We start from the raw sequence: 57671 nt of genomic DNA, 5'->3' as shown, positions 1-57671 counted from the left end.
ATATGTGGTTTAGATCTAGTTTATTTCCATTTATTATCTTATAGATACGACGATGACAGGGGGATTGCGGGACAATGAAAGTGTTAAATATGACACAGAAGAAGTGGCTTTTGAGCTTGCACATCCTTTTTTCAGCCATTATGCTCGGGACAAGTGTAACATTTCTTATTTTGAGTATAACGGCAGTGAGTACCAATGATTCTGGATTAATACTTTCTTGCTACAAGGCTATGCATGTTTTATCTACAACTTCTGTCAGGGCCTCGTTTATTGGAACAATAGTGACAGGACTGCTTTTATCCGTGTGGACTCACTGGGGTTTGGTGAAATATTATTGGATCATAGCGAAAGAATTCCTTAGTTTGATCGCGCTAATCCTAGGTCCTATTGGCATGTACATTTGGACGCTTCAAAGCATATCGCTGATAACGGACGTGGGAGTCGAGGGAGCAAATCAAGGGGCTATGGTAGTAAAAACAGTATCGCTGTTCATTGGCATAGCTTTACAGTTGATCTCCTTGGTTGCCATGTTTCTGCTTTCCGTTTTTAAGCCATGGGGGAAGCGCAGATAGGGCAAGTGTAATTAGTTATCTGGAAATGAGATATTGAATATCTCATTTCCGTATTATACAAGATAGAAGAACCGTTGTAAGATACATAAGCAGACAGAAACAACACAGTTAGCTAGCGCCTAAGAAAAGGACGCTTTTTTTAAACAAAATTAACTACCTTTTAATAGGTAGAAACGGAGAGTGGAGAAAATGAGTAAACAAGGTAAAGTTGTCGTAATTACAGGTGGAAGCAGTGGAATTGGGAAAGCAGCAGCTATTGAACTTGTAAAAAGAGGAGCAAATGTCGTCATCAACGGGCGTCGTGAGGAAGAGCTAGTTAAGGCTGCAAATGAAATCGATCCGACAGGTGCGCATGTCGCTTATATTGCAGGAGATATTTCAAACCCGAAAGTAGCTGAACAGTTGATCAGCGAAGGACTTTCGCGTTTTGGCCGCATTGACACATTGATTAATAATGCTGGGATTTTCATTGCGAAACCATTCACCGAATACACGGAAGAAGATTTTGCATCGATCCTTTCCGTCAATGTGGCAGGATTCTTCCATCTCACACAGCGCGCGCTGATCGAGATGTTGAAAGAGGGTTCAGGCCATATCATCAACATTACAGCAAGTGGCTTCATCGAGCAGCCAATTAAAGCTATTCCTGCTGCATTGCCCGCTTTAACCAAGGGAGGTTTGAACGCAGCAACGAAATCGCTAGCGATTGAGTATGCGGACAAAGGAATTCGGGTGAACGCTGTCGCACCGGGAATTACCAAAACGCCGATGCATCCGGTTGAGAATCACAATTATTTGGCTACCTTACACCCGATGGGCCGAATGGGCGAGATGCAAGAGATTGTTGATGCGATTGTATATCTGGAATCCGCGAATTTTGTGACGGGAGAAATTCTTCACGTCGATGGCGGACAAAATGCAGGTCAGTGGTAAGACAAGTAAGACAAGTAAGACAAGTAAGACAAGTAAGACAAGTAAGCAAGTCGAAGAAAGCTAATCCGTGAATAAGTTCACAAAAAAAATAGGAAGTTTGGAGCGATATACGTGAGCATTTTTAAAAAAATATTTAAAAAGGAGTCTGCACAAGTGCCAATATCAAAAGTGAAATTAGCAGTTATTTATTACAGTTCAAATGGTACCAATTATCAATTAGCGCAATGGGCCGCTGAAGGAGGCCTTCAAGCAGGTGCAGATGTCAAAATTCTAAAAGTTCCTGAAACTATGCCACAATCCGTTATTGATAACAATCCATCTTGGAAAGCTCATCTTGAAGAAACCAAAGATATCCCTACCGTGTCTTTGGCAGACTTGGAGTGGGCAGACGCGATCATCTTTAGTATGCCCACAAGATTCGGTAATCTGCCAGCGCAAATGAAACAGTTCATCGATACGACAGGAGGGCTTTGGGCCCAAGGGAAAACGGTAAATAAAGTGGTGAGCGCCATGACTTCCGCCCAAAATCCGAATGCAGGACAGGAACAAACGATTCTTCAATTGTACACCTCCATGTACCATTGGGGCGCGATTGTGGCTGCGCCAGGCTTCACAGATCCTTCGGTATTTGTTGCAGGTGGTAATCCATATGGGACAAGCGTAACCGTGGATCAGAATGGTGCGATTAAGGAAGATGCACGCGCTGCTGCTCAGCACCAAGCAAAACGTACTGTGTCTGTTGCCAAATGGGTAAAGGCCGGTTTGGAACAATAATATAGCAAAGTTGTTAATTATATATAAACCCAGTGCCGTAATGGCACTGGGTTTATGTGCGTTATTTCCTATCCATAAGAAGGAGAGCGCGATGAAGAAGGCTGCTTCATCCTAGAATATTTTTGGATGAAAAATGGGAAATTAGATCTATCCGTGTTTTCTGTAGGAGGCTGTTCAGTGAAATGGTTTAGGAAATGGATGCGCACGAAACCTGGGTATCCAGTCATACCTGAGGAACTTCATACGGAAGATGAAGAAAATGGCGGATTAACGGAGGATTTAGAGCATAATGAATGGATTCTTAAACGGATATTCCATAACAGCTCGGATATCGTTTTTCGTCATGTTCAAACTGCGGGACGCCATCATTGGCTGATTATCTATTTTGCAACCCTTGTTGAAGAAGAATTGATTAATGATCATATCTTGAAGCCAATGATCGCTGCGTCCGAAAAACAGGAAGGGATCGTAAAAACAGAATGGCTGGATGATCAAAGCATCTCCCTAGGAATGACAAGTGTTACATCCGAAGTATCTGTTATCGTAAAACAAGTGTTAAGTGGCCATGCAGCCGTGCTAACCATAGGGAACTGCGATGCGATGATGGTGAAAGTAAACGCTAAATCTACAAGAAGCTTGGATGAACCATCATCTGAACCCGTTATCCGCGGTCCCAGAGTTGGATTTATCGAGAATATATCAAAGAATATCGGGTTAATACGCTCATTAATCAAAACTTCAAGATTAAAAATGGAAACTTTTACACTCGGGGGGCTTTCTCAAACGCAAGTTGTTATGACTTATATTGTTGGAATTGCTTCGGATCATGTAATCGACGAAGTTCGAGAAAGGGTCGCGCGGATTAAAATAGATGGAATCCTTGATTCAGGGTACGTCGAGGAGTTTATAGAGGATAGCCCGTTCTCCCCGTTTCCTCTTGTGCATAGTACGGAACGCCCGGACGTAGTTGCCGCCGAATTGTTGGAAGGGAAAGTAGCTATTCTTGTAGATGCTTCTCCATTTGTATTAATTGTTCCCATGACGTTCTGGACGGGTCTCCAGGCAAGTGAGGATTACTACATCCGTTGGCCAATCGCCACTTTTGTGCGATGGATTCGATTCCTTTTTATCAGCATCGCCATATTTGCACCTCCGCTCTATGTTGCGATTACCACCTTCAATCAGGAAATGATTCCAACGAATCTGGTGCTGAGTATTGCCTCCTCTAGAGAGCCTGTTCCTTTTCCAGCTGTTATCGAAGCCTTCATAATGGAAGTTATTTTCGAAGCCTTACGGGAAGCAGGGATCAGGTTACCTAAACAAATCGGTCAAGCAATAAGTATTGTAGGGGCATTGGTTATCGGGCAAGCAGCTGTTCTAGCAGGTATTATTTCCGCACCGGTCGTTATTATTGTTTCGATTACCGGTATTGCAGCGTTTACAATTCCTCGATACAGTTTTGCTAACGGAATCCGATTACTACGATTTCCTATGTTATTTATGGCGGGTACACTTGGACTTTATGGCATCGTAATAGGGCTACTTGCTATCGTGTTACATATCTCATCGCTTCGTTCTTTCGGAGTTCCCTATTTTACCCCGGCGGCACCGATGGTTTTCTCGGAATTAAAGGATGTCATCATCCGGGCGCCGATTTGGGCTAAAACGCGTCGTCCTAAAGAAACAAGCATTAGCGATACGGTACGTGAGCCGACAGGTCAGAAACCAAGTCCGGGATCTGCGGCGGAGAAAGGGAAGGAAGCTCCAGAATGAAACCATTCCTTTACATGGGTTTACTAGTCACATTATTGACCACAAGTGGCTGTTGGGACCGAACGGAAATAAATGATCTTGCTTTCATTATGGGTACGGCATTTGACGTAACGGAAGATGGGAACTATATATTATCCCATCAAATTGCAATTCCTTCCTCGGCCCAAGGAGGTCCAGGGAGCGGCGTCAGCAACAAAGAAAAGTTTTTCGTTATTTCTGCTGTGGGTAGTAATATTAACGAAGCTTTCTATCGGCTTCAGAAAAAAAGTTCACGCAGGCTGTTTACCGCACATCGCGTCGTGATTTACATTGGCGAGAAAATGTCTAAACACGGGATTAAAGACATCCTCGACATCTATACCCACGATTCAAAACAACGCTTAAGAACATATATCATGGTTGTAAAGGGGGGAGAAGGGCGGGAGCTTTTGAAAGTGGAATACCCCTTTGAACAAGTGCCCAGCGAAGCAATCAAGGAAATGGAAGGGTTAAGAAGTGAGTTGGCCATTTCTTTGCGAGACTTTTTTTTAGCTTCATCAGGAGAAGGAATCAGTCCCGTATTGGGAGTCATCATGGCTGATGGCATCACCGAAGGAGTGAAAGAAGGTAATGTATTCAAGCTAGCCGGTTCGGCCATTTTTAAGGACTTCAAGTTATCCGGTTATCTAAATGAGAAGGAAACAAATGGGTTTCTATGGGTTACAGACCGAATGAAGTATGGAAGTCTTAATGCAATTGTACCCGATAGAGGCGGAGGAAAAGTAGGGATGATTTTATCAAAAACGGATCGGAAAATTACTCCGGAGATAAGCGGCGATAAGATTACATTTAACATAAAACTGCATGGTGAAGGGAACATTTGGGAAAACAATACCGATTTAGACATTCGAAAGCCAGAGAATCTTAAAATTGTGGAGGCAGCGTTGGAGAAAGCGGTTGAAGATCAAATTCACGATACGTTATCCAAAGTCCAAAAGCAGTACAAAGTAGATAGTGTGGGTTTTGGCAGAGAGCTTTATCGGGACATGCCAAAACAATGGAAAACGTTGAAAAATCAATGGGACAGTAAATTTCCTGAAGTATCCGTTTCCCTTGAAGTAAAATTAACTTTATTGGGCAGCGGGATGGCAGGTCCTCCTTTACACTTGGAGAGAAAGGAGATCATAAAATGATTATGAGTATCATCTATTATCTAACGTTCATGGTTGTATGGTCATTGGTTACAATCCGATTGATGCTGCGCAGGCATAAATATAGAGAAGCAGCGGTATTCGGCGGTTTAATGACCATATCGTCCATCATTGGCACTTTATTAATTGCACGGGTTAACTTGCCTAGTATGACTGTTCCGTTCAAAATTGTTTTTGAGCCTTTCGGAAAAATGCTTTTAATGCGGTGATGCCACAACTTTTCTTTTGATAGTGTCTATTAGGAGAAGCAACAACGGGATGAGGCTCTGTGTGACAAAACCCCCGCTCGGGTAAATAAACGTAAGATAATTTTGAAGTTCTGCACCATTTCTGAAAATCCAAACCGAGCCAATGAGGCTCAACATGGTGATGGGCGCCACGAGATCACGATAGTTCCGAATGCCGAAAACCTGGCTTATACTAAGACATAAAATAAACAATGACACCGAAACCTTCACGAAGCTTCCAATGACCCATACCATGACAGCAATAGCCTCGAGACGTTCGAATGAACCTTCAATTCCAATATATTGTATGACGCTTAAATACGCATAGTTAAGTTGCCCTGTCAATGAACCGAGGACCAAAATCGATGAGAAAACGACGACAAAAATAAAAATAAATATAAATAAAAGCGCATACAGGGAGGTCTTGCGCGCTTTTTGGGGTTGATTCAAATAGGGAAGCAGCCATCCCAATATAAACAACTGATTCATAAAAGCTCCTGCCGGAAGGATGGCTCCTTGTAAGACCGGCAGAAATCCGTCTGCTAATATTGGTTTTAGGTGATTATGATCTGCTGCACCAATCGTTAGAATCAAGAGCGGAATCAAAAAAACCAATTTCAGTGGCGTAAGAAATTCAGAACATCTTCCGATGACCTCTATGCCCATATAAACGGCTAGACCGCAAAGGATCAATAACGTCAAACTTCCTATTATGGACGGACTTCTTGGTAATAGCAGTGTTTTAATGAAAAAGGTATGTTGTATGGTCATAATCGAAATAGACATTAACCAAAAGTATATATAGTATAAGCCCAAACAAGTTCCTAACCATTTTCCGAGTATTTTTTGACTGTACGCAATGATTGTCAAACCCGGATATCGATTCGCGAGTTTAATCATGACCCAAATACTCAGTAAACCTGTTGTTGTGGATGGTATCACCGATATCCATGCATCTTGTTTGGCAAACATCGCCATCAATCCAGGAATGGTTAAAATGATCGTGGAAGCGATATAAGAGAAAAGTAATATACCTAATTGGTTAGCTGTAATTTTTTCTGTAGTTTGCATGGAAGCGCCCCCTCTCCTAACTTCACAGAGATTGCTCCAAGTATTGACTTTTTGACAGCTAATTATACGTTAGGACCCGCGAAGTGCGCACGCATCGCCGATAAGAAAGCGGACAATGCAGGTGTGATCAAAGCGTCCTTGCGCCGGATGAACACCGTTGTCACGATGGCATGCTTGCCCGTAATTTCATGCGTACGGATTCGTCCTTGCTCCTCTGGTTCGGCAGCGATTGTACGAGGCAAAAGCGAAATGCCTAAACCTGCGCCGACACAACCGATAATCGTTTCCGGTGATCCGAAATCCATAAGTTTAACGGGGACTAAGCCTTCTTCTTTGAGCAGCAGATTTAACTTTGCCCGGTAAGCACATCCGCTGCGCAAGACGAGAAGCGGGCGATCCTGCACATCATGGATGGAACGGATAGGCGGGTGGGAAGATGAAGTGACGAGGACCAGTTCTTCATCAATGACTTTTTCTTGAATGAGATCAGGATGTTCGACTGGACCGGCCACAAATGCTCCGTTAAGCTCATAATGAAGTACGCCATGGATATGCTGTTCGGTAGGACCCGTTGTTAATGTGAAATCGACAGCCGGATACTGTGTATGATAGTTGGTGAGCAGCATGGGCAGACGGGCGGAGGCGGTTGTTTCCATGGAGCCAATATGCAGTGGACCTGCAGGTTCGGAGGAGTCTCCCACGGCAAGCCGGGCTTCCTGAATCACATGCAATATTTTCTCTGCATAGGAAACAAGGATTTGACCGGAAGGCGTAAGTGTGATCCCCCGATTGTGGCGATAGAAGAGCTGTGTCTGCAAATCAGCCTCAAGCTGTTGAATCTTGTGAGTGACGTTGGATTGAGCGAAGTTTAATTTATTTGCAGCTTTGGAAATGCTGCCTTCGTGTGCCGTGGTAAAAAATACTTTGAGCAACTGGATATCCATATAAAATATAATCCTCCTGTATTTGCTGTGATTAGCTATCTGTAATTGAGATAATGAATGTCATTATTCTGCATTATACATGATAAGAGATTACCTTGCATGTTGACATGCTATCTACTGAAAGCTAGAATTTATTTATGGATAAAAATAATAAAAATACAGCAGAATTTATTTTAGATACCGCTCAGTCGCTTGTGCAGCAATTTGGATTTAACGGTTTTAGCTATTCACACATTGCAGACAAAGTAGGGATACGGAATGCCAGTATTCATTATTATTTCCCTAACAAAGAGGATCTGGGAGAAGCACTGATTACACGGTATCAAAAAAATTTTATTACCTACGTCGCACAAATTGATTTGGATACTCAGCATAGTTTGGAGAAACTGCGCAAATTCACTTTACTTTACAGTGGTCCAGTCCAAGATTATCGTACTTGTCTAAGCGTTATGTTATCGACGGATCTAGCTACACTATCCGGCAAGGTTCGAGATGGATTAGCTCAATTCTTCACATCGAATTTAGACTGGTTGGAACGTGTGCTGGAGCAGGGGCGGCGTGATGGCCAGCTCAAGTTTGAAGGTGCCGCAGATGTAAGAGCCCATCAATTTCTGGCTTCACTTCAAGGCGCGCAGCTGCTTGCAAGAAGTTTTAGCGATGTCAAAAAGTTTGATATGATTGTCGAGGGTTTGCTATCCGCCTTAACTTGAAAAAAAGGCGGATTGTTTTTATATTATGACTACCTTTTAGTAGGTAAAGCAATTATATTCTAAATGGCGTATCATTTCTTGAGAATTAAAGAAAAATAATGAAGGTAAATGAGTGTGCCGTCCATCGTAAATTCACACGAAATCAATGATGAAATGAGGCAAATAAAATGAAAACTTTAGTCATCGTTACGCATCCGAACTTGGAAGGATCCACATGGAATAAAGCATGGGTGAAGGCTCTGCAAGATCAAACGGATTACACCATCCATGAGTTATACAAAACGTACCCAGACGAAAATATCGATGTTGCTAAAGAGCAGAAGTTAATGGAGTCGCATGACCGCATTATTTTTCAATACCCGTTTTATTGGTACAGCACTCCGCCATTATTGAAAAAGTGGTTTGACAACGTATTATTATACGGGTGGGCTTATGGACCGGAAGGTAAACTCGCAGGAAAAGAAATCGGTGCTGCGATCTCGACGTATGGTACCAAAGAGTCGTATTCAAAAAGCGGATCCAATCGCTTTACATTGGAAGAGATGCTGCGCCCGGTAGAAGCGCTTGCTCATTTTATTAGCGCCTCGTATTTGCCGCACTTTGCTCTGAACGATACGTCGAATGCGACAGATGATCGTGTAGCAAAAAGCGCCCAAGATTATGTTCAGCATCTCAAAACGGTGAAACCCGTTGTGATGGTTTAAGAACGTTTAGTTAAAAGGCTTTCGCCCATGTGGTTGGAAGTCTTTTTAATTTAGTAAGTTTCCAGACTCGCAATTGTGCTACAATGATTTCGTAATTAAAATGAATCCTTATCAAAAGAGAAAGGAGGGGTGTATATGCTTATCCGATTGAATAAAGTTCTCGAGAAAGCCATGCCTTTTGTTACGCCAACGGCTGTTATTGTTGGGCTAATTTGCAGTGTTTGGTTGCACAATCTGAGCTTTCTGGTGCCGTGGATTTTTGCGCTGATGACGTTCTTCGGTAGTATTGGCTCTAATTTTAAAGATTTACAGAAGGTCATGATGCATCCGCTGCCGATTGTCGCTAACTTTATCATTCTGCATCTTGCCATGCCATTGCTTGGTTGGGCGGCCGGCTCGCTTTTTTTCCCGGGAGATGATTTGACTCAGACTGGTTTTGTTCTCCTATTCGTTATTCCTACCGGTGTAGTTAGCCTGGTATGGGTCACTATTTACGGGGGGAATATAGCGCTTACTTTGGCACTGATCTTGCTGGACACGCTTCTGTCTCCCTTTATTGTGCCACTTAGTCTTTCACTCATCGTTGGAGCGAAGGTACATATGGACCAATGGGACATTATGAGAGGATTATTTCTAATGGTCGTGATTCCCTCATTGATCGGCACGTTCCTGAATCAGTGGACAAAAGGGAGAATTAAAACCACATGGGGACCCAGGTTTGCGCCTTTTTCAAAAATAGGGCTTTTTGTGGTCGTCGCGATTAATTCCTCGGTTATAGCTCCTTATCTGAAAAACATGAATGGCCAATTGGTCAAAATCATTGTAATCGCTTTCGCGAGTGCGACCATCGGTTACTTGGCAGGGTGGCTGGTGTCACGGATGATGAAATGGGAACGCGAAGTTACGATAGCTTTAACGTTTAATTCCGGGATGCGAAATTTAAGTGCAGGCGCGGTGCTCGCCATCAGCTTTTTTCCGCCGCCAGTGGCGCTTCCTGTTGTCGCAGGCATGCTGTTTCAGCAAATTCTGGCGGCAATATTCGGGCAACGTCTGGCTAAAAGCTACGGTGTGAACGGCCACACAGCAAAAGCAGCCTAGTTGAGATGTAATTACACTTGACGTATACATAAGGGATCGTGTGAAACTAAAAAAGCCTTCAGAACCACTCTCAGTGGGCTGGAGGCTTTTAACGTTAATCCATGGTTTACTGAATCATAGTAAAAGAAAAATGTTGATCAAGCGCAAAATTAATCGCGCCGAGTGCACCGCCAATTTCGGGTAAAACGGCCGTATCCACGGCGATCCCGGCAGAGAGGGCTAACATGGACCGCTGCTTCATAACTTTTGAAGCAGTTTGGACATATGTGCTGCACATGCTGGGGATGGATCCTCCAAGAATGATCGCCTCCGGATTGAGCAGGTTGACCACATTAGCCAACGCGATCCCGAGATACGTGGCGGCGCGGTTAATGATGCGTAAGGCTAAAGCATCACCTTGGTCTGCAGCTAAGCAAACGTCCTTTGCTTGCAGAATTTGCAGATCGTTTCCGGCTATCACACGGTTGAGCACACTGTCTTCCTGTCCGGACCGGAGCTGCCTGCGCGCTTCCTGTTCAATGGCCGAAGCCGTTGAATAGAGGTGTAAGCAACCGTTATTTCCACATGGACATACGGGTCCGTCCGGCTCAACCGTAATATGTCCGAGTTCACCTGCTCCGCCGAACGAACCTGAAACCAATTGTCGATCATTAAAAATTCCGGCAGCAATCCCGGAACCGACCCCGACGTAGATCATATGCTTATAGCTGCTGCCTGAACCGAAGCGGCATTCGGCAAGTCCACGGGCACGGTGCCTGTTGATGGCTATAGTGGGCCAGCCAAGCTTTTTACTTACCATGTCCTCAATCTCCACGTTCGACCAGCCCAAATCGGAAGCGCTTTTAATAATACCTCTTCTTGTATCGACAAGACCAGGCACTCCCAGACCGAACAATTGGATGATGCCAATCTTTAATTCTTTAACAAATTTTTCCGTTTGCTCCGTTAACTCCTGAATCGCGATCTCGGGCAGGGGAGAGCTGACAGGTATTTTCGTAAGATGAATGACATTCCCAAGTAAATCAAACACGCCTAACGTCCATACTTGATTATCGAGATCAGCGCCCATAATGCCCGGTGATCCTGGGACAAGCTCTAGTGAAATAGCTGGACGGCCTCCCGTTGAAGGGGCTTTTTCTGTTTCTTGGACCAGCTTACAATCCATGAGCTCGGAAATCGTGGAAGAGATGGTCGCTCTGCTCAGTTCCGTAACTTTGGTCAATTTAATGCGAGGCATGGAACCGTGCATACGCAAAGCTTGAATGATACTGGTTTTGGTACCCTTTTGATCGCTTTTATATGGATTTATCATGTGTTTTCACCGTCGCTATATCATTATGTAATTAAACCGATTATACCTGAACCCATACGAATAGTGGTAATGAGCTTACTTTAATAAAAATAAGAACAAAGATCAATGTTTTTCTAGCAATAATAATTAATTTAAGTGGATAAACCAATAACTTAATTTAAATGTTGACATAAGTTGCGAGTTTAATTTATGATATCCTCATACTATTGAAAGCGCTATTACGGAAAGGGCGGGATGAGAACAATGATCGTTTTAGGCGGTAATATGTATGATGATTCAACCATTGAGCATTTTTTGAAAGATGCAGCTGTTATTGGGTATGAAGGCGTCGAGATCCGTGGTGTCGGTGAATTAAAAGACGGCCATATCTCGCAAGAACGAGCGGAGCAAATAAGAAGCTTGCTCGTAGGTTATCGGCTTACTCCAATCAATCTATCCCTTTTTGTTGGGAATTTTGCCTGTAATACGGAAGCGGAAAACCATGCGGAATTTCTGAAGTGGGAGCGCTATCTCCATTTTGCCTCAACCATTGGATGCGGCATGATGCGATTGAACCCGGGCTTCCAGCATTCCGATGAGGTGTCCAAGGAGGACTTTGCTAAGGCCGTCAAGTGGTTCCAGCAATGCGCCGATGCGGCAAACAGCCGAAATATTCGGGCGGTTATCGAAATGCATCACGGAACGCTTTGTGATCATGCCGATTCCTCCATCGCTTTTGTAGAAGCAGTAGGGCGCAGCAATGTTGGGCTGATCATGGATCCGGTTAACTTGTATCAGGTGCCGACCGATTATGGGATCGCAACTATTCAACGTTTAAAACCGTATCTCCTCAACGTTCATATTAAGGATATTGTGAAGCTGCAAGGCAACCAGTATCCTTGGGCTTTCGAATATAGCGATTATGTGCCGCATATCGGCCGCTATCATAGAGTCATACCGAAGCAGGATAAGCAAGATGAGCAATACTTCTGTCATCGGCTTATTAATCAAGGTGGGATTGATTGGTATGAAGTGTTCCGGGGGCTGGAACAAATCGGATACAACGGTTACCTCACCGTTGAAAGTGTGAGCAAGCCTGGCTCCGATCTTCCCGTACATACCGAACTAGCTCAGCAGTGTTATAACGATGTGCAGCACCTGCTTAGCATCACAAAATCTAACGTTAATGTATAAGAAGTGCGTTGAGGGAGAGGGAGGACGGGCGGCTGTGGATCATTCGGATTCGAAAAAACCATATTCGTTTTCACTGTTTGTGAAACATTGGAAAGATAAAACGGCTCCTGAGCTGGCCAGCTTTGTAAGCCGAATTGGATTTGACGGCATTGAGCTTCCGATTCGAGACGGGTTTCAGGTAGAGCCAGAGACAGCTTGGAAAACACTGCCGCAATTTGCCAAGCAGTTAAACGAGCAAGGTGTCAACATTTATAGCGTTACCGCTTCAACGGATGAATCGATTTTTGCCGCATGCTCGGAAGCCGGTGTATCGCTGATCCGAATCATGGTCAATATCGATCAGGACGGATATAAGGCGACGGAAGAAAGGACCAGGCGGAAGCTGGAGGCGATTGTCCCGCTTTGCGAAAAGTATGGCGTAAAGGTCGGAATTCAGCAGCATTACGGAAACTACATCATCGATTCGAACGGCATTATGCAGTTGATGCATCCAATAAACCCCGAGCATATCGGCGTCGTCTGGGATGCTGCGCACGATGCATTCGCTGGGCAGCAGCCTGAATATGGTTTGGACATCGTATGGTCCCATCTGGCGATGGTGAATTTGAAAAATGGTTTTTTTCAACGAAGTAATGGACCCGAGGCGGAAACAGCGGAGTGGAAACGTCATTTCACGACCGGACGGCACGGCATGGCGCACTGGCCGAGAATTGCCAGCTATGTGAAAGCACGAAACTATGCCGGTGTCATTTGTTTGACTGCAGAGTACACGGATTTGGCCAATAAGGACCGCTACATCACCGAAGATCTTGCTTATGCGAAGTCGCTTTTCAAGTAAATAGGAGGTGCAGGGCAAATGGCAGCTCAGAGTGAATGGCATCTGGGTAGTATCCCGGAAGCTGTCCCGCAAAGCAGATGGAAACATGTGCTGCATGGACTTAGACGAGATAAATTTCTGTATTTGTTAATTGCTCCAGGTGTGTTGTTTTTCCTGATCTTCAAGTATGTCCCGATGTGGGGAGTCGTGATCGCCTTTCAAGATTACTCCCCATATATGGGGGTATCGGGAAGCCCATGGGTTGGCTTTGACCATTTTATCCGCTTCTTCTCCAATCAAGACTTCTACTTATTATTTCGAAATACGATGGCCATCAGCTTGTTAAGTCTGGTATTCTTTTTCCCGCTGCCCATCCTACTTGCACTTCTGCTGAATGAACTACGTAATGAAGTTTACAAAAAGTGGATCCAATCCATCGTCTACATGCCGCACTTTCTTTCGTGGGTTATTATCGCAGGAATTACTTTCTTGTTGTTATCGCAATCATCGGGGATTATTAATAAGATGCTAGTCAGTTTAGGGGCTGCCAAATACGACTTTTTAACGAATGAAAACAGTTTCTGGATTCTGCTTACCGTGCAGAACGTCTGGAAAGAAGCGGGATGGGGAACGATCATTTTCCTTGCTGCTATCGCGGGGGTCGATCCTGGACTATATGAAGCGGCGAAAATAGACGGAGCGGGCCGTATTCGGCAAGCTTGGCACGTAACGCTGCCTGCGATTCGAAGTGTCATTATCGTACTTTTCATCCTCAAGCTCGGGCACATCATGGATGTTGGGTTCGAGCAAGTATTTCTGATGATGAATGGCGCCGTTTCCAATGTGGCCGATGTTTTTGAAACCTATGCTTACCGTTTGGGTATTCAGCAAGGGCAATTTAGTTTCAGCACCGCCGTCGGCTTGTTCAAATCTGTGGTTGGATTAATTCTGGTAATTGGAGCCAATAAACTGGCCAAACGATTTGGTGAAGAAGGCGTGTACTGATCTCCGCAAATACGGGAAACGGGGTGAGAATGATGAGTCGAAGCTTAAGCGAGCGTTTATTTGATACGATGAATATTATCGTGCTCGGTATCATAGCGATCATTACGATTTTTCCGCTTTATTATGTGTTTGTCGTTTCATTTACGGATCCAGCAGAATACATCCAAAAGCAGGGTTATCTCTTATTTCCGCAGAAATGGACACTGGATTCTTACAAATATTTGTTATCTACTTCAGCCTTTCAAAATGCAACGATGATCAGTGGTTTTCTGGCAACTGTCGGAACAGCTCTCAGCCTTGTGATTACTGCTGCACTGGCCTATGGGTTATCCCGTAAGCGGTTGCAGGGCAGAAGACTGATCATGTTATTGATACTGATCACCCTTTTGTTCAGTCCGGGACTGATCCCACCTTACCTGTTGGTTCGCGACTTGGGCTTGATTAACAGTGTTTGGTCCTTAATTCTACCGGTGCTGACAAGCGGGTGGTACGTTATTCTTATGAAAAGCTTTTTCGACAGCATCCCTGTTGAATTAGAAGAGTCCGCCATCATTGACGGCTCCACGGATATCGGTGTCTTCTTCCGCATTGTCCTTCCTTTATCACTTCCTGCCCTTGCCGCATTTGGATTATTCTACGCAGTGGCGTATTGGAACACCTTTTTTAGTGCGGTGTTGTACATTAATGATTACACCAAGTGGCCGCTTCAGCTCGTGCTCCGCAATATGTTAATCGACTCATCGACGCAAGCAGGAGGGGCTGCTGCAGCAGAGATGATGGCCGAACAAAGCATCCCTACCGAAACTTTAAAAATGGCTGCTGTCGTCATTGCGACTCTGCCAATCCTGTGTGTTTATCCGTTCCTGCAAAAGCATTTTGCCAAAGGCGTCATGCTGGGTTCGGTGAAAGGATAATCTTTTTATAATGAAAGAGGAGGGTTCTTATGAAAAGAAATGAGAGGTCAATGACGAGCAAAGCGGTGCCTGTATCGTTAACTTTCATGATGGCAGCATCAGTTCTGTCGGCTTGCTCAGGCGGAGCACCGGCTTCCACAACAGGAACAGGAAAGGGAGCTGCAGCAGACAACGGTCCACCAACGGAAATCAGCATTTTTACGGAGTTTAGCACACCGGAACCACCAGCAGCCGATAACCCCGTGACCAAGGAATTCGAAAAGCGCACGAATACGAAGCTGACGATTACTTGGGCATCTCCGAATGCGTGGGAAGAGAAGCAGAATGTCATGTTAGCTTCAGGCGATATGCCGGATTTGATGAAAATCAAAGACATGAAGCAAACGCAGGCGATCACTATGATCAAGCAAGGTGCTTTTTGGGATTTGACGCCGTACTTGAAGGATTATAAAAATTTATCGGCTTACCCGCAAGAAATAATGGACAGTGTCAAAGTAAACGGCAAGCAATATATCCTGCCGTCGGTAAGACCGCTGCATGGAAGCAGCTTCTTTAATATCCGCCAAGACTGGTTGGATAACGTTGGGCTGAAAATGCCGCACACCATGGATGAGTTCTACGCCGCTTTAAAAGCTTTCGTTGACAAAGATCCCGACAAGAACGGGAAAGCCGACACGTACGGGTTTAACGGCAAGAACTGGGAGAAAGTCATAGATATTTTCAATAAAAGTAACGGCAAATGGAAATTGCAAGACGGCAAACTGGTGGATACCGATCTAGAACAAGGAACAAGAGACGGACTTATTTATCTTAACAAGATGTACAAGGATAAAATATTGCCAGAAGATTTCGTAGCTATGAAAACAACCGATTTTGAAAACATGGCGAAAGCAGGTAAAGTCGGTGTCCAAGTGGATACCACAGAAGGCGTTTTCCGTGCGACGGAAGGTGCGCAAAAGCTTGATCCGAAAGCGGATTTTGTGGCTATGACTTATTTGGAAAGTGCAGCAGGTAAAATGGTTCCTACCGGTTCCGGGTTCGCAGGGCTGTATGTGATTCCTAAAAAAGTTCCTGAAGCCAAAATGAAGAAAATCCTGGCGTTGATGGATTACGGCGCATCCGAGGAAGGTTTCGAATTGGCTTGTTACGGCCTGAAGGATATCCACTTCACCGTGGTGGACGGTTTCAAAACGGCGACAGAGCAAGCGGTGAAAGACAGTGTATCGCAAAGCTCGTTCGGCAAAATCTTCGAAAGATTCGATCCGTACTTATGGGCTTATCGCGTGGGTATGCCGAAAGCGACCTTCGAGCGTAATAAGAAAATTGTTGATGAACGAGGGAATTATGGCGTACCTGATGTATCCATTGGTCTGATGTCCGATATTGACTTGAAAATGGGACCAGACTACAAAAAGAAAATGGATGATATGAAGGTCAAAGTCATTATGGGGAAAGAGCCGATCGAATCCTGGGATGCGATGGTAAAAATGTATAAAGCGGATGCCAATTACATGAAGATGATAGATGAATTTAATAAGTCCTATCAAGACAGGAAAAACAGCAAATAAAGAGAAAAAGGAGTCGAGCAAACATGCTGCGTAAATTACGTTTAGCCGTTGTCGGATTGGGACGTGTGTCGAAGTCCCATCTTCCGGCCATCCGTGAGTTAGCCGATCACATTGAACTTGTTGCCCTTGTTTCTCGTGATGAAGGTAAATTGAGGCAAGAAGCCGAAAAGTGGGAAGGGGTAACTACCTACACTTCGTACGATGATGCGGTAAATGCTCCGGATATTGACGCGTTTTTGCTGCTTCTGCCGCATGATCTTCACGCAGAATATTCGATTAAGGCGCTTCGTGCCGGCAAACATGTACTGGTCGAGAAGCCGATGGCGATGAATGTGCAGGAAGCGGAGGAGATGGCGGAGGCGGCGGAAGTAAATAACGTTACGTTAATGATTGGGCAAAGCCGCCGTTTCTATCAACCGGTCATGGAATCAATTCGCCAGGTGAGACAGAAAGCCATTGGCGATTTGATCAATATCAATGCGATGTTATTGGCGCATATGGATAAGCCGGCAGCAGACTGGTGGAAGGACGAATCAAAAATTGGCGGATTTATCATTCCATTATGGGGAAGCCATATTCTAGACTATATTCAGTGGGCATATGGCAGAGCTCCGAAGTCCGTTTATGCGCAGGGACATTCCAACAATCCGAATTGGTCGGGTGAAGATGAAGTGGCGATTTCCATGAATTTTGGCGAGGGTCAAATGGCGAATGTGTGGATGTCGTTTAACGCCGGTTGCCGCCCAACCGATGAGGTTGGGCTTACTGGGAAGCGGATTTGGTCGACGCAGAACAGCATTTATGAACGCTATTTAATTGGATCGAACGGCTTACTGCATCTGAAGGATGAGTATGAACTCAGCTTGAACGGCGAGAAGCTGGAATCCTGTGAGACTACGTTCCCTAATTTCAAATGGCAGCTTGAGGAATTTGCCAATGCAATTCGAGAAGGGCGTGAACCGCTTGCTTCAGGCCGTGAGATCATCCAGGTGATGAGGGTTATGGATGGTTGCTTTGAATCTATGCGGACCGGTCAGGTTGTGCAGCTTTAAGCTTGGGATTTGTCCAAGGAAAACAGAGGGAGGACTTTCTGCAATGAAGTTAAAAACATTGGTGTTATCACCACAATCACGATTGGATGAAGTCTGTTCAGAGGCGTGCCGTGCACGAATTAATGCGTACTTCGAACCCGTGTGGAATGAGACAGGGCGTGATTACACGCAGGCAGAGCTTTCAGAACGAATCGCAGAGGCAGAAGTCATTATTACCAGTTGGGGCTCGCCCGGCTTGACTGATGAAATGCTGGAGAAGGCCGTCAAGCTTCGTGCCGTTGGGCATGCAGCCGGAACAGTCAAGAACCTTGTTCCCAAACAAATTTTCGCACAAGGGGTCAAAGTTTTCTCGGCGGCTCCAAGAATTGCTTTAAGCGTTGGTGAATATTGCCTGGCAGCGCTGCTGACATCCCTTCGGCATTTGCCTGAATTTGACTCAGCCATGCGGGATGGCAAATGGAAAATTGCTGGTTTGAAGGGCAGAGAGCTTACCGGAAGTACGGTTGGCATCATTTCGGCCAGCTCTACGGCTCGCGCGTTTATTAAGCTGCTTGCACCTTTTCAAGTTAATGTTCGCATTTATGATCCCTATTTGAGCGAAGAAGCAGCGGCTCGGTTGAATGCTAAGAGGGCTACATTAGAGGAGGTCATGAGCTGCCCCATTATCTCGGTTCACGCGCCTAAACTTCCTGCTACGGAAAGAATGCTGACCCGAGAATTGCTCGCGCTCATTCCAGACGGCGCTGTTTTCATTAACTCTTCTAGAGGTCCTGTGGTAGATGAACAGGCTTTCATGGAAGAGCTTCAAAGCGGAAGATTTTTTGCTGCTTTGGATGTGTTTGAAAAAGAGCCTCTTGCTGTAGATCATCCTATCCGCTCTCTTCCTAACGTGCTTCTCTCACCTCATATTGCCGGAGCCTCCGTACAAGGACATCTTGCTTTAATGGAGGAAGTCGTCGAAGACATCATTAGAGGCTTGCAGGAAGAGAAAACCATGTATGAAGTGAACGAGAAGATGTGGGAAGTTATGGCTTAACAGGCTGAAGAAAACTTTTGATAGTTGGAAGGGGAATTATGTAAATGGTTAGAAAAATGTCCGTACCTCCCATGGAATTGGTTGATTATGATGGTCCTGGTACACAGATGTGTGCGGTTATGGACGCCATTGGTGAAATTAGCGTAAGAAGAGCCTTGATTCCAGAACCCAAGGATGGCGAAGTAAGAGTTAAGGTCAAGTGGGTGGGAATATGCGGCAGTGATGTTGAAGTATTCCGTGGCGCGCGCGAGCCTGAATTTATTTCGTATCCTACAAGGCTGGGACATGAAGTTGCAGGCATCATTGATAAGGTCGGCCCTAATGTAATTGGTGTCAAGGTTGGCGATCATGTTGCTCTTCGGTATGTTTGGGGAGCATTTGCCGAGTATGTATGCTGTACCCCGTTTTCTCTCAAGGTGTTGCCCAAAGATTTGCCGTTAATCGAGGGCTCGCTGATTGAAGTGCTTCCAGGTATTATCCATGCCGCAGAACTCGGAGATATTTCTCCGAATAAGAACGTATTGATCACGGGACAAGGCGTGAGCGGCCTAGTAATGACCCAGGTTATCAATATGTTTAGTCCCAGAAATTTGGTCGTCACCGATTTGTTTGACGAGAAACTGGCACTTGCACGCAAATATGGCGCCACCCATACCTACAAAATCCCGCATGAACATGCGGATACGATGGATATCGTGGGCGCCGATTTCCCGGATGGCTTTGATGTCGTCATTCCTTGTCTTCTGGAAGGAGCAGGTATGGTTGATGCCATTAATGCGGCAGCACAGAATGGGCGAATTGTCATGTATGGATGCATTGGCACCTGCCATAAGCCGGTTGATTTCTTCAAGGTGCATAAAAAACGGCTGGATATCCTTTCAACGGAACCCAAACGTGACATCGATAATCGGCGTTACTTCGATGAAGGATTGCGTCTGGTTCTCGACGGATTAGTGAATACGGAGGAAATGATTACACACATCGTTCCGCTTGCGGAAGTTTCCCGGGCTTTCCAATTGCGAAACGAGCATAAGGGAGATACCATTCACGTCATGATTGACTGTGAGGTTAAATAAAATGAGGGGCTAAGCAGCTGTATGTGCTTAGCTCTTTTTTGCTGTAACGATGGCTATTTTCTCTAGGTGAAATTTTATGCAAGCGCTCACAATACTTTGTTATACTGAGAGTAAATGAATCCAATTGGCTTAGAGGTAACAAGGAGGAAATGCCCCATGCGCAAGTGGCTTGTACCGGATACGAATGTCAGACATAAAGTTTTTATTCGTATGCTAATCCCTTATCTTTTATTTATTTGTATGCTGTTAGGTATTGGTTATATCGTCTACCGAGAAACCATTCATGTGATGGAGAAGGATGCCACTGAGAATCATAGGCTCGTTCTGGAGCAAAGCAGAGATATTCTTGAGCGAAGAATGGATGAGATTACTTCAATTGGACGTCAAGTTGCCGCCAACACGAAAGTCATTCAATTTATGACGGTGACGGATCCATTCCAAGGTGCCAACACGTATTCCGTTCTGGATACGATTAAAAGCTTATATGATTTCAAGCTTTCCAATAACTTCGTCTATAACTATTATATTCTTTTTAAAAATAGCGACCTTGTGTTAACGCCGGGCTCCAGCTATACCATGAATGAATTTTTTAGCCGGATTGCCGTTTATGATGGCGGAGATACAGAGAAGATGCGGAAGAATTGGCTGCAGACCTATCATTCCCGCTCTTTTCTCCCCTCAGAACACATGAATATCGGAGAAAGCTCGTACCAAATGATGACGTATTTACAATCGTTAGGACTACCGGGTAATCCGCAGGCGGTTATCGCCGTTATGATTGATCAAGCTGAGATCCGCAAACTGTTTCAGGGACTTAACTTATCGCAAGGCGGCTGGGCGTATATTCTGGATGACCAGGGCCGCATTATGAGCTCGTTATCTGGTGAAAATACCGGACTCCCCGTCCGATTGGCTGATCTGAAGGAACAGCAGGGCATTGTTGAGCAAAAGCTGAATAATCAATCCATGATTGTTACATATACAAAATCAACGATAAATGGATGGACATACGTTGTTGGTCAACCGAAAGTTATTCTTTTAGGAAAAGTTCATTATATTCAAAAGATTATTTTCTCCTTAACGCTGCTTTTTCTAGTGATCGGTGTATCCATGGCTTATTTCCTTGCTTATCGGAATAGCAAACCGCTTCGAGCTCTTGCTCATTCACTGAAAGAACTCGTCGGAGGCGGAGTGAAACAACACGATGTGTATGGCTTTATAAGTGAAGCTGTGTCCGGTTTGGCACTTTCTAATCGTAAACTACAATCCGAGTTAGAGCTTCAGGTGCCTTTATTACGCGCATCCTATTTCAGAAGGCTTATGCAAGGACAATTCCTATCAACAAGAGATGCAGATATCCTGCTCAAACATCTAGGGTTAGGGATGGAGGATGAAGATCGGCAATATGTCGTCGCGCTCATTCGCATCCAAGGGTATGACAATGGCTATAATGAACGGCTGCTTAAAGATCTGGATCGAGTTCGCTTTGCATCCGCTGAGTTAATCAGGGAGCTTGTAGGCGCAGACGGATTTGCGTATGATGTGGCACAAGACCAAATAGCTGTATTACTTAGTGTATATTCGCATGACGCTAACAAGCATCGTGAAAAAATAACGAAACTAATGGAACAAGTCTGTCAGGCGATTAATTTACGGTTTCAAATTGTATCCGATTGTGGCATCGGCGGGTACTGTGACCGGGTAACCGCAATCTCACGCTCGTATGAGCAGGCTAGAGAGGCCTTGTTTGCTCTGGTCCGATTAGACAAGGATGGATTGCAGTGGTTTGATGAACTCCCAGCAGCGCTTAATGATTACCATTACCCGCAAGACATGGAAAGACGTCTGATGAATGTGGCATTGGCCGGTGAACAGGAGGAGGTAACACGTCTTTTGCAGGCACTGTATACCGAAAATTTTGAGAACAGGCACCTCTCACAAACCGTGCTCCGTTTATTTATTGGCGAATTGTGGGGGAATCTCGTCAAACTTTTACGGCAATTAGGGATGCAAGCTGAGGATGTTTATATCCAAATACAGCGTATAGATGGCGCGGAGCCTTCTTATGAGAGCTTGCAGCAGCATTTTACTGCGATTCGTCTTGCTTATTCGACGATTTGCCAGCATGTCGTGGAGCAGCGATCAAGTCGTAATATTGAATTACTGGATAATATTCGCACGATGCTTCAGAAGGACTTTGCCGACAAGGCGTTATGTCTGGATGAAGCCGCTGATCGACTTCGTGTATCCAAGGTGTATTTGTCACAGTTCTTCAAGGATCAAACGGGTATCAATTTCTCAGATTATTTGGAGCAATTGCGTATGGAACAAGCGAAGCATCTATTAAGAAATTCGGATTATGCCATTCAAGAAATTGCCGATAAAGTAGGATACGCCTCATCCAATACATTCTGCCGAGCGTTTAAGCGGCTGCATGGGGTTAGCGCAACGGTTTATCAAAGGTCTGTAGAAGTGAATGTTTAGCGGGAAAATAACATTTGCACATGAATAAAGCAATTGCACATCCTCAAAACCTAAGGATTGCACAGGATTTAAACGTTTTCATATATACATGCAACGAGGGTAACCCTTACATTGAAGCTATACAACGACGAAGGGAGGTTACCCCATTGAAAACGGTGGCAAGTGTAAATACGATGACAAAAGCCAATTCGGGGATCAAACGAATGTCATTCCTAAAGAAGCTGCATCGCAGTTGGCAGCTGTACGTTCTATTAGCGCTGCCCGTTCTTTACATTATCGTGTTCAAGTATTATCCGATGTATGGTGCGCAAATTGCTTTCAAAAATTTTATTGCTTCCAAAGGAATCACAGGCAGTAGTTGGGTGGGATTTAAACATTTCATCAGATTTTTCAATTCGTATGAATTTGGAACCCTTTTAAAAAACACATTAGTTCTGAATTTCTACAGCTTGCTTGCAGGTATTCCGTTCCCGATCCTTCTGGCACTGGCTATCAACAACATTCAAAACAAGTGGTTTAAGAAATCAGTACAGATGATTACGTATGCTCCGCATTTCATTTCTGTCGTCGTTATGGCGGGGATTGTGCTCGTCCTTCTGGATCCAGAAAAGGGGATTGTCAATCTTTTGCTTGGGGTGTTGGGGTTTGAACCCATTCATTTCATGGCGAAGCCTAGCTATTTTAGTTCTGTTTTTGTCTGGTCGGGCATCTGGCAAAACGTAGGTTTCTCCTGCATCATTTACTTGGCAGCGCTTTCGGGTATTGACCCTTCTCAGCATGAAGCTGCGGTGATCGATGGCGCCAGCAAATTTAAACGAATTTTGCATATCGATATTCCCGGTATTATGCCTGTTGTCATCATTTTACTGATTTTGAACACAGGGCATATTATGGATTCTGGCTTCGAGAAGGTACTGCTTTTACAAAATCAATTAAACCTGAGGACGTCAGAGGTTATTGATACTTACGTGTATAAGGTGGGACTTGCCTCACAAGCGATGAACTACTCTTACTCAACGGCTATTAACTTGTTCAAATCGGTTGTTGGACTTGCCATGCTTATTATTGTCAATCAAATCGCGAAACGTGCAAAGCAAGAAAGCTTATGGTAACGGTGTAGCAGGGGAGGTGCAAGGAGGTATGAAAGAGTCACATATCCTCGAATCACGAGGTGACAAATGGTTTAATTGGGTCAATATGCTGCTGATCTGTCTGTTTCTTGTGGTCATCCTGTACCCGCTAGTGTTTGTTGTAAGCGCTTCTATCAGTTCTCCTGATGCCGTGATCTCGGGGAAAGTTTGGCTGTGGCCGGTACAACCAACCTTAGATGGCTATGCGGCTGTTTTTAAACACAAATTGATTTGGAGCTCCTTTCGAAATTCTGTTTTTTATACGGTAGCAGGTACATTGCTCAGTGTTGTGCTGACCATTGCTGCTGCATATCCGCTGTCCAGACGAGATTTATTCGGTAAAAATTGGTTTATGCTGTTGTTTGTTTTCACGACCATGTTCTCAGGGGGGCTAATTCCTTCTTATCTATTGGTCAAAGATCTGGGAATGCTGAATACGGCGTGGGCCATGATTATTCCAAGTGCGATGAGTGTGTTTAACATTATCATCACACGAACCTATTTCAAAACGACATTGCCGGACGAAATGCTGGAAGCGGCTCAGATCGATGGTTGCAACGATTTCCGCTATGTGTTTTCAATTGTTTTGCAGCTGTCAGGTCCGATTATTGCTGTAGTGGCCCTTTATTCTGCGGTTGGTTATTGGAATCAATATTTTAATGGCTTATTGTATCTCGATAATCAGAAGTTATATCCGCTGCAATTAGTTTTAAGAGAAATTCTGGTGCAAAACGAAGTGGATGCTTCCATGCTGGACATGAAAGAAATCGCTGCTCAAGAAGGGTTACGCGCACTTTTGAAATACTCGTTAATTGTTGTTTCATCACTGCCACTACTGCTCGTTTATCCCTTTGTGCAAAAGTATTTCATAAAAGGCGTTATGATTGGCTCTTTGAAAGGATAAATAAGGGGAGGTTGTTCATAGAATGAAAAAAATGTGGGGTATGGGATTAAGCGTTATTCTTGCAAGCGGGGTTGTCCTTGCAGGGTGTGCAGATAAACAAGATGATGCGCCTGCAGAAGCGGCCAAGGATCCAGTGAAAACCAGCAACGTTACAGCAGCGGGTGAATTGCCGATAACCAAAGAGAAAACGACGATTAAAGTATTGGTCAAAGGATTTCCGGGCGTAAGTGATTACGCGAACAACGAGTTCACGAAATATTTAGAGGAGAAAACGAATATTCATATTGAATGGACGGTTGCTCCCGAAAAGTCGGCTGTGGAAAAATTAAACCTTGTGCTCGGCAGTGGTGATCTGCCTGACGTCATCATGGGCTTCGGGATATCGCCAACCCAACAGTTGATTTATGGCACGCAAGGAGACTTCCTGGATCTCGCACCTTATATTCATCAGTACGGCGTTGAGACGAAGAAAATGTTCGATATCGTTCAAGGGGTTAAGGATGAGATTACAGCTCCTGGCGGTAAAATCTATGCTTTGCCTCAAGTGAATGAGTGCTATCACTGCTCGATGTCGCAAAAAATGTGGCTTTACCAGCCGTGGCTAGACAAGTTGGGCCTTCAAATGCCGAAAACAACAGACGACTTGTATAACGTTCTAAAAGCATTTAAGACGAAAGATCCCAATGGAAATGGTAAAGCGGATGAGATTCCGTTGTCGGGTGCGGCAGTTGGGCCGAACGTAAATATCGATTCCTTTATCATGAACTCATTTGTACTAGACTCTGGCATTACGACTCGGTTATATGTTGATAACGGCAAGGTGACGACATCGGTTAATACACCAGGTTGGAAAGACGGGCTGACTTACCTTCACAAGCTGTACGCTGAGGGCTTGATTGCTCCGCAATCGTTTACACAAGATCGTGATCAAGCGAAAGCGATGGGTGAGAATCCGGACATTAACATTCTGGGAGGCGAAGTTGCACAGCACAATGGGATCTTCACAACCTTTAGCGGTCCGAGCGGCAGGTGGTTGGAAGTGCAATCCGTTCCTTCCTTGAAAGGACCTGCAGGTGTACAGACAACGCCATGGAAATCAAGCGTACTTCAAGGCTATTATGTCGTAACACGCACAGCGAAAAATCCAGAGGCTGCATTCCGTTTGGGTGACCTGCTTTATAATACCGAGATGACGTTACGTCAAACGATTGGCCGTCCTGGAACCGAGTGGGATTATGCAGCAAGCGGAGAGTTAGGCATTAACGGAAAACAAGCGATATGGAAAACACTTCCTAGCGCCGTTCCAACCAATGCAACGAACAATATCAATTGGAGCGGGCAATCCGCACCGTCGCTTCGTTCCAACGATTTCCGTCTTGGGCAGATGGCAGATCCAAAAAATCCACAGGAAGTCAAGCTCTTTACAGAGACCAGAAATAACTATGAGCCGTATAGGCAAAAGCCCGAGTCTGTCCTTCCAGCTTTGTTCTTCTCCAACGACCAAGCTACAGAGCTTGCTGATCTAGAGAAGACTTTGACGGACTATATCAATCAGATGATCGCTCGTTTCACAACAGGTGACGCTAATATTGATAAAGAATGGGACGGTTATGTGAAGAAATTGAACGATATGAATCTAAAAAAATACTTAGACATTTATCAAGCTGCTTATGACGCGAAAATGAAGAAATAAAGGTCTAGTGAAAAGCATGGAGGGAATCCATGCTTTTTGAACTGCCCATTCCATTTAGGAGGAGAAACAGATGAAATCCAAACAACCGAACATGATTTATATTCTGGCGGACGATATGGGGTATGGCGATATTTCCTATCTGAATAAAAATTCCAAAATTCATACGGTTCATTTTGACCGATTGGCCAAAGAAGGGATCGCCTTTACGGATGCTCATTCTTCATCGGCCGTCTGCACGCCATCTCGATATAGTATCTTAACCGGAAGATACAATTGGCGTTCGTCGCTCAAGAAGGGCGTTCTGAATGGATTTTCCGCTCCACTCATTGAGGATGGCCGAATGACAGTTGCCAGTTTACTCCGTGAACAGGGTTATAAAACGGCTTGTATCGGCAAATGGCATTTGGGCATGGAATGGGCGAAGGTCGGCGACGCGGAAAGTGAAGTTGATTATCGAGAGCCTGTTCAAAAGGGGCCGATATCACATGGATTTGATTATTATTACGGGATTAGCGCATCGCTGGATATGCCTCCTTATGTTTATATCGAGAACGACCGGGTTACCCAACTGCCGGATCGCATCACGCGCAACGATGATCCGGTGGCTTATTGGCGTGAAGGGGCTACGGCACCGGATTTCGAACATCAGCAAGTACTTCCTACACTTACAGCTAAAACATTGGAGTGGATCGAGCAATGGAGGGATGAGCCTTTTTTCATCTATTTCCCGTTACCTGCTCCGCATACCCCGATCCTGCCATCGGAGGCCTTCGTTGGTCAATCGGGTACGAACGCGTATGGTGACTTTGTGCTCATGTGTGACGATGTGATCGGCCAAATTATGAATAAACTCGATGACTTACAACTCTCCGACAACACGATTGTCATCTATACGAGCGATAATGGCTGCTCGCCTCGGGCTAATTATGAGGAGCTTGCAGCATTTGGGCATAACCCAAGTTATGTTTTCCGCGGTCATAAAGCGGATATTTATGAAGGCGGACATCGGATACCGCTGATTGTAAAATGGCCGCAGCGCATACAGGCTGGGCGCATGAGCGATGAGCCCGTCTGCCTGACGGATTTGCTGGCAACGGTTGCAGAGATAGTAGAAGTAACGTTACCTCCGGACGCAGGTGAGGATAGTGTGAGCAATCTGCCCGTTTGGGCTGATCAGCCATATGAGGGGCCATTGCGAGAAGCCATAGTTCATCATTCCATTCAGGGGGCGTTCTCAATTCGCCAAGGGAACTGGAAGCTGGAGTTATGCCCGGGCTCGGGCGGATGGAGCTTCCCCAAGCCTGGCGAAGAGCCGGAAGGGTCGCCGGAGTACCAATTGTATGATCTTAGTACAGATATTGGTGAAACGAATAATCTGGTTGACGAATATCCCGAGGTCGTCCAAGCCATGAAGCTTGTCCTCGAAAGATATCAGGAGTCGGGGAGAAGCGTTGCTGTTTCATCGGAATGACACGCGGTTTTCTCCGCGTTTCGTTGAGATTGGGAAAAGATCGCCGCTGGCGATCTTTTTGTAGCGTTTGGGGAGGGCTTGGCGGATAGGGTGAGGTCGAACCTCACCGCTGAATTCGCAGCGCGTTGCGCTTGCTCATTCAGAGAAGGGAACACCAGGGCGTTATTTCATCGAAATGCGCCCTTTTACGCGGGGAGGGGAACTGGGGGCTCTTATTTCTCATGTTTGGCGAAAAACCAGCCAAATGTGGAGAAATAAGGCCCTGTAGTTCCCCTCCCTGTCACCAGCCTCCACCCACTCACCGAAATAGTGGACTGTAGATCCGCTCTGTTGTCCGCGCAGCCAACTTGGTTATGGTGGTGAGGCTGGAACTCACCACCAAGCCCTTCAGCAGCGCTGAATTCGTAGCGCGTGGCGCTTTCTCATTCAGCGAAGGGAACTCCAGGGCGTTATTTCATCGAAATGCACCTTTTTACGCGGGGAGGGGAACTAGGGGCTCTTATTTCTTCATGTTTGGCTAAAAACCAGCCAAATGGGAAGAAATAAGGTCCTGTAGTTCCCCTCCAGTCGCCACCCCTCCACTATTCACCGAAATAGTGGATTGTAGTTCCGCCAAGTTGGCTGCGCAGCCAACTTGGTTATGGTGGTGAGGCTGGAACTCACCACGAAGCCCTTCAGCAGCGCTGAATTCGTAGCGCGCGGCGCTTTCTCATTCAGCGAAGGGAACTCCAGGGCGTTATTTCCTCGAAATGCGCCCTTCTACGCGCGGAAGGAAACCGGGGATGAAAATTTGATATTTTAGAACGTTCGTTCTATAATAGGCATACAACTTGCTGACAAATGTTAAGCTAATATCACATATAAGAGGAGAATGTAGAATGACAGAATTTTGGGAATCCAGTTTTATCGAGAATCAAAGGATGTGGGGATTTGAACCTGCAGACTCAGCCATCTTGACCAAGGACTTTTTCCTGGAGAAAGACGTCAAGGATATCTTGATACCGGGCATCGGGTATGGTAGAAACGCAAAGGTATTTATGGATAATGACATCCATGTAACAGGCATTGAGATCTCGAAAACAGCGATTGAACTGGCCCGGCAAGAAGGACTTCACATTGACATTTTTCATGGTTCAGTGGCTGACATGCCGTTTGAGAACAAGCTGTATGACGGCATATTCAGCTATGCACTTATTCATTTGTTGAATGAAGACGAGAGAGCAAAGTTTATCGAGGATTGTTACAACCAGTTAAAGCCGAACGGATATATGGTTTTTACGACGATTTCAAAAGAAGCCCCCATGTTTGGAAAGGGCCAACAATTGGGTAAAGACTATTACGAGACCCCCGCAGGTGTAAAAATGTTTTTCTATGACGCAGACTCGATCACGCAAGAATTTGGGAAATACGGGCTGTTAGAATTTTCGGAAATTGTTGAGCCGCATAAGAATGCGGAAAATAAACCGCCATTTAAATTTCTAATGATAAAATGTAAAAAAACGTCTGAATAGGGCGATTAATAAAGGTTTTTCACCATTGAAGACGAATACACTTACTATCACTTGATAGAACTAGGGGATATTTACTCATGAATGTAAAAGAATACTTAATTGATTCCTTCATGAATTTAACATCCGATGGGATTGTAATCGTCGATATAAATGGAACTGTGCTGGAAGTGAATAAGAAATTTGAAGAGTTACATGGCTGGACGAGGGAAGAGGTTATTGGACAAATATTGCCAATGACACCGGATGATTACAAAGACGATGCTCTTCGATTGTACCAGTCATTAATCAATGGCGAGCAAGTTAAGGATTTCGAAGCAATAAAACTTAGAAAAGACGGAACGACTTTTATTGCCAGTGTGACAGTCTCGCCTTTGAAAGATAGGGACGGAAACGTAGTTGGCTTTGTCGGGTTGGAACGAGACATTAGTGAAAAGAAAAGAGTGGAAGAGGAGCTTTTTGAGAGTGAGAAACAGTACAGGAGGCTGCTCAAGCTTAATCCTGAACCTATTGTTTTGCATAAAGACGGACTCATCCTCTTCGTGAACGATGCCTGTTGTAAACTGTTTGGAACTTCATCTGATGAATTCATTGGAGCTTCGATTTATGATTATTTCTGTCCAACGGATAAGGCAGTGATTATTGAGCGAATTGAACAGATTATGCAGATGGATAACTACAGTGATTTTGTGGAGCGGAGAATGCGTAAGAAAGACGGCACGCTTTTTGATGCGGAAATATCCTCGATCTATGTTCACAAAAATATTGGGAATCCGGTCATGCAGAGCGTCATTCGCGATCTCACAGAGCGCAAGAAGTCGGAAGAAGCGATGATCCGATCGGAGAAACTGTCGTTAATTGGTCAATTGGCAGCTGGCATCGCACATGATATACGTAATCCGTTAACCTCCCTGAAAGGGTTCGTACATTTACTAAAAGCGAAAAATGCCGACTATGTTGATGTGATGATGGAAGAACTCGAGCATATCAATTATGTCGTGAATGAATTTATGACGCTGGCGAAACCACACTTGAGTTACTATCTGGAGAGTAATCCCCGGGAGCTTGTTCGAAGTGTTATTGCTTTTCTTCAGCCCCATGCTCATCTGTATAACGTACAAATACAAATGGACATGGATCAGGACATCCCGGCCATTTATTGTATTCCAGACCAAATTAAACAAGTTTTAATTAATATTTTGAAGAATGCGATTGAGTCCATGGGAAATGGTGGTGTGATACAGTTATCCGTAAGAAATGTCCTGAATCAACGACTGATTATTTGCGTCGAAGATCAAGGTGTAGGTATTTCGGAAGATAAGCTGACTCAGTTGGGGGAGCCGTTTTTCACGACAAAAACGAATGGCACCGGTTTAGGGCTAATGGTGTGCAAACGAATTATTCATGGACATAATGGAGATTTGACGATTCAAAGTAAGATTAACCACGGAACGAAGGTGCAAATCGAGCTTCCGATAAAAAAATAGCGTTGCGTCAGGATCATATCCCTTCAGGTAAACAGTGCTGTTTACTTGGAGGTTTTTTTCCATTTGAACGGTATTTACCTTCTTTTGTAAGGTTGAACAATCCCCATTCTTGCTTTATCATATGAGGAAAGGATTTACAAATGGTAATTTGTAAGCGTTACCATTACACGTGTGCCACATTGTCGAGCCTCTATTTTACACAGAGAAAAGGAGATAACCATGCGATTTTTACAAGGTAACATATCGGCCAGATTCAAGGTAATTTATGGTGTGTTTTTCCTAATCATCATTTCTTCCACCGTGTGGTTGTCCTATTTAAGCTCGAAAGGGGGCATGGAAGATCAGCTCCGCCGCACGAATACAGCGCTGCTTCATCTCAGTCAGCAGAAGATTGAAATGATGCTGCATGAAATTGATACGAGTACAATTAATTTCATCCAAGAACCCGATGTCGAGTTATTCCTCAATGGCAGATATGCGAGCGATGAGCTACGGCTCAATTATTTCCGCATTTTGAATACGCGGTTCAAGACGCTGATGTTTACAAACAGCAATATCTCTTCGTTTTATTTATATTCTCTGGCGAACAAGAGCTTGTTGACCGATGTGACATACTCGGATGAATCCAGCTTCTACGATATGGCTTGGCATGATGCTTATGTGAGCATGAAGGGCTACGGCGAATGGCTCGATACCAGGAAGGTAACGGAGGTCAGTTCAGGACTGCAAATTGAGAAAAATATGATTACCTTGGTGCGGACTTACCCCTTGATCAGTTTGCCGCAGTTTCGCAAAGGTGCCATTATTGTCAATGTCGCGGAAAGCACGCTATCCAATCTCATTCAAGATGTGGATCAGCAAAGGGCAGGTCAAACATTAGTTATTAATAACCAAGGGATGATTATTTCTTCGCAGAACAAAGAGCATCTGTTTCATTCCTTCAGCACGATTCCCGGCGCCCCCGAGATCAGTGAGTTCAAGGATAACGGTTATATCACGACGCACTCGAAAAGTGGAAGCTACACCACCTTTTATCTAACTTCCAGTTACAATGGTTGGAAATACATCAGTATCGTTCCCGATCCCGAGATGAACCGACCTTTAATGATTGTCCGCAATTTATTGCTGGTTGTGACAGCGGGAATGTTCTTGCTAGCTATTGTTCTTGTCTTTGCAGTAAGCAACTACACGTTCCGGCCGCTTGAGCTTTTCTTTCATTCCGTTGCGGGTAAGAAATCGGTCCGCACCGGCGACCTTACCTATATGGAGCAGTTTTTCAAACAGATGATATCTGACAACGAATCTTTGCAGAAACAAATGAATGACAGCTTGCCTGCGTTGAAATGGCGTCTGATCATGAGTCTGCTAATGGGGGATAAAACAAACTATAACCGGATGAAGCCGTATTTCCATACGCTCGGGATCGATTTATATCATAAACAATTCATCGTGCTCATCATCGAACTGGATCGCATCCAAGAGAATCACACTCCGCGAGATGTGTATTTATTTACTTATGCCATCAGCAATGTTGCGGACGAACTCATCGCAGGCGTATGCAAGGGGACTTCCGTGGAATTGACCGATGGGAGAGTCACTGTCATTATGAGCTTCGAATCGGAGGATTCGCAAGGCAATCAAATTCAAGCTCTGCAAGTGGCTGATCTGGTGAAAAATTATGTAGGGATTCATTTTAAACAAACCGTAACCATTGGTGTAGGCAGTCCACAATTCAATTTGGAAGGCATCCAGATTTCCTATGAAGAAGCGCTGAATGCGTTGAAATATAAGTTAATTATGGGCGATAACACGGTTGTCTCCATCGACGATATTGCGGGCAGCAATTATAATGAGAAATTTTACCGGATCACAGCGCTAATTGATTCTGTCGTCAACCTGATTCGGGATACGGATAAAAACAAGCTTCGATCACAGCTGGATAAAATCTTTGGCGAGGTTGTGGCGGGCAATGTTCCTCCCGAGTTAATTAAGCAGATGTGCATTCAGATGATTATGAAATCCATTAAGGTCATATCGGATAAAGGTCTCGAAATCAAAGAATTCCTGGACCCGAAGGAAAACATCTATGACCGGATTGAAAGCTGTGTCAAAGTCGCTGAGCTGAAGAGCTACATGTCCGATTTCCTGCATCAGCTCATTGTGCGCACCGAAGAGAAACGGCTTTCCAAAGGTCACCACGATACCATCGGGCAGGTTCTGGCGTATCTCGAGCAGCATTACATGGATAGCGATCTCTCGCTTAATCTGTTGGCGGCGCAATTTGAGCTAAGCGTTCCTTATCTAAGCAAGCTCTTCAAGGAAACGACGGAAACTAATTTTATGGATTGTCTGATTCAGATCCGCATGGAGAAGTCGAAGGAGCTGCTGCTGGGCTCAAAGCTGAAAGTCAACGCCATTGCGGAGAGCGTTGGATATAACAATGTTCAGAGTTTTATACGCATTTTCAAGAAATATACCGGCCAAACACCAGGGGAATTCAGGGAAAATCTTAAAAAAGGCGAAGATGATAAAAATAGCGAATCCGTTTCCGGTTAAAAAAGGTGTGTATTTTTAAAAAGTGTCTATATGCCAAAACGATCCTGGAACGATACCATAAAGGTGCAAGACATCGACCTGAAAGGAGGTAGGGACATGAAATCACGAACCGTCGGGGCCACGACCGCACAAGCCATTATTGGGAAGAAGGAGCAAACAACGAAGCTTAAACGGGCATGGAAGTATGTGAAGCGGGATAAATACTTGTATCTCTTGCTGCTTCCCATCTTTGCTTACTATTTCCTATTTAAGTACACGCCGATGTTCGGTGAGATCATTGCCTTCAAAAATTATCGTTTCGCCGATGGGATATGGGGGAGTCAGTGGGTTGGCCTAAAACATTTCAACAGATTGTTCACGAGTCCGGATTTTTTCAATGTATTAAAGAACACGCTTCTCCTGAATGTGTACAGTATCGTTTTCGCTTTCCCGGTTCCTATTGCACTAGCCATCCTTTTAAATGAAGTCCGACTGGAATGGTACAAGCGAACGATTCAGAATCTGCTTTATATTCCGCATTTTATCTCCTGGGTTGTACTTGGCGGAATTGTTATCGCGCTGCTGTCTCCCTCCACGGGGATCGTAAACTTTGCTTTAGTGAAGCTGTTCGGCATTGAGCCGATCTATTTCATGGCAAGCACCTTCTGGTGGCCGATTACATTCATCTTGTCGGGGATCTGGCAGAATGCGGGTTGGGGAACCATTCTCTACCTGGCCGCCATGGCGGGTATTGATCCTCAGCTGTATGAAGCAGCGAAGATTGATGGAGCGAGCAAGCTTCGGCGCATCTGGCACGTAACACTGCCGGGCATCCGATCCACGATCGCGATTCTGCTGATCCTGCGTGTGGGTCAGATGATGGATGTGGGCTTCGAGCATATTTTCGTGCTGCAAAATAAAGCGGTTTCAGAAGTAGCGAATGTCATTAGCACCTATGTTTATCATGTAGGTCTTGAAGGCGCGCAGTACAGCTATACGACGGCACTTGGCTTGTTTCAATCCGTCATTGGCTTGATTCTGGTGGTCAGCGTGAATCGATTAATTAAAGCCTTAGGCGAGAATGGGCTATGGTAGGAGGGGAATGCGGTGTTCGGCAGTCAGAGCTCGTCAGTTAAGCTGGTTTATGGTGTCATCTATGTGTTTCTGGCGGTACTTGCCATGATGACGTTGTTCCCGTTCATTCATGTGCTATCTACCTCATTAAGCTCTTCTCGGGCCATTATGTCTGGGGAAGTGTTCCTATGGCCGAAGGAGATCACATTCACTTCTTTTAAAAACTTGATTGAAGACGGCCAGCTGTTTAATGCTATGAAAAATACATTAATCATTACGGTTGTAGGAACTTCCATTAACCTTGTAGCAACGATCATGGCGGCCTATCCGTTGAGTCGCAAGCGGCTTAAGGGCAGGAATGCTCTGCTTATGATCATAACGTTCACCATGTTGTTCGGCGGAGGGATCATTCCCAATTATATCCTCATCAAAACGCTGGGCATCATGAACACGTATTGGGCACTTTGGCTGCCTGGTCTTCTAAGCACGTACAATTTTTTCGTCATGAAATCATTTTTCGAAGGATTGCCTTCGGAACTTGAGGAATCTGCAGCGATTGACGGAGCTAATGACCTGTTCATTATTTGGAAAATTATTCTTCCGCTCTCCATGCCGATTATTGCGGCGTTAACGTTATTTTATTCGGTTACCTGGTGGAATTCGTATATGAATGTGCTCATGTATATCACGAATTCGGGGAAGCTTTCTTTGATGGTGAAGCTGCTGCAGATGATCGATACGACAAGCCAGAATCTGCTTAATACGAATGCGACCAACGGGAGCGAAGGTGCTTCTATGCAAACGATGGTAACTCCGGAGGGTTTAAGAGCTGCTGCCATCATCATCTCGGTGCTTCCGATCTTGTGTGTTTATCCATTCTTACAGAAGTATTTTGTCAAAGGCGTCTTGATTGGTTCAATTAAAGGCTAATCGAAAATTCAAGCTTATCATTCTTATTGCAGGAGGCGAAGATTTCATGATGAAACAAAAGCACGTAGCTTTAACGCTAGTCGCTTCTTTATTCACAATTGCAGCTTGCTCCTCTCCAACTAGCTCAGATAATACTGGAAAATCGTCAGGAGAGAATAAGAAACTGGAAGTCAGTGTTTCCATCCTTGACCGCGGCCAAGTGGCGAGTGACGAAGGAACTTATGAGAGTAACCGGACGACTAAATACATCAGTGAGAAATCGGGTATCAATGTGAAGTGGGTTCCGATCCTGCGGACTGAATCAACGAAGAAATTAAACACGCTCATCGCAGCCGGCGAAGCCCCGGATATGATGTGGGAGTTCGGGCGAGATTACATGGCGACATTGAAAGAGCAGGGAGCCATTCAGCCAATCGACGAATATATCGAGAAATACAGCACCTCCTACAAAGCTTATTTGAAAGCGCATCCGGAGCTGAAGCCATACACCATGTTTGATGGCAAAACCTATATGGCGACCAGCGCAAGGGGTATTGACGCCATTGCGAATCACGGCATGTGGATCCGCCAGGACTGGCTCGATAAGCTGGGACTGAAGGCGCCGACGACCATGGATGAGTTGGTCACTGTCATGCGGGCGTTTCGGGATAAAGATCCTGATGGCAACGGTAAAAATGACACGTTGGGTGCTGCTTTTAACTATAATTACACGGGTATTATTCAGGCGATGTACGCATCCAACAAGAGTAACTGGTATCTGGATAATGATAAAATCGTGTACGGCGGTTTAACCGATCGGTATGCCGATGTGCTTGCACAGCTTAAACTTTTTTTCGATGAAGGGCTGATTGACAAAGAATATATCACAGACAAGAACTTCCAGAAGGAAAGACAGCTGTTCGTGACAGGTAAAGCAGGTATCTACTTCGCAAGCTGGAACATTGGTGCCGAATACCGTGAATTGAAACAAAATGTACCTAATTCGCAGCTTGTACCGCTGGAGCCGGTATCAACGAAGTATGGGAAGTTCGGCTTGTACCAAGAACCGCCGGCAAACCGTTTGATTGTTTTTAATAAAGATATGAAAAATCCGGAAGCTGCCATCAAATTGCTGGATTGGTGGATAGACAAAAACTGGTTCAATGTCAGATTCGGCACGGAAGGTGTTCATTACAAGCTGGTTAATGGTGTTCCTCAAACGATTGATGCCGAGAAGAATAAGAAGGAAACGATCTATGCGCCAGAGTATGCCGTGCTCGATCAATGGAGTCCGAAACCAGAGGATTTCGCTGTGATGGCGGCAACGGATGCAATCTCTCAGGAATATGCCAAAGTGCAGGGTGAATCGCTCAAGGTCGCTATGAAAAACAAATACAGACGCGATATTCCGTTTAACCCAACATTTCCAGAACTGAGCGAAACTTCTACGTCATTCGGCCCACTATCGGATGATATTGAAACAAAAGTCATTACAGGCGGTGCCCAATATTCGCCGCAATGGGGCATGGAACAGCTTCGCAAGGAATGGAAACGTCTCGGTGGGGATAACGTTGATAAATTAGCGCAAGATTGGTATCAGAAAAATGTGAAGGGCAAGTAAACGGCATAGAAGGCTAAACAGCCTCCCGATTCGAACAGGAGTTGGGGGGCTATTTCATACGAATGAGGGAGTGTAATCACGATGACAATGGATGCAAATAAGATGCTGCTTGATCAGCTTGAGAAATGGCACAAAGACTATACGCCTGAACTGCGGATGGTTCGCAAGCCTTTCCATACGCCGGGTTATCACAGTACGTTGAAAGATGTAGCGTTTACTCACCCGACCCTGGCAGCGTGTGTTTATGCGCTGGGATTGCTGGACAGCCGCCAGCCTCTTCATGTAGAACGAGCACACGGCATACTGGAACAGGTGATTAGCCTGCAGGATCAAAATCCAGAGCATGCGACCTTCGGGATCTGGTCTTGGTTCTACGAAGAGCCGCTGGAGAGGATGGCTCCGCCAGATTGGAATTGGGCGGACTTCTGCGGTAAGAGACTGGTGCTGGCTGAGCAGCGGCACTCTGATATCCTAAGCCCGGAGCTGCGCGAGCAAATCCGGCAGGCGCTTTATTGTGCATGCGACGCCATTATCAAGCGAAATGTCGGTCCTAGCTACACGAACATTGCCATTATGGGTGCCTTCGTTACTTTGCTTACAGGCGAGGTCTATGGCGAAGAAAAGTACTTGAATTACGGTTTGGAGCGTTTACGTCTCTTCAGCGAGTACACGAAACAGCTGGGAACTTTCCAGGAGTATAACAGTCCGACATATACGATCGTGGCGATACAGGAATTGTCCAGTATTCATACTGCGACCCAAGTTGCGGAAGCGAAACAGCTCAGCTCGGAGATGCTGGATGTGGCATGGGGGATGGTGGCCGAGCATTTCCACGCTCCGAGCAAGCAATGGTCAGGCCCGCACAGCCGTGCCTATCATACGATGATGACGCCGGAAGTACTATCGTTCTTGCAGCTTGCCAGCCAAGGGGAGTTGAATTTTATGCCAGACGATCAGCTGACCTACAATCTGGATTGGTATGGCAATGATATCGGATGTCCTGAGAAGTACATACCGGCGTTCAAACAAACAAAAACAGCGGAGCATGTTCAGACGATTAGCAAAGACGAAGCTGGCGATACGGTTAACCAAGCAATTACGTATATGGAAGGGCCGGTTAGTGTGGGAACTTTCAGCAAAGACGTGATGTGGAATCAGCGCCGCAATTTGCTAGCTTATGTACGCAATGGTGACGCATCCACCTACGTTCATTTGCGCCTTTTGAACGAAGGCTACGACTACTCTTCCGGAATTTATTCCAGTGTTCAAAAGGGGAAGGATGTGTTGTTCGGCATCGGATTTTGCACGAATGGCGGCAATACGCACATTGGGCTCGATCCCATTGACGGGACTATTGAATCAACGGACCTAAGAGTTCGCTTTGAGATTGGAGGCAGCCAGCACGAGGTTCGGGCAGAAGCTGTTTCGCCAGCGGCTGATTTAGCTTTGGTACACATAGCTGAGCAGACGCTGCAGGTGAAAAAAATATTCGCAGCCTTTGACGGGGAACAGCCAAGATGGGAGCTCGGGCAGGAGCCGGATAAACGGTTTCTTGACTATGTCATCTACGCCGGCGAGCGGAAGAAATTTGATTTCGCTAGCATGCAGGAAGCGCTGCTTCTGTTTGCATGGCGTTTGGGTGAACGGGGAGATGAACTCGACGCAACGGCTTCCGTCGTACAAGCGAACGCAGAGGTTCGGGCGGAGTTCCGTGCTCCAAACCGCTCGGTCCTTCAATTGACCTTGCCGCTTAAACCTGCCGAGAAGATGAAGATGCTGCGGCCTCGGCCCTAACATTAAGAGAATGGAGTGATCACAGATGGCTAAAGGATCTACGATTCGTAACGAGTTCCATTCTTTTGCCGATGCCTACACGGGCCGATCTATGACGCGTTTGACAGCCCCGGAGCAGGTAAATCATCATCCTTATTTTTATTATAAAATGATCACAAATGACAATCGCTATCTCATTTACGCTAGCGAGCGAGAGGGAACCCGTCAGCTTTACAGGATGGATCTGAACGATGGAACGGCCTTGCAATTAACGGAAGGGCTCGATATTCACGATTTCAGCTGCAGTCTGACGAGTGACGACAACTACTTGATTTATTGCAGAGATCAGCGAATTATGCGATTGGATATGACGACGCTGATGGAAGACGTTCTCTATACGACACCTGCAGGTTGGAAATCCAATGCCAATCCCGGTCTCAGCTCAGATGACAAGTATCTCGTTCTGGTCGAAATCAATGAAAAAGATGTTGTGCCAGGCAAAGGGGACTGGTCCAACTTCGAACCCCAATGGGCAGCGAAACCGCACTGCCGAATCATCTACCTGGATATCGAACAGCGAACCAGCCATATCGCACATGAGGAGCTGGACTGTTGGCTCGGGCATCCGCAAATTCGTCCCAATGACCCATCGACCATTTTATTTTGTCATGAAGGTCCTGGGCATCTGATTGATGCCAGACTTTGGCTAGTCCAAACGGATGGGACGCGGCTGCGGTGTGCAAAGGAACAGACGCATGATGAGCTCATTACGCATGAATATTGGCTTGCTGATGGCTCTAGATTCGCTTATGTGTACCGGCATAAAGATGATCTCTATCACGAAAGTATCCGTTTCATGGACTCAGAGACATTAGTGGAAGAAGTCTGGATGAATTGCTCCAAGTATTGCCACTTTATTTCGAATGCCAATCATACGCAGATCGTCGGGGACGGGCAGCTGCCCGAGCAGCACTTCATCTATTTAGTGGATGTAGAACAGAGACAAGAAAAGCGGCTATGCTCCCACGGAACCAGCTGGAAGTCATATGGCAACACACAGGATGCCCACCCGCACCCGGCTTTTTCTCCAGATGGCACATTTATCATATTTACCTCTGATATGGAGGGCGTTCCTTGTATATATAAAGTGGATTTGGTTTAATACGTGTATGACTAAGGACTTAGAATAGATAAGAAAATATTACTATTGCTTCTCCTCATACATTGGAGTACATTGATAAAATACGCTTAATTCTTTAGATTAAAGAAGCGGGGGAACCAAGTTTCCTGGGGTGAGTACACATGTAAAGTGTTAGGGTTAACTTTCAACCCGAATCCGTCAGCTAACTTCGTCAGCGTAGAAAGAAATGGATAGAAACATTCAATAGAACAATGTGATTTGAGGTTCTATTCCCTCGCTTCCTTTTTCTCTTCTAGAGAAAATAGGAGGAACTAGACATGCTGCTTATGAAAGTAACCAAGGAATGGAAGAATCTTCTTCCATGGAAGAGAGCCAACGATTCCGTACTGCGTCAACATGAGATTCTCCATTTGAAACAGCGGTTGGAGACGTACGACATTCAATTTCCGAATTTGGCTTACCGGCCATCAGACGTCGAAACACAGACGTTAATGGAAATTAGCAAAACGGTCGCTCAAAACAATGAGCTGCTTAACCAACTGAGTTCAGAAAAGGAATTAGCGGTTGAACAGTCGCTAGCCCATCGCGTCGGAACCACGCTCCAAATTTTACAGGATCACCTCACATTTATCGTAACCATGGCGCATATTTTCAGTGGCCCGTATCCTTGCCTCAGAGCGTACATCAGCCATACCATTTAACGATCTTCAACAATAGAGAAGGAGCTTGCCTGGCGGCAGCTCCTTTTTCGTTTATTCTCATGAATAGATACGGCCAAAAAAGCGCTTGATAAGCTCCGCAACTTGCTGGCTTTGCTCTTCCAGAACAAAATGGCCCCCGCATAAAAAGTGAGTTTCCACACACGTTAAAAGTTCACCGAAAGCAAGTGCCCCTTGCACCGTAAAAATAAAATCATTTTTGCCCCAGGTTATGAGTGTAGGAGGTTGATAAGTTCTTAAGTACTGCTGCCAAACAGGGTATTGTTCGACGTTGGTCCGATAATCGTAACCCAATTCCAACTGAATTTGGCTATTGCCGGGTCGATCCAAAAATAACTGGTCCATTAAATAACCATCGGGACTAATCCTGTAGGGATGACACACACCCGTAACATACTGCATTTTCGTAAAATGAAAGGTTGTAAGCTGAGCAAAGGCCGCTTCGGTTGCAGGATTTCGATCCGCCCAGAGGGCTTTGAAGAGATCGAACGGTTTCCCTAATCCGTTTTCACTAACTACGGCATTCTGAATAACGAATCCTAGAATACGGTGCGGATTTCTTACGGCCAGTCTGAATCCGATAGGACCTCCATAGTCATGGGTGTACAAAATAAAATGAGAAATACAGAGATTATCAATTAACTTTTCAATCAGCATGGATAGATTCTCGAAGGTGTAAGCAAATTCTTCTGTGGAAGGCATACTGCTATTTCCGTATCCAAGATAGTCAGGAGCAATGATATGAAAGTGGTCTGTGAGTTGAGGAATTAAATCCCTGAACATATGGGATGAGCTTGGAAAACCATGAAGAAGGATGATGGTTGGGTTGTATGGACTCCCGGCTTGGCGAAAAAATAACTCCCAACCGTCAATCTTCATTTTTTTATAATGAACCATACTGTCAACTTCCTCTCCGGCGAGCGCATACTATTCCTTAACAAAAATATGTGAATATGAGTTATTTAAGTACTTAGGAGCTAGAGGACGTGGTACAATTTAACTTAAGGTAAGCTAATTCGTTGTCATCTTCATTAAACTGGTATTCATCCACATGAAAGGGAGAGATCAGCCATGAAACAAGAACTGCTAAATGAGCCATCGAGAAATCAAGCTTCCAGCACGCCAATCATTACCGAACTAAAAGTGATTCCAGTTGCAGGGCATGATAGCATGCTCTTCAATCTTAGTGGAGCGCATGCTCCATTCTTTACACGTAACATCGTAATTCTCAAAGACAGTGCAGGTCATACGGGCGTAGGTGAAGTACCGGGCGGCGAGAATATTCGTAAAACGCTTGAAGACGCGAGCCCACTGGTAATCGGTCAATCAATCGGTCAATACAATAACATTCTTACGAAAGTTCGCAAGCAATTCGCTGATCGGGATCAGGGAGGACGCGGTTTGCAGACTTTTGATCTACGCATCACGATACACGCCGTTACGGCATTGGAAGCAGCACTACTTGATCTCTTAGGTAAATTCCTGGATGTTCCGGTTGCAGCACTGCTAGGAGAAGGTCAACAGCGCGATAAAGTAGAGATGTTAGGCTACTTGTTCTATGTTGGGGACCGGAATCGGACAAACCTTCCGTACCTGAGCGCAGAGGATGCTGCGAATGATTGGTTTCGACTGCGTCATGAGGAAGCGCTTACACCTGAAGCCGTTGTGAAACTTGCCGAAGCGGCGTATCAACGATATGGCTTTAATGATTTTAAGTTAAAAGGAGGCGTCCTGCGCGGTGAGGAGGAGATTGAAGCGGTCACTGCGCTGGCGGAACGTTTCCCTCAAGCCAGAATTACCCTTGACCCTAACGGAGCATGGTCTTTAGCTGAGGCGATTCACTTGTGCCGTGATCAGCATCACGTATTGGCTTATGCGGAAGACCCATGCGGAGCAGAAAACGGTTATTCAGGCCGTGAAATCATGGCCGAGTTCCGGCGTGAGACAGGCCTCCCAACGGCAACGAACATGATCGCTACCGATTGGCGCCAGATGGGACATACGATTCAGCTGCAATCTGTCGATATTCCGTTAGCCGATCCACATTTCTGGACAATGCATGGCTCTGTTCGAGTAGCACAGATGTGTCATGAATGGGGGCTCACATGGGGATCTCACTCGAACAACCATTTTGATATCTCGCTTGCGATGTTTACCCATGTGGCAGCAGCAGCGCCGGGAAAAATAACGGCCATTGATACGCACTGGATTTGGCAGGATGGACAGCAGTTAACCAAGGAGCCGTTCCAGATTGTTGGAGGCATGGTGGATGTTCCGAAGAAGCCGGGTCTGGGAGTAGAACTTGATATGGACGCCATTGAGAAGGCGCATCAGCTGTACAAGCAAGAGGGCTTGGGAGCTCGCGATGATGCGCTGGCTATGCAGTTTTATATCCCTAATTGGAAATTTGATAACAAACGTGCTTGTCTTTTGAGATAGTTGATCATAGATAGCCGCTGTTTCCTGATTAGGGGAAACAGCGGCTATTTTTACATATATTCATTTCAATTATCAGTTACTTTTTGCTGACAGCCGTGGGCTCCATCTTGTCATTGTAAGCGATGGCGTACCAAGGTTCTGACGCCGATTCCGCATTCACTTGAATGTCTATTTCCCAGGGAGCCTCATAACTGACACCAAGAAGCTGATTCCCTTGATAAATGGCGATAGCAAATGGGGGTTCCCCCTGCTCGTTCTCCAGCTTAGGATAAACAAGAACGGTTTGTTTGCCAGTAGGAAGAGATTGACCGGTAACAGGCGTATAGCGATAGGAGATGGGGTCAACACCTGTCTCTACTTTGCTAATAAACCAATCGGATTGAATCAGCCTTTGATATAAACCATCCATGAAAGGGTTCTCCCCAATATCATACACATAAGCTCCATTCGTCCGAATTGCTTGAGCTCGACTGAAGTTAAAATAGGTGATGGCTTTCACCTGCGGAAACAATCGCGGCAGTAAACCGTACATGTACCCCAGTTGGCCTTCCGACCAACTCCAGTACGTTTGATTCGTAGGTAAATAGGTGTGAGCAATAGCGCCCTCTGAAATCATAATGGGCTTATGGCGATAACGCTCATAGAGAGGAGCGAAGGTATCGATGACAGTCCCTTTTAGCTGCTCTTTGTCTGCAGAATAGGGTGTGTTATACAAAGAGAAACCAACCCAATCTACATAAGAATCACCTGGATAGTAGTCGTCAATCGTATTCGACGGCGAGAAATTAGGGGACCAAACCATTGCTACATTAGGCGCTTCTTCGGCCATGATGTCGTGAACAAGGCGGAATTTCTCAATATACTGCTGAGGACTTCCGTGCCATGGCACCCATGCACCATTCATTTCCGAAGCATAGCGCAAGAAGATGGGAATGCCGGATGCCTTGGCTTCCCGGGCAAAACGGCGAACGTATTCGTCATCCAGCACGTCGTCCAAGCCAAAACGCGGCTCCCAACCGATCTGGAGTGCGCCGCCAAGTTCTTTCACTCTTTCCGCAGTTCGCGCCGGGAAATAGGTATTCGTATCGGTTTGGACCTTCCGCCAGCCGACATAAGCCAAATAAAGGGCGTGTTTTCGCCCGTACACATCTTCAATCTTCGTAACATCGTACCCGACTCTACGATCCGCCCCTAACATACCAATATAAGCCCCGGATGCTGGCTCATGTTTTGCAAGATGTGGAGATTCCGTTGTCATAGGAACGCGGAGATAAAGCTCCATTTCCGCTGAAGGACTTGGGATGCTGGACCAATCATAGGTTAGTGGCGATATCGAAGGAAGACCGACTGAGTAGGCAGCGATTCGATTTCGATAGGCAGCTGCGGCTTCTGAATAACCGGATTGTACGGATTTCTTCTCCTGGTTCGTCCAATAGGTTAAAATATCCGGCTGTTTGGGCTTGGGAGTTGAGAAAGCAACGGTGGGATGCGTTAGTGCAACAGCAGGTTCTGATCGGCTTTGTTCGTGGTCAATTAATTGCGTATCAATGACAAAAAAAGTGACCGCGATGCAACTCGCCAAGCCGAGGGCTCCTAATGTCCAGACAACCTTTTTAAACATGGGATAAGTAAGTTCCTCTCGTAAGGAAGATAATAGCCTCCGTAGATTCAGTAAGTTAATTGTATGCCCAAAGCTGGGAGACGGTCAATGGAGAGGTCTAGGCTGTTCCAAAGGTTGCGAGAACCTGGGGGCAGCTTCTTTGCCTTTACAATTACTTATCTTGCTGCTAACACAGCAATAATATTTCTAAGTTAAATTAAGTGTGTGGGAACGGTCTCACATACAGAAATGAGGTCGCATCATGGAGCATACGATTAAGGAAATTGCCCTGCGCGCCGGTGTATCCAAATCCACTGTGTCTCGCGTGATATCTGGCAAGGGCTATACCAGCTTGGAAGTACGCAATAAAGTGCTGCAGCTGATTGAAGAACTGCAATATAAGCCCAATGCCGTAGCAAGGGCAATGGTTTCACAAAGAACACATAACATTGGTGTTCTGATTTATCGCCGGCATCATCCGATTGCTTCCCATCCGTTTTATGGGAAAATTCTAGATGCTATTTTAATGACAGCTGCAAGTATGAGTTACTCCGTTTTCGTTACGACGGATCATGAAATGTCGCTGCGTTCGGCCGATTTTATGATGGAAAAAAGAGTGGACGGGCTAATCCTGATTAGCCGTTTGCAGCAAAATGTGATTGATTACATCGCAAACTTCGGAGTTCCCTATGTCATGGTCAATGGCTCCACGGATGTTGATGGTGTCATGCATATTGTGAATCAAGACGAGGAAGGCGGCCGAATGGTTGCTGAGCATCTCGCAGATATGGGGCATCGTCAGATCTTCGTAATCGCTGGACCACAAACGCATCGCAGTCACAATTTGAGACTGAAAGGCTTCAAAAATCAGTTGAAAGAATTGGGGATTCCGTTCCCATCAAGCTCAATCTTACAGGCATCGACGTCCACGTTTGGCGAAGGGTATGAGCTCATGCGAGCCCATTGGGAGGAGTTTCGCGCAGGCGGATATACATCGTTATTTGCTACCAACGACATGATCGCGCTTGGCGCTATGAAGTTTATGCTGGAACAGTCGGTACGTATTCCCGAACAAGTAGCGGTTGTCGGCTTCGATGATATTGACTTTGCCGCTATGTTTTCACCCTCTTTGACAACGATCAGGGTCAATATGGAAGAGATGGGGATTCAGGCTTTCAGTTTGCTCGATAAGCTAATCCGTCAGGAAGCCTACATTGAGCATCCCAAGCAACTAGTGCCCATACTCGTTGTCCGTCAGTCGACTCAAACATTTTCTATTGAAAGGAGTGGTTAGTCCGCATGCGTTGGTATTTAAAAGCAATAGGCCCGCGTAAAATCGTAGAATTTCTCATCCTTGTTGTGTTCGTCATTTTTTTCTTGGGTCCGCTGCTCAATCTTGCTATTCTGGCTTTTACCGGCAAATGGACCTACCCCGATATCTTGCCTCATGAGTGGTCACTGAAATGGTGGACGTTTGTGTTCCAGCAAGAAGATATTGCAAAATCAATCGGCTTGTCTTTTGTCATCGCAACGATCGTAACGGCACTTTCTATTGTGCTTTGCATTCCAGCAGCCTATGCGTTTGCGCGTATACGATTTCCACTTAGCAAATTTTTCTTGTTTTCGTTTCTTCTGACACATGCTTTTCCGAAAATGGGACTTTACGTTTCGATCGCTGTGCTTTTCTTCAAACTCGGACTGATGAACACGTTAATAGGCGTTGTTTTAATCCATATGATTAACGTGCTCATGTTCATGACCTGGATTCCAACAGCTGCTTTCCGCAATGTGCATATGGCGCAAGAGGAATCAGCCAGGGATGTAGGGGCGAGCCCGTTTCGCGTGTTTCGCAGCATTACGCTGCCTATGGCTATGCCGGGAATTATCGTAGCTTCTATCTTTACATTCCTGAACTCGCTCGATGAAGCTCAGGGCACATTCCTTGTGGGCATCCCAAACTATAAAACGATGCCGATTGTCATGTACTCCATCATCAGCGATTATCCAGCCTATGCGGGAGCTGTATTTTCCATTATTTTGACAGCGCCGACGATTATTCTCTTGCTGGCTGCACAGCGCTTTGTGAGCGCAGATATTATGTCCAGCGGCTTCCAACTCAAATGACGACAGATCCATTCCTAAAATTGAAGGGGGCACACATGGACATTCAGCTTTCAGTTCAACAATTGACGAAACGCTATAAAACCGGAGAAGGCGTAACCGGAATTTCTCTAGATGTTCGTAAAGGGGAGTTAATTACATTGCTTGGCCCTTCAGGCTGCGGTAAAACAACCGTTCTTCGCAGCATCGGAGGTTTCCTGGATCCCGATTCCGGCGACATACTCATTGAGGGGAAAAGTGTGCTTCAAGCACCTCCTGAGAAACGTCCGACATCCATGGTTTTTCAAGGTTACAATCTATGGCCGCATATGACGGTTTATGACAATCTCGCATTCGGTCTTAAAATACGCAAGATCAAAAAGACGGAAATCGATAAAGCCGTAAACGAAGTGCTGCAGTTGGTTCGCTTGCCTGGAGCCGAGAAGAAATTTCCAGGGGAACTCTCCGGTGGTCAACAGCAGCGTATAGCGGTTGCAAGATCACTGCTTCTGAAGCCGGCTGTTCTATTGCTTGATGAGCCGTTCTCCGCACTGGATGCCAAGCTTCGCCACGAGATGAGGGAAGAGCTAAGGGAAATTCAGTCCAAAACAGGCCTTACGATGGTATTCGTCACTCATGATCAGGAAGAAGCTTTATCGATTTCGGATCGTATTGTCGTTATGAATCAAGGGAACATCGAACAAATCGCTTCACCACAAGAAATTTATGATGAACCAAGTACATTGTTCGTTTCTCAATTTATTGGCAAAATGAACTTTTTGAAAGGGGTGATCGCTGCCGAACGCGTTACCGTCGGGCATCTAAGTTTTCCAAATTCAAAAAATCTGTCCGGGCATGTACACCTTGCCGTTCGACCTGAAGATGTGATCATAGAAGGTGAAGAAGGACAAGGCCTTTCGGGTGTAATTAAACAAGTGATGGTGCTTGGGCATTATGCCGAAGTATCCATTGATTTACCTCAGTACGGAACAATCCGGGCGTTTCAACCAAGGGATTCTGTCAAGGATCTCCATACAGGACAACAGGTAAAAGCAAACTTCGCCAAAATCATTGCATTTTCCGACAATTAAACCCAAATCCAAGGAGGCAATACCATGTTACGCAAGAAATCCGCAATTACGTTAGTCACTTTAATGACCGCTACGGCCGCTTTCATCTCCGGGTGTGGTAATTCTGCGACAACTGCAGGTTCATCTGCTGCTCCAAGCAACGCTCCGGTTAAAGCAACGGCAGATACCAAAAAACCTGTTGAGTTTACCTTCTATTTTACGGGATCGCAAAATGTTAAAGATCTATGGGATACATTAATCCCGATGTTTGAGAAACAAAATGCGGATGTGAAGGTAAAACCGGTTTACATTCCTTCAGGTACTGGCGCACAACCAACGTATGACCGTATTCTTGCTGCAAAACAAGCGAATAAAGGATCCGGCGATATCGATTTGTATGAAGATGGCTTGTCTAATGTCACTCGGGGACAAAAAGATGATCTGTGGGATACTTTAGCAACTGACAAAATTAAAAATTTGACTTCTGTTGATGAAAAAACGATAAAAGATATCTCCAATCTCGCTATTCCTTACCGCTCATCTGCCGTTGTATTGGCTTATAACAGCGAAAAAGTAGCAACACCTCCAAAAACGTTGGATGAACTGTACGATTGGATCAAGAAAAATCCGTCCAAATTCGCTTATAACGATCCATCCACAGGTGGGGCTGGTAACTCCTTCGTAGCAACTGCCCTGTATAAGTTCTTGCCGGAAGAAGCGATTCACAATTCTGATCCAAGCGTTGAAAAAGGTTGGGATCAAGGTTTTACTCTGCTCAAAGAACTTGGGAAATCCGTATATGGCAAAGGGATTTATCCGAAGAAAAACCAAGGGACTCTAGATTTGTTGACAAGCGGTGAAGTCGACATGATTCCGGCTTGGTCCGACATGGTACTTGAGCAAGTGGCGAAAGGCCAGCTTCCGAAATCAACGAAAATGGCACAATTGACGCCAGGGTTTAACGGCGGACCAACATACTTAATGGTGCCTAAGCTGTCTGAGAAGAAAGATGCTGTCTACAAATTCCTGGATTTCGTTCTTTCACCTGAAGCACAAGGCGTAGTTGTCGATAAAATGCATGGCTTCCCAGGCATCAAGCTTTCTAACATGTCCAAAGAAATTCAAGATTCATTCAAAGGTGCTTCCGAAGGATTCCGCTCGTTCAATATCGGCGAATTGGATAAAGATATGACGAAGCGTTGGCAAAGTGAAGTTGCTGCACAATGAGTAAACAAATGAAAATGGGGATATTCGGATTACTTCTGGTTATCCCCTCTTTTTTATTACTTTTCGTCACTGTCGTCATTCCTATTATCATTTCCTTTAAAGAAAGCTTGACGAATAAATCGGGCGGCTATGATTTGTCCAATTACACCTATTTATTCACAGATAAGCTGATGCGCTCCAACATCATTTTTACCCTGGAAGTGACGGTTGTTTCCGTAATTCTCGTGCTGATTATCAGCTATGCTTTAGCTGCTTATATGAGATTCAATACAGGTACGATGGTAAAATGGATACGTAAATTGTATATGATTCCAATCTTTATCCCGTCTGTTATCGCGACCTATGGATTGATCCAATTGCTTGGCAATCATGGATGGGTTGCCCGACTGCTGCTTCTGGTAAACGGTGGAGAGATGCCGCGTATTATTTTCGACATGAAAGGGATAATTATCGCGAATTTGTGGTTTAACATTCCTTTTACGACGATGCTGCTTGGTTCAGCTTTATCCGCAGTTCCTAATTCCATTATTGAAAGCGCGAAGGACGTAGGAGCACGTAAATTGCAAATCTTTGTCCGTTTCATTTTGCCGCTGACGTATAAAACATTGCTAGTGGCCGTTACTTTTGTGTTTATGGGTGTGATCGGTTCATTTACGGCTCCATTTCTCATTGGGCCCAATGCTCCGCAAATGTTAGGGGTGTCGATGGAACAGGTTTTCGGTGTGTTCCAAGAGAAACAATTAGCTGCGGCGATCGCTTTCTTTACGTTCTTGCTTTGTTCTGTCATGGGATACTTTTATATTCGTAGTATGATTACGGAGGAAAGTGCTAGGGCTAGATGATTTGATGTAAATGAAGATAAACTGGAGACAATAGCACATGGATGATCAGAATCTCATCGCCGGATTCAAAAATCTAACACGCAGCACGAAATGGGTGCTGAAAAACAAAATAGAACTACAATTCAACAATTACCACTCCCAAGGTATGGTTCGAATAGGCGACTTCTTTTATATGTCATCGGTTGAACTTATCGAATGGCCAATCAGGTATGTCCAACCTAATCAAAGTAATGATCGTACACCTGGCAAGGGAGTTGGCCATTTATTTGTCTTCGATGGTCAAGGACAGCTTGTAAAGGAGACAGCATTGGGTGAGGGTGACATGTATCATCCGGGTGGTATTGATTTTGATGGTACGTATATTTGGGTTCCTGTCGCGGAATACCGACCACACAGCCAATCTATCGTTTACAAAATGAATCCTCTCACTTTAAAAGCAGAAGAATCATTCAGGGTTCAAGATCATATCGGAGGCTTGGTTCGAGAGGGGCAGAATGGTAGGTTAATCGGCAACAGTTGGGGCTCACGCAAATTCTATGTATGGGACTCATGTGGGCGACAGCTGCTGGATAAAGAAAATACGAGTCATTTTATTGACTATCAAGATGGACAATATGTTGGTGACGGAAAAATGATTGTGAGCGGCATCTCTGAGTTAGTCAATCCTGCTAGCAAATCCAAGCCTTACGAGTTGGGGGGATTAGCGCTAATAGATCTGTTTACGTTAGAAACCCTTCACGAAATACCTATTACTGAATTTTCTCCGCAAGGTCATGTAATTACCCGTAATCCAGTGTTCCTAGAGATTGCTGGTGAAACCATAAGGCTTTATGCTGTTCCGGACGATAATGACGGATCAATGCTGATTTATGAAGCAGCTATTTAAAACGATCAAAATGAAGTAGCACTCACTTGAGTGCTTTTTTCATTTATCAATAGGATTCGCCAAGTGAATAGCTCTTATTCAATGTAGGAGCTGGTATCTGAAAACTAGATATTCAGTATCACGATTCTATATTATGCAGGATGACTTCGAACATAGTATGATGAGTGGGCGGTTGAACATCCGAGAAAGAGAGGAGATGAATATCTATCTACTAAAAGGTAGAATGCGATGAGTAATCATAAAAATACCGCAGAGATTATTTTGGATACAGCCCAGTACATGGTGCAAGAAGTTGGATTTAATGGATTCAGCTATGCACATATTGCGGAAAAAGTAGGGATACGGACAGCCAGCATTCATTACCATTTTCCAAATAAAGAGGATTTAGGAGAAGCGCTGATCACTCGCTATCACAAACATTCGATGTCAGCTATTGCTCAAATCGATATCGAAACACAGAACAACTTGGAGAAATTACGGAAATTCATCTTGATCTTCGATGGTCCTGTACAGGATTATTGTACGTGTTTAAGTGTCATGCTTTCTACGGAACTGGCTACTTTATCAGCGAAAGTACGCGACAGGCTAGCACAGTTTTTCACTACGAATTTAACATGGCTGGAACGCATATTGGATCAGGGGCGTCGGGAAGGGCATATTAACTTTGAAGGTGCCGCGGATGTACAAGCCCATAAATTTCTGGCTTCCCTCCAGGGAGCGCAGTTGCTTGCAAGAAGTTTTCGGGATAAAAGCAGGTTCGAAGTGATTGCCGATGGCTTAATTGCCGGTTTAACGTAAAGAGATAAGCGATTGATTTTTTAAAGCCAATCTACCTTTTAATAGGTAAATGAAATGAATAAAAACTTTCCATTAGGAGGCGTAAAGGATGATATATGAGCTGCGGATTTATGATGTTAATCCTGGTAAGATGCAGGTTATTTTAGATAGATTCAGGGATCATGTTATTCAATTATTTAATAAACATCAGATGAAAATAACGCTTTTTTGGGAAGATTCCGATGAATCCAATAACCGGCTCTATTATATTGTTGAACATGCTTCCATGGAGGATCGTAACCTGAACTATGATAGATTCCGCAACGACCCGGAGTGGATTGAAGTAAAACGACTTTCAGAACTTGATGGACCGCTGGTTAAGAAGCAAGAAAGTATCTTTATGAAAAATGTACCCTTTTTTGAAAACAAATAAAAATCCAACTACTGAATAGGAGCAAAATACAATGAAAATTTTAGTTATCGTAACTCACCCGAATATCGAAGCATCCAATTGGAACAAATCATGGGTCAATGAATTGCAAAAACATGATGGTATCACGATTCATGAACTGCACAAAGAGTACCCGGACGAAAACATTGATGTCGCTAGAGAGCAGCAACTGGTTGAGTCGCATGATCGGATTATTTTCCAATACCCGCTATATTGGTACAGCACACCGCCATTACTGAAAAAATGGTTTGACAATGTTCTGCTTTACAACTGGGCTTATGGACCTGAAGCAACTAAAACAGTCGGTAAAGAATTTGGCTTTGCGATTTCCGCGTATGGTACGGAAGAGTCTTATCAAGCAAATGGGTCCAACCGTTTTACAATCGAACAAATTTTGACGCCAATGCAGGCGCTCACTCGCTTTATTAGTGGCACTTATCTGCCTCACTTTGTTCTAAATGACACTTCTGACGTAACAGAGGAAAGATTAGCTCAAAGCAGTAAAGACTTCGTCAACCATATTAAAACTGTAAGACCAGCTGAGGTGTTGACGAAATGAGTGAATTGCTGATTGACGTGTATATGGATACTAGTTGCCCTTGGTGCCGTATGGGAACGACTAGTCTGTTAACCGCTCTAAAGCAATTGCCAGAAGATAAAAAGGCAACTGTCCGTTGGAATGCCTTTCAGATTAACCCAGGTATTCGTCCTGAAGGCGAAGATTATCGTCAAGTGATGATCGGCCGCTTAGGCGGAGTTCCTCAATTCGAAGCAAGGAAGCAGCAATATCACGAAAACGGGAATCGTTTCGGGCTTAAATATAATATGGATATCGTCCAATATACGCCTAATACAACATTATCACATCAGTTAATATCGATGGCGCCTGAGCACGTAAAAGTGCAATTGATTGAGAAAATATATACAGCTTATTTTGAAGATGGCGTAAATATCGGCGATGTGGATGAACTTGTGAAAATAGGATCTTCAGTCGGCATCGGTGAAGCCGCGGAACTCAAAGAGCGCCTCCTTCAGGGTGAAGGGCTGGACAAAGTAGAACTTGGACAGCGTACCGCTCAAAAACTCGGTGTCAGAGGCGTACCATTTTTTGTAATTAATGAAGAATTCAGCTTGTCTGGACTGCAGTCACCAGCAGAGTTTGTAAAATTGTTTGAACAACTGTAAGTCGATTCAGCTAACCGACATCTAGAACATCATCATCATCATAAAGGAGAATAACCAATGACGGTACAAGGCAAAGTAGTAGTGATTACTGGCGGAAGCAGCGGTCTCGGAAGAGCGATGGCCATCGAGATGGTGAATCAGGGAGCGAAAATCGTCATCAATGGTCGCCGCGAAGAGGCTTTGGCGGAGGTTGCGAAAGAAATCGATCCCACAGGAAAAAATGTGCGGTTCGTCGCTGGCGATATCGCCGATCCCGAGGTCGCACAGCGCTTAATCCAAGAGGGGGTAACCCACTTCGGACGCATTGATACGCTAGTTAATAACGCTGGGATTTTCATGTCTAAACCATTTACGGAATATACGGAAGATGATTTTGCAACGTATTTATCCACGAATGTGGTCGGTTTCTTCCACGTTACTCAACGTGCAGTGACGGAGATGCTGAAACAAGGTTCAGGACACATCGTGACTATTACGACAAGTCTGGTTGATCAGCCGTCGGTAAAAGTGCCTTCTGTGCTTGCTTCATTGACGAAAGGTGGTCTGAAGTCAGCTACCAAATCTTTGGCAATTGAGTATGCAGCAAGTGGTATTCGCGTAAATGCCGTTTCACCGGGCGTCATCAAAACACCAATGCACGCTGTTGAGACACATGAAGCTCTTGCCGGTTTACATCCAGTTGGACGCATGGGCGAATCTAAAGACATCGTAGATGCTGTTTTATACCTGGATTCTGCGAACTTTGTTACTGGTGAAATCCTTTATGTTGATGGTGGGCAAAACGCGGGTACGATGTAAATCTAGCAAATTAGATCCATCTAATTTTAATAGAAATGGGGAGAATTTCGATGCCAATTGTAAATATCCAAGTGACCCGTGAGGGCACAACTCCGGATCGTCAGTCCGTTACTGCTGAAGAGAAAGCCGCGATTATTAAAGGCGTTAGTGAAGTTTTGCTCAATGTGTTGAACAAACCATTAGAATCCACTTTTGTGGTTATTGAAGAAGTTGACACCGATAATTGGGGTTGGGGTGGACTGCCTGCCTTGGAATATCGCAAGAAGCTTGCTGAGAAGTTGAAGTAATCGGAGGCCGGCAAAGACTTTTGGAGCTTTCTGAGAAGTATAATGACGTTACATTAGGCCCATTAGATCAATTTGTGAAATAAAGAGTCACGTAAAAAGAAAGACATCGCCGAGATACTTGGCGGTGTTTTTTCTTTACAAAAAATCTATTCCTCTTTGACATCAGGTGAACAAATGAAAGCTAAGATGTAGAAGTACACCTGAGAGTTTGAAGGAGGATTATGAAATGAATATCAACACCTACGCATGGGAAAATTTGATGTCTCATAATACGATGAAAAATGAAAAAGTGATGAAACCTGAGAAAATAAAAGTAGAAAATGAAACCAGCTTTTTCACTAAATTGCTGCCTTTAAGCTTTATCCGTTAATACAGCAAATATCAGCCTTGTCGTATACATAATCCCGGAAGATTTAACTTCGGGGATTTTTTGGCGTAAGGTAACGCGAAAGCAGGTGCAGCATTTAGAATGACGAATAAATAACCAAACATACAAATTTTAGGTGGTGTGAGATGATGAGAGTTCTTGTTACCGGTGCCGCGGGCAATGGCGGTCAAGCTGTATGCAGAGCATTAGTTCATGCAGGTTACACGGTTAGGATGGCAGACATTATGCCTCCTCAGGCAGATGATTTGAGGGATCTCGAGTTTGTAAGATGTGATACAAGAAGCCCTGGGGATGTTCGTTTTGCGGTACAAGGTATGGATGCGGTTGTTCATCTGGCAGCCTGGCATTGCGCACATAATCCGCCTGTCAGTGATGAAACGATTTTTGCTGTGAACGTGAATGGAACCTTTCATGTAATGGAAGCATGCAAGCAGGCTGGAATTCAAGCTATCGTCTATGCTTCTTCAATGGCCTATGGCTGGGGATCAGTCTACGGGGTTAGTAAAGTTATTGGCGAAGATTTATGTAAAACTTATCATGAAATGACGGGTGCTTCGATAGCGATGCTGCGTTACCATGAGTTTATTCCACGCCTTTATTTAGAGTTCGGTGCTCGTTTGCTCCGCAATGGTGTGGATAGAAGGGATGTAGCTGAAGCTACAGTTGCTTCTGTTAAGGCCGTTTTGGAGAAAAAAGTGGGGCTTTTTCGCACAATTGTACATACGAATCATGGTATGCCCTTGGATGTTATTCAAGACTTTAAAAAAAACGGTCCTGCGTGGTGCGAGTCACAAGTTCCAGGCGCCATTCAATTACTGAACAAGTACGAGATCGAATTGCCGGAGCAAGTGGAACAACATGACCTATCTAAGGCTGAAGAAATACTGGGTTGGAAACCTCGATATAACTTCCTTGAGTTTCTAAAAGATTTGAAAGCTCGCGATGAAAAGGGCATCGATGTACATAATCTGAAGGTGCCTTCTGAGATTCCAGCAATGTGATGCCGCCAGAAGCCAGAAAAAGACCGGGACCTTATGCAGCAAGAGGTCCCGGTCTTTCATTTAACCGATCACAGTGTCAATAAACTTTTCTAACGAAGCAATATCCGTCAAGTTCTTATTACATTCTTGACCCTTCATACATAAATAGTTACCGACCGCTTTATAATAATCAGGCGTAGTATGAGCCGGCCTTTTCTTGGAGATTGCCGTAAATAGAGCAAGTTCTTCATATCTATTACATAAAAAACAAAAGCCTTTCTTGTTAGTCGGAGTATATTTCCCTTCTACCCCAACGAATTGCCCATTCAGATGATAGACAATGAATAGTTTATTCGTCGCTATATCGACCCAACTAAGATAGGTGACGTATCGGTAGTCGATCGCTGACAAATCAGGCAGTTTAAGCTTTTTGTTCTTAGGGAATAGCTTTTGAATCTGCTTTGCGCTAATTGGCGGAAATTCCATCAAATGAGGCTCTAACGCCTTAAGATGTTTTTGAAAATCTTCCGCTGCTTTCTGCTTGAAGATGGTTTCCAACATTTGTTTCTGGTTGTCTGTAGCGTCTGGAAATAGTTCAGAAATCTTCGATTCTGAGCTATATCGAACGGATTCCAATACTTTCGGATCTGCGTTCGTTTTCAGCGCATGCTCCAGAATCCCAGCTTGTTTTTTAATAAAATTGAATTGATGGTTTCTAATGAATGGTTCACACATATGGAACAGCCCCTTATTTTAAAATCGTAAAATGAATAAGGTGCAAAGCCAAATTGTGGAACCGATCTATGCTGAATTAGGCGATGTTTGTACTGCTCAATTCCCGCCCATGCAAAGTATCGCCTCCAAAACAGGCTTTGCATGAGGCTGTGCCAATCTGGCAATCGGTTATTGCCATCGATACCAACTCCTTATACTTGCGATAACATCTATTATAAAAGACTCACGACGGTATTTCAAAGGAAAGTCTATGTATAATTAATAATTACAAACAGGATGAAGGGGCTGCCGGCGTGCAGCTCCTTTTTTTGAATATAGAGAAAACCCTTCGAATCTTAGTGAAATCAGGTTGATCCCACAAATTAATGGTTCATTTCCGATATTGATCAGTGGTATTCGAGATTTTGACGATGAGTTTAGGTTTTGATGATTTATTGTTTGTAAGGGTTTACATATGATGTGTGTATTGGCTTTTACGCTAGTCAGCATCCAAATTGATGCCTGAGAGTTTCATGATGATGAAGGGGTGATGTAAGTTTGAACAAGGTATTCAAAGTTTCTTGGAAGCGAAAGATCAGCTTGATGCTCGCGGCAACTTTAATTCTCACAAGTCTGCCCGCAGGTTTCTCCAAAGCCGATGCCACAGGTGAGACGACAGGGACACCTGGCGGTGTCGATGCCAACTTGCTGAAATTGTGGCTGAAAGCGGATCCGTCGAGCATGACGCTAAACGGAAATGGTGAAGTGACGAAATGGAAGGATAGCAGTCCGCAAGGGAACGATTTCATCAACGACGGGACAGTCGGGGACAAGAGCCCACGGACGAAACCAAAGTATGTGGCATCCAATCCCTCATTAAATTTCCAACCGTCGGTCCAATTTATTCGTTCAGGCAGCGGAAGTCTTCTATTGGATAAAGACGGGTTGTTCGCTCAGAATGAAACCGTAGCAGGAGCAAGTGCTTATTTGGTTACCGGCGGGATCACATTATCCAATCAGACCTCGCAAATTTTCTATGAAACTTTACAAGGCACAGGAAGGTTTGGAGCATATATCCCTTTCTTCTCAAGCACCCCACAAATCCTGTGGGATTCGGGTGCAGTCACATCCGGTAATCCACGGCTTACAACGGGTTATTCAGTTCCGCCTCTTTCGTACAACAGCTGGGGCTTTCAGTATGAATCGCGTCCAACCGTTTCAAATAACGTCTATCAAGCCATTTCATTAGATGGGCAAACGATTGCAACATCGTCTCAGGCTCGACTTGCGATGGTTGGGAACGGAAGCAACCCGATGTCCCTCGGTTCTGCTGTCACGGGGGGCTCTGGTTATGATGGACAAGTTGCCGAGATGATCGTTTTTGGCGATTCTCTAAACACTATCCAGCATGATCAAGTGCAGACGTATATGGCCCTCAAGTTCGGGACGCCACTGAGAGGGAAGGATTATGTCTCGGCAGGCTTGTCGCATCAGGTTGTATGGCCCACAGCGGCCAATGTGGCTTTTGG

Annotated in this window: 53 protein-coding genes and 1 riboswitch (1 of these 54 cut by a window edge); of the genes, 47 read left to right on the top strand and 6 right to left on the bottom strand. The window is 44.9% G+C overall.

Annotated features, from left to right (window positions below):
* Positions 1-74: 74 nt before the first annotated feature.
* The 6 genes from PCH02S_RS05605 to PCH02S_RS05580 all read left to right on the top strand — a co-directional run bounded on the left by PCH02S_RS05605 (position 75) and on the right by PCH02S_RS05580 (position 5451).
* Positions 75-572: a hypothetical protein gene (locus PCH02S_RS05605; protein ID WP_127450875.1), complete on the top strand. Its 498-nt coding sequence runs from the start codon at positions 75-77 to the stop codon at positions 570-572.
* Between the two features lie 189 nt (positions 573-761).
* On the top strand, positions 762-1505 hold the full coding sequence (locus PCH02S_RS05600) for an SDR family NAD(P)-dependent oxidoreductase (RefSeq protein WP_127450874.1): 744 nt from the start codon (positions 762-764) through the stop codon (positions 1503-1505).
* A gap of 159 nt (positions 1506-1664) precedes the next feature.
* On the top strand, positions 1665-2279 hold the full coding sequence (gene wrbA, locus PCH02S_RS05595) for an NAD(P)H:quinone oxidoreductase (protein ID WP_127451148.1): 615 nt from the start codon (positions 1665-1667) through the stop codon (positions 2277-2279).
* A 177-nt stretch (positions 2280-2456) separates the two neighbouring features.
* Complete coding sequence (locus tag PCH02S_RS05590) at positions 2457-4052, top strand: spore germination protein (RefSeq protein WP_246068959.1); 1596 nt, start codon at positions 2457-2459, stop codon at positions 4050-4052.
* Positions 4049-5224 (top strand): Ger(x)C family spore germination protein, encoded by a 1176-nt coding sequence (locus tag PCH02S_RS05585; RefSeq protein ID WP_127450873.1) that lies wholly within the window; start codon positions 4049-4051, stop codon positions 5222-5224. The genes PCH02S_RS05590 and PCH02S_RS05585 overlap by 4 nt, the downstream gene beginning before the upstream one ends.
* Positions 5221-5451: a hypothetical protein gene (locus PCH02S_RS05580; RefSeq protein WP_127450871.1), complete on the top strand. Its 231-nt coding sequence runs from the start codon at positions 5221-5223 to the stop codon at positions 5449-5451. The genes PCH02S_RS05585 and PCH02S_RS05580 overlap by 4 nt, the downstream gene beginning before the upstream one ends.
* Here the strand turns inward: PCH02S_RS05580 and PCH02S_RS05575 are convergent.
* Both PCH02S_RS05575 and PCH02S_RS05570 read right to left on the bottom strand, forming a co-directional pair.
* Positions 5440-6540: a GerAB/ArcD/ProY family transporter gene (locus PCH02S_RS05575; RefSeq protein ID WP_127450870.1), complete on the bottom strand. Its 1101-nt coding sequence runs from the start codon at positions 6538-6540 to the stop codon at positions 5440-5442. The two genes, PCH02S_RS05580 and PCH02S_RS05575, sit on opposite strands and share 12 nt — an antisense overlap.
* 62 nt (positions 6541-6602) lie before the next feature.
* Positions 6603-7484, bottom strand: coding sequence for a LysR family transcriptional regulator (locus PCH02S_RS05570; RefSeq protein ID WP_127450868.1), 882 nt, complete (start codon positions 7482-7484; stop codon positions 6603-6605).
* 137 nt (positions 7485-7621) lie between these two features.
* Between PCH02S_RS05570 and PCH02S_RS05565 the strand changes: the two genes are divergently transcribed.
* The 3 genes from PCH02S_RS05565 (at position 7622) to PCH02S_RS05555 (ending at position 9996) form a co-directional block, all read left to right on the top strand.
* Entirely contained in the window at positions 7622-8194 is a 573-nt protein-coding gene (locus PCH02S_RS05565) for a TetR/AcrR family transcriptional regulator (RefSeq protein ID WP_127450867.1), read from the top strand.
* Between the two features lie 167 nt (positions 8195-8361).
* Positions 8362-8898, top strand: coding sequence for an NAD(P)H-dependent oxidoreductase (locus PCH02S_RS05560; RefSeq protein WP_127450865.1), 537 nt, complete (start codon positions 8362-8364; stop codon positions 8896-8898).
* Positions 8899-9033: 135 nt separating this feature from the next.
* Entirely contained in the window at positions 9034-9996 is a 963-nt protein-coding gene (locus PCH02S_RS05555) for a bile acid:sodium symporter family protein (protein ID WP_174806735.1), read from the top strand.
* A gap of 106 nt (positions 9997-10102) precedes the next feature.
* Here the strand turns inward: PCH02S_RS05555 and PCH02S_RS05550 are convergent, their stop codons facing one another.
* Positions 10103-11308, bottom strand: coding sequence for an ROK family protein (locus tag PCH02S_RS05550; protein WP_127450862.1), 1206 nt, complete (start codon positions 11306-11308; stop codon positions 10103-10105).
* A 234-nt stretch (positions 11309-11542) separates the two neighbouring features.
* Here PCH02S_RS05550 and PCH02S_RS05545 point away from each other — a divergent pair, with 234 nt between their 5' ends.
* The 22 genes from PCH02S_RS05545 (at position 11543) to PCH02S_RS05440 (ending at position 40380) form a co-directional block, all read left to right on the top strand.
* Entirely contained in the window at positions 11543-12481 is a 939-nt protein-coding gene (locus tag PCH02S_RS05545) for a sugar phosphate isomerase/epimerase family protein (protein ID WP_127450860.1), read from the top strand.
* 34 nt (positions 12482-12515) lie between these two features.
* Positions 12516-13319, top strand: coding sequence for a sugar phosphate isomerase/epimerase family protein (locus PCH02S_RS05540; protein WP_164819456.1), 804 nt, complete (start codon positions 12516-12518; stop codon positions 13317-13319).
* An 18-nt stretch (positions 13320-13337) separates the two neighbouring features.
* Positions 13338-14303, top strand: coding sequence for an ABC transporter permease (locus tag PCH02S_RS05535; RefSeq protein ID WP_127450857.1), 966 nt, complete (start codon positions 13338-13340; stop codon positions 14301-14303).
* Positions 14304-14335: 32 nt separating this feature from the next.
* Positions 14336-15217: a carbohydrate ABC transporter permease gene (locus tag PCH02S_RS05530; protein WP_127450855.1), complete on the top strand. Its 882-nt coding sequence runs from the start codon at positions 14336-14338 to the stop codon at positions 15215-15217.
* 29 nt (positions 15218-15246) lie between these two features.
* Complete coding sequence (locus tag PCH02S_RS05525; RefSeq protein WP_246068958.1) at positions 15247-16785, top strand: type 2 periplasmic-binding domain-containing protein; 1539 nt, start codon at positions 15247-15249, stop codon at positions 16783-16785.
* A gap of 23 nt (positions 16786-16808) precedes the next feature.
* On the top strand, positions 16809-17837 hold the full coding sequence (locus PCH02S_RS05520; protein WP_127450853.1) for a Gfo/Idh/MocA family protein: 1029 nt from the start codon (positions 16809-16811) through the stop codon (positions 17835-17837).
* A gap of 43 nt (positions 17838-17880) precedes the next feature.
* Entirely contained in the window at positions 17881-18873 is a 993-nt protein-coding gene (locus tag PCH02S_RS05515; protein WP_164819455.1) for a hydroxyacid dehydrogenase, read from the top strand.
* 44 nt (positions 18874-18917) lie between these two features.
* Positions 18918-19949, top strand: coding sequence for a zinc-dependent alcohol dehydrogenase (locus PCH02S_RS05510; RefSeq protein ID WP_127450849.1), 1032 nt, complete (start codon positions 18918-18920; stop codon positions 19947-19949).
* A 156-nt stretch (positions 19950-20105) separates the two neighbouring features.
* Positions 20106-22433 carry a helix-turn-helix domain-containing protein gene (locus tag PCH02S_RS05505; protein WP_164819454.1) on the top strand — a complete coding sequence of 776 codons (2328 nt, stop codon included), beginning with the start codon at positions 20106-20108 and terminating at the stop codon, positions 22431-22433.
* Positions 22434-22636: 203 nt separating this feature from the next.
* Positions 22637-23545 (top strand): ABC transporter permease, encoded by a 909-nt coding sequence (locus tag PCH02S_RS05500; RefSeq protein WP_127451142.1) that lies wholly within the window; start codon positions 22637-22639, stop codon positions 23543-23545.
* Positions 23546-23573: 28 nt separating this feature from the next.
* Positions 23574-24467 (top strand): carbohydrate ABC transporter permease, encoded by an 894-nt coding sequence (locus tag PCH02S_RS05495; protein ID WP_127450845.1) that lies wholly within the window; start codon positions 23574-23576, stop codon positions 24465-24467.
* A gap of 22 nt (positions 24468-24489) precedes the next feature.
* Positions 24490-26160, top strand: a complete 1671-nt coding sequence (locus PCH02S_RS05490; RefSeq protein WP_127450844.1) for an ABC transporter substrate-binding protein — start codon at positions 24490-24492, stop codon at positions 26158-26160.
* A 70-nt stretch (positions 26161-26230) separates the two neighbouring features.
* Positions 26231-27631, top strand: a complete 1401-nt coding sequence (locus PCH02S_RS05485) for a sulfatase family protein (RefSeq protein WP_127450842.1) — start codon at positions 26231-26233, stop codon at positions 27629-27631.
* A gap of 878 nt (positions 27632-28509) precedes the next feature.
* Positions 28510-29142, top strand: coding sequence for a class I SAM-dependent methyltransferase (locus PCH02S_RS05480; protein ID WP_127450840.1), 633 nt, complete (start codon positions 28510-28512; stop codon positions 29140-29142).
* Positions 29143-29219: 77 nt separating this feature from the next.
* Positions 29220-30626, top strand: coding sequence for a PAS domain-containing sensor histidine kinase (locus PCH02S_RS05475; protein WP_127450838.1), 1407 nt, complete (start codon positions 29220-29222; stop codon positions 30624-30626).
* 219 nt (positions 30627-30845) lie between these two features.
* Positions 30846-33182, top strand: a complete 2337-nt coding sequence (locus tag PCH02S_RS05470; protein WP_127450836.1) for a helix-turn-helix domain-containing protein — start codon at positions 30846-30848, stop codon at positions 33180-33182.
* A 96-nt stretch (positions 33183-33278) separates the two neighbouring features.
* Positions 33279-34256 carry an ABC transporter permease gene (locus tag PCH02S_RS05465; protein ID WP_127450834.1) on the top strand — a complete coding sequence of 326 codons (978 nt, stop codon included), beginning with the start codon at positions 33279-33281 and terminating at the stop codon, positions 34254-34256.
* Positions 34257-34268: 12 nt separating this feature from the next.
* Positions 34269-35165 carry a carbohydrate ABC transporter permease gene (locus PCH02S_RS05460; protein ID WP_246068957.1) on the top strand — a complete coding sequence of 299 codons (897 nt, stop codon included), beginning with the start codon at positions 34269-34271 and terminating at the stop codon, positions 35163-35165.
* A 46-nt stretch (positions 35166-35211) separates the two neighbouring features.
* The gene (locus tag PCH02S_RS05455) at positions 35212-36765 is read left to right on the top strand and encodes an extracellular solute-binding protein (RefSeq protein ID WP_127450832.1); all 1554 of its coding nucleotides are present in this window, start codon (positions 35212-35214) and stop codon (positions 36763-36765) included.
* A gap of 81 nt (positions 36766-36846) precedes the next feature.
* Positions 36847-38559, top strand: a complete 1713-nt coding sequence (locus PCH02S_RS05450) for a hypothetical protein (protein WP_127450831.1) — start codon at positions 36847-36849, stop codon at positions 38557-38559.
* A 25-nt stretch (positions 38560-38584) separates the two neighbouring features.
* Positions 38585-39700 carry an oligogalacturonate lyase family protein gene (locus tag PCH02S_RS05445; RefSeq protein ID WP_127450829.1) on the top strand — a complete coding sequence of 372 codons (1116 nt, stop codon included), beginning with the start codon at positions 38585-38587 and terminating at the stop codon, positions 39698-39700.
* Positions 39701-39773: 73 nt separating this feature from the next.
* Positions 39774-39910, top strand: a riboswitch (cyclic di-AMP (ydaO/yuaA leader).
* An 86-nt stretch (positions 39911-39996) separates the two neighbouring features.
* Positions 39997-40380, top strand: coding sequence for a hypothetical protein (locus tag PCH02S_RS05440; RefSeq protein ID WP_127450828.1), 384 nt, complete (start codon positions 39997-39999; stop codon positions 40378-40380).
* Positions 40381-40437: 57 nt separating this feature from the next.
* Here PCH02S_RS05440 and PCH02S_RS05435 read toward each other — a convergent pair whose 3' ends face one another.
* Entirely contained in the window at positions 40438-41295 is an 858-nt protein-coding gene (locus PCH02S_RS05435; RefSeq protein ID WP_127450826.1) for an alpha/beta fold hydrolase, read from the bottom strand.
* Between the two features lie 174 nt (positions 41296-41469).
* Between PCH02S_RS05435 and gudD the strand changes: the two genes are divergently transcribed.
* Positions 41470-42837 carry a glucarate dehydratase gene (gene gudD / locus PCH02S_RS05430; RefSeq protein WP_127450824.1) on the top strand — a complete coding sequence of 456 codons (1368 nt, stop codon included), beginning with the start codon at positions 41470-41472 and terminating at the stop codon, positions 42835-42837.
* A 76-nt stretch (positions 42838-42913) separates the two neighbouring features.
* Here the strand turns inward: gudD and PCH02S_RS05425 are convergent, their stop codons facing one another.
* Complete coding sequence (locus PCH02S_RS05425; RefSeq protein ID WP_246068956.1) at positions 42914-44419, bottom strand: glycoside hydrolase family 26 protein; 1506 nt, start codon at positions 44417-44419, stop codon at positions 42914-42916.
* A gap of 280 nt (positions 44420-44699) precedes the next feature.
* Between PCH02S_RS05425 and PCH02S_RS05420 the strand changes: the two genes are divergently transcribed.
* The 14 genes from PCH02S_RS05420 (at position 44700) to PCH02S_RS05360 (ending at position 55449) form a co-directional block, all read left to right on the top strand.
* Positions 44700-45731 carry a LacI family DNA-binding transcriptional regulator gene (locus PCH02S_RS05420; protein ID WP_127450820.1) on the top strand — a complete coding sequence of 344 codons (1032 nt, stop codon included), beginning with the start codon at positions 44700-44702 and terminating at the stop codon, positions 45729-45731.
* A gap of 5 nt (positions 45732-45736) precedes the next feature.
* On the top strand, positions 45737-46561 hold the full coding sequence (locus PCH02S_RS05415) for an ABC transporter permease (RefSeq protein ID WP_127450819.1): 825 nt from the start codon (positions 45737-45739) through the stop codon (positions 46559-46561).
* Between the two features lie 35 nt (positions 46562-46596).
* Entirely contained in the window at positions 46597-47628 is a 1032-nt protein-coding gene (locus tag PCH02S_RS05410) for an ABC transporter ATP-binding protein (protein ID WP_127450817.1), read from the top strand.
* A gap of 24 nt (positions 47629-47652) precedes the next feature.
* On the top strand, positions 47653-48834 hold the full coding sequence (locus tag PCH02S_RS05405; RefSeq protein WP_127450815.1) for an extracellular solute-binding protein: 1182 nt from the start codon (positions 47653-47655) through the stop codon (positions 48832-48834).
* Positions 48831-49676, top strand: a complete 846-nt coding sequence (locus PCH02S_RS05400) for an ABC transporter permease (RefSeq protein ID WP_127450813.1) — start codon at positions 48831-48833, stop codon at positions 49674-49676. Before PCH02S_RS05405 ends, PCH02S_RS05400 begins: the two co-directional genes overlap by 4 nt.
* Before the next feature lie 37 nt (positions 49677-49713).
* Entirely contained in the window at positions 49714-50562 is an 849-nt protein-coding gene (locus PCH02S_RS05395) for a DUF6454 family protein (protein ID WP_127450812.1), read from the top strand.
* 228 nt (positions 50563-50790) lie between these two features.
* On the top strand, positions 50791-51360 hold the full coding sequence (locus tag PCH02S_RS05390; RefSeq protein ID WP_127450810.1) for a TetR/AcrR family transcriptional regulator: 570 nt from the start codon (positions 50791-50793) through the stop codon (positions 51358-51360).
* A gap of 88 nt (positions 51361-51448) precedes the next feature.
* Positions 51449-51772, top strand: a complete 324-nt coding sequence (locus tag PCH02S_RS05385) for an NIPSNAP family protein (RefSeq protein ID WP_127450808.1) — start codon at positions 51449-51451, stop codon at positions 51770-51772.
* Positions 51773-51803: 31 nt separating this feature from the next.
* Positions 51804-52349 (top strand): NAD(P)H-dependent oxidoreductase, encoded by a 546-nt coding sequence (locus PCH02S_RS05380; RefSeq protein ID WP_127450806.1) that lies wholly within the window; start codon positions 51804-51806, stop codon positions 52347-52349.
* Positions 52346-52975 carry a DsbA family oxidoreductase gene (locus tag PCH02S_RS05375; protein ID WP_127450804.1) on the top strand — a complete coding sequence of 210 codons (630 nt, stop codon included), beginning with the start codon at positions 52346-52348 and terminating at the stop codon, positions 52973-52975. Before PCH02S_RS05380 ends, PCH02S_RS05375 begins: the two co-directional genes overlap by 4 nt.
* 57 nt (positions 52976-53032) lie before the next feature.
* Complete coding sequence (locus PCH02S_RS05370; RefSeq protein ID WP_127450803.1) at positions 53033-53773, top strand: SDR family NAD(P)-dependent oxidoreductase; 741 nt, start codon at positions 53033-53035, stop codon at positions 53771-53773.
* A 50-nt stretch (positions 53774-53823) separates the two neighbouring features.
* Entirely contained in the window at positions 53824-54060 is a 237-nt protein-coding gene (locus PCH02S_RS05365) for a tautomerase family protein (protein ID WP_127450801.1), read from the top strand.
* Between the two features lie 226 nt (positions 54061-54286).
* Positions 54287-54430, top strand: coding sequence for a hypothetical protein (locus PCH02S_RS35590; protein ID WP_164819453.1), 144 nt, complete (start codon positions 54287-54289; stop codon positions 54428-54430).
* 143 nt (positions 54431-54573) lie between these two features.
* Positions 54574-55449 carry an NAD-dependent epimerase/dehydratase family protein gene (locus PCH02S_RS05360; protein WP_246068955.1) on the top strand — a complete coding sequence of 292 codons (876 nt, stop codon included), beginning with the start codon at positions 54574-54576 and terminating at the stop codon, positions 55447-55449.
* A 60-nt stretch (positions 55450-55509) separates the two neighbouring features.
* Here the strand turns inward: PCH02S_RS05360 and PCH02S_RS05355 are convergent, their stop codons facing one another.
* A complete protein-coding gene (locus PCH02S_RS05355; RefSeq protein ID WP_127450799.1) occupies positions 55510-56163 on the bottom strand; it encodes a FusB/FusC family EF-G-binding protein in 654 nt (217 codons plus the stop codon).
* Between the two features lie 537 nt (positions 56164-56700).
* Here PCH02S_RS05355 and PCH02S_RS05350 point away from each other — a divergent pair.
* A protein-coding gene (locus PCH02S_RS05350) for a chondroitinase-B domain-containing protein (protein ID WP_127450797.1) crosses the window boundary here: on the top strand, positions 56701-57671 show its 5' portion. It continues 3970 nt past the right edge of the window; only the first 971 of its 4941 coding nucleotides appear in the window; the start codon lies at positions 56701-56703; the stop codon falls past the right edge of the window.

Origin of the sequence: Paenibacillus chondroitinus NBRC 15376 (assembly GCF_004000765.1) — a bacterium.
Lineage (GTDB): Bacteria > Bacillota > Bacilli > Paenibacillales > NBRC-103111 > Paenibacillus_E > Paenibacillus_E chondroitinus.
Note: the sequence above shows the minus strand (reverse complement) of the source record. Positions and strands in the feature narration are given on the sequence as shown.

Coding starts and splice junctions, on each gene's coding strand:
- PCH02S_RS05605 (WP_127450875.1), top strand. CDS start 75: ATGAAAGTGTTAAATATGACACAGAAGAAGTGGCTTTTGAGCTTGCAC.
- PCH02S_RS05600 (WP_127450874.1), top strand. CDS start 762: ATGAGTAAACAAGGTAAAGTTGTCGTAATTACAGGTGGAAGCAGTGGA.
- PCH02S_RS05585 (WP_127450873.1), top strand. CDS start 4,049: ATGAAACCATTCCTTTACATGGGTTTACTAGTCACATTATTGACCACA.
- PCH02S_RS05580 (WP_127450871.1), top strand. CDS start 5,221: ATGATTATGAGTATCATCTATTATCTAACGTTCATGGTTGTATGGTCA.
- PCH02S_RS05575 (WP_127450870.1), bottom strand. CDS start 6,540: ATGCAAACTACAGAAAAAATTACAGCTAACCAATTAGGTATATTACTT.
- PCH02S_RS05570 (WP_127450868.1), bottom strand. CDS start 7,484: ATGGATATCCAGTTGCTCAAAGTATTTTTTACCACGGCACACGAAGGC.
- PCH02S_RS05565 (WP_127450867.1), top strand. CDS start 7,622: ATGGATAAAAATAATAAAAATACAGCAGAATTTATTTTAGATACCGCT.
- PCH02S_RS05560 (WP_127450865.1), top strand. CDS start 8,362: ATGAAAACTTTAGTCATCGTTACGCATCCGAACTTGGAAGGATCCACA.
- PCH02S_RS05555 (WP_174806735.1), top strand. CDS start 9,034: ATGCTTATCCGATTGAATAAAGTTCTCGAGAAAGCCATGCCTTTTGTT.
- PCH02S_RS05550 (WP_127450862.1), bottom strand. CDS start 11,308: ATGATAAATCCATATAAAAGCGATCAAAAGGGTACCAAAACCAGTATC.
- PCH02S_RS05545 (WP_127450860.1), top strand. CDS start 11,543: ATGAGAACAATGATCGTTTTAGGCGGTAATATGTATGATGATTCAACC.
- PCH02S_RS05535 (WP_127450857.1), top strand. CDS start 13,338: ATGGCAGCTCAGAGTGAATGGCATCTGGGTAGTATCCCGGAAGCTGTC.
- PCH02S_RS05530 (WP_127450855.1), top strand. CDS start 14,336: ATGAGTCGAAGCTTAAGCGAGCGTTTATTTGATACGATGAATATTATC.
- PCH02S_RS05525 (WP_246068958.1), top strand. CDS start 15,247: ATGAAAAGAAATGAGAGGTCAATGACGAGCAAAGCGGTGCCTGTATCG.
- PCH02S_RS05520 (WP_127450853.1), top strand. CDS start 16,809: ATGCTGCGTAAATTACGTTTAGCCGTTGTCGGATTGGGACGTGTGTCG.
- PCH02S_RS05515 (WP_164819455.1), top strand. CDS start 17,881: ATGAAGTTAAAAACATTGGTGTTATCACCACAATCACGATTGGATGAA.
- PCH02S_RS05510 (WP_127450849.1), top strand. CDS start 18,918: ATGGTTAGAAAAATGTCCGTACCTCCCATGGAATTGGTTGATTATGAT.
- PCH02S_RS05505 (WP_164819454.1), top strand. CDS start 20,106: ATGCGCAAGTGGCTTGTACCGGATACGAATGTCAGACATAAAGTTTTT.
- PCH02S_RS05500 (WP_127451142.1), top strand. CDS start 22,637: ATGTCATTCCTAAAGAAGCTGCATCGCAGTTGGCAGCTGTACGTTCTA.
- PCH02S_RS05495 (WP_127450845.1), top strand. CDS start 23,574: ATGAAAGAGTCACATATCCTCGAATCACGAGGTGACAAATGGTTTAAT.
- PCH02S_RS05490 (WP_127450844.1), top strand. CDS start 24,490: ATGAAAAAAATGTGGGGTATGGGATTAAGCGTTATTCTTGCAAGCGGG.
- PCH02S_RS05485 (WP_127450842.1), top strand. CDS start 26,231: ATGAAATCCAAACAACCGAACATGATTTATATTCTGGCGGACGATATG.
- PCH02S_RS05480 (WP_127450840.1), top strand. CDS start 28,510: ATGACAGAATTTTGGGAATCCAGTTTTATCGAGAATCAAAGGATGTGG.
- PCH02S_RS05475 (WP_127450838.1), top strand. CDS start 29,220: ATGAATGTAAAAGAATACTTAATTGATTCCTTCATGAATTTAACATCC.
- PCH02S_RS05470 (WP_127450836.1), top strand. CDS start 30,846: ATGCGATTTTTACAAGGTAACATATCGGCCAGATTCAAGGTAATTTAT.
- PCH02S_RS05465 (WP_127450834.1), top strand. CDS start 33,279: ATGAAATCACGAACCGTCGGGGCCACGACCGCACAAGCCATTATTGGG.
- PCH02S_RS05455 (WP_127450832.1), top strand. CDS start 35,212: ATGATGAAACAAAAGCACGTAGCTTTAACGCTAGTCGCTTCTTTATTC.
- PCH02S_RS05450 (WP_127450831.1), top strand. CDS start 36,847: ATGACAATGGATGCAAATAAGATGCTGCTTGATCAGCTTGAGAAATGG.
- PCH02S_RS05445 (WP_127450829.1), top strand. CDS start 38,585: ATGGCTAAAGGATCTACGATTCGTAACGAGTTCCATTCTTTTGCCGAT.
- PCH02S_RS05440 (WP_127450828.1), top strand. CDS start 39,997: ATGCTGCTTATGAAAGTAACCAAGGAATGGAAGAATCTTCTTCCATGG.
- PCH02S_RS05435 (WP_127450826.1), bottom strand. CDS start 41,295: ATGGTTCATTATAAAAAAATGAAGATTGACGGTTGGGAGTTATTTTTT.
- gudD (WP_127450824.1), top strand. CDS start 41,470: ATGAAACAAGAACTGCTAAATGAGCCATCGAGAAATCAAGCTTCCAGC.
- PCH02S_RS05420 (WP_127450820.1), top strand. CDS start 44,700: ATGGAGCATACGATTAAGGAAATTGCCCTGCGCGCCGGTGTATCCAAA.
- PCH02S_RS05415 (WP_127450819.1), top strand. CDS start 45,737: ATGCGTTGGTATTTAAAAGCAATAGGCCCGCGTAAAATCGTAGAATTT.
- PCH02S_RS05410 (WP_127450817.1), top strand. CDS start 46,597: ATGGACATTCAGCTTTCAGTTCAACAATTGACGAAACGCTATAAAACC.
- PCH02S_RS05405 (WP_127450815.1), top strand. CDS start 47,653: ATGTTACGCAAGAAATCCGCAATTACGTTAGTCACTTTAATGACCGCT.
- PCH02S_RS05400 (WP_127450813.1), top strand. CDS start 48,831: ATGAGTAAACAAATGAAAATGGGGATATTCGGATTACTTCTGGTTATC.
- PCH02S_RS05395 (WP_127450812.1), top strand. CDS start 49,714: ATGGATGATCAGAATCTCATCGCCGGATTCAAAAATCTAACACGCAGC.
- PCH02S_RS05390 (WP_127450810.1), top strand. CDS start 50,791: ATGAGTAATCATAAAAATACCGCAGAGATTATTTTGGATACAGCCCAG.
- PCH02S_RS05385 (WP_127450808.1), top strand. CDS start 51,449: ATGATATATGAGCTGCGGATTTATGATGTTAATCCTGGTAAGATGCAG.
- PCH02S_RS05380 (WP_127450806.1), top strand. CDS start 51,804: ATGAAAATTTTAGTTATCGTAACTCACCCGAATATCGAAGCATCCAAT.
- PCH02S_RS05375 (WP_127450804.1), top strand. CDS start 52,346: ATGAGTGAATTGCTGATTGACGTGTATATGGATACTAGTTGCCCTTGG.
- PCH02S_RS05370 (WP_127450803.1), top strand. CDS start 53,033: ATGACGGTACAAGGCAAAGTAGTAGTGATTACTGGCGGAAGCAGCGGT.
- PCH02S_RS05365 (WP_127450801.1), top strand. CDS start 53,824: ATGCCAATTGTAAATATCCAAGTGACCCGTGAGGGCACAACTCCGGAT.
- PCH02S_RS35590 (WP_164819453.1), top strand. CDS start 54,287: ATGAATATCAACACCTACGCATGGGAAAATTTGATGTCTCATAATACG.
- PCH02S_RS05360 (WP_246068955.1), top strand. CDS start 54,574: ATGATGAGAGTTCTTGTTACCGGTGCCGCGGGCAATGGCGGTCAAGCT.
- PCH02S_RS05355 (WP_127450799.1), bottom strand. CDS start 56,163: ATGTGTGAACCATTCATTAGAAACCATCAATTCAATTTTATTAAAAAA.